General features: G+C 65.3%; 44 protein-coding genes. 17 read left to right on the top strand and 27 right to left on the bottom strand.

The window, feature by feature from the left end; all coding sequences use genetic code 11:
- Positions 1 to 21: 21 nt before the first annotated feature.
- Entirely contained in the window at positions 22 to 1,935 is a 1,914-nt protein-coding gene (locus GSQ89_RS22065; protein WP_158929235.1) for a peptidylprolyl isomerase, read from the bottom strand.
- Positions 1,936 to 2,088: 153 nt separating this feature from the next.
- On the opposite strand from GSQ89_RS22065, the gene GSQ89_RS22060 reads away from it, so the two are divergent.
- The 5 genes from GSQ89_RS22060 to GSQ89_RS22040 all read left to right on the top strand — a co-directional run bounded on the left by GSQ89_RS22060 (position 2,089) and on the right by GSQ89_RS22040 (position 9,962).
- Positions 2,089 to 3,018 (top strand): dihydrodipicolinate synthase family protein, encoded by a 930-nt coding sequence (locus GSQ89_RS22060; RefSeq protein WP_158929233.1) that lies wholly within the window; start codon positions 2,089 to 2,091, stop codon positions 3,016 to 3,018.
- Positions 3,019 to 3,188: 170 nt separating this feature from the next.
- Positions 3,189 to 6,866 carry a Hint domain-containing protein gene (locus tag GSQ89_RS22055; RefSeq protein ID WP_158929231.1) on the top strand — a complete coding sequence of 1,226 codons (3,678 nt, stop codon included), beginning with the start codon at positions 3,189 to 3,191 and terminating at the stop codon, positions 6,864 to 6,866.
- A gap of 527 nt (positions 6,867 to 7,393) precedes the next feature.
- Positions 7,394 to 8,044: an EcsC family protein gene (locus GSQ89_RS22050; RefSeq protein WP_158929229.1), complete on the top strand. Its 651-nt coding sequence runs from the start codon at positions 7,394 to 7,396 to the stop codon at positions 8,042 to 8,044.
- 233 nt (positions 8,045 to 8,277) lie between these two features.
- Positions 8,278 to 9,630 (top strand): acyclic terpene utilization AtuA family protein, encoded by a 1,353-nt coding sequence (locus GSQ89_RS22045; RefSeq protein WP_158929227.1) that lies wholly within the window; start codon positions 8,278 to 8,280, stop codon positions 9,628 to 9,630.
- Positions 9,627 to 9,962: a hypothetical protein gene (locus GSQ89_RS22040; protein WP_158929225.1), complete on the top strand. Its 336-nt coding sequence runs from the start codon at positions 9,627 to 9,629 to the stop codon at positions 9,960 to 9,962. The genes GSQ89_RS22045 and GSQ89_RS22040 overlap by 4 nt, the downstream gene beginning before the upstream one ends.
- A gap of 21 nt (positions 9,963 to 9,983) precedes the next feature.
- Here GSQ89_RS22040 and GSQ89_RS22035 read toward each other — a convergent pair whose 3' ends face one another.
- Genes GSQ89_RS22035 through GSQ89_RS22025 form a run of 3 tightly spaced genes read right to left on the bottom strand, consistent with a single transcriptional unit; the run spans position 9,984 to position 11,373 of the window.
- Positions 9,984 to 10,307 carry a type II toxin-antitoxin system PemK/MazF family toxin gene (locus GSQ89_RS22035; RefSeq protein ID WP_158929223.1) on the bottom strand — a complete coding sequence of 108 codons (324 nt, stop codon included), beginning with the start codon at positions 10,305 to 10,307 and terminating at the stop codon, positions 9,984 to 9,986.
- On the bottom strand, positions 10,304 to 10,531 hold the full coding sequence (locus tag GSQ89_RS22030) for an antitoxin MazE family protein (RefSeq protein ID WP_174254905.1): 228 nt from the start codon (positions 10,529 to 10,531) through the stop codon (positions 10,304 to 10,306). The genes GSQ89_RS22035 and GSQ89_RS22030 overlap by 4 nt, the downstream gene beginning before the upstream one ends.
- A 44-nt stretch (positions 10,532 to 10,575) precedes the next feature.
- On the bottom strand, positions 10,576 to 11,373 hold the full coding sequence (locus GSQ89_RS22025; RefSeq protein ID WP_158929221.1) for a helix-turn-helix domain-containing protein: 798 nt from the start codon (positions 11,371 to 11,373) through the stop codon (positions 10,576 to 10,578).
- Positions 11,374 to 11,546: 173 nt separating this feature from the next.
- On the opposite strand from GSQ89_RS22025, the gene GSQ89_RS22020 reads away from it, so the two are divergent.
- Genes GSQ89_RS22020 through GSQ89_RS22010 form a run of 3 tightly spaced genes read left to right on the top strand, consistent with a single transcriptional unit; the run spans position 11,547 to position 13,569 of the window.
- A complete protein-coding gene (locus tag GSQ89_RS22020; protein WP_158929219.1) occupies positions 11,547 to 11,909 on the top strand; it encodes a hypothetical protein in 363 nt (120 codons plus the stop codon).
- 22 nt (positions 11,910 to 11,931) lie between these two features.
- Positions 11,932 to 12,075: a DUF1127 domain-containing protein gene (locus tag GSQ89_RS22015; RefSeq protein ID WP_216856315.1), complete on the top strand. Its 144-nt coding sequence runs from the start codon at positions 11,932 to 11,934 to the stop codon at positions 12,073 to 12,075.
- A 42-nt stretch (positions 12,076 to 12,117) separates the two neighbouring features.
- Entirely contained in the window at positions 12,118 to 13,569 is a 1,452-nt protein-coding gene (locus GSQ89_RS22010; protein ID WP_216856314.1) for an MFS transporter, read from the top strand.
- A 330-nt stretch (positions 13,570 to 13,899) separates the two neighbouring features.
- Here GSQ89_RS22010 and GSQ89_RS22005 read toward each other — a convergent pair whose 3' ends face one another.
- The 7 genes from GSQ89_RS22005 to GSQ89_RS21975 form a co-directional block, all read right to left on the bottom strand.
- The gene (locus GSQ89_RS22005; RefSeq protein WP_158929215.1) at positions 13,900 to 14,697 is read right to left on the bottom strand and encodes an EcsC family protein; all 798 of its coding nucleotides are present in this window, start codon (positions 14,695 to 14,697) and stop codon (positions 13,900 to 13,902) included.
- Complete coding sequence (locus GSQ89_RS22000) at positions 14,694 to 16,826, bottom strand: heavy metal translocating P-type ATPase (RefSeq protein ID WP_158929213.1); 2,133 nt, start codon at positions 16,824 to 16,826, stop codon at positions 14,694 to 14,696. Before GSQ89_RS22000 ends, GSQ89_RS22005 begins: the two co-directional genes overlap by 4 nt.
- Before the next feature lie 41 nt (positions 16,827 to 16,867).
- Positions 16,868 to 17,557 (bottom strand): HMA2 domain-containing protein, encoded by a 690-nt coding sequence (locus GSQ89_RS21995; RefSeq protein WP_158929211.1) that lies wholly within the window; start codon positions 17,555 to 17,557, stop codon positions 16,868 to 16,870.
- Positions 17,554 to 17,925, bottom strand: a complete 372-nt coding sequence (locus GSQ89_RS21990; RefSeq protein ID WP_158929209.1) for a DUF5132 domain-containing protein — start codon at positions 17,923 to 17,925, stop codon at positions 17,554 to 17,556. Before GSQ89_RS21990 ends, GSQ89_RS21995 begins: the two co-directional genes overlap by 4 nt.
- Before the next feature lie 451 nt (positions 17,926 to 18,376).
- Positions 18,377 to 20,731 carry an ATP-dependent Clp protease ATP-binding subunit ClpA gene (clpA, locus tag GSQ89_RS21985; RefSeq protein WP_158929207.1) on the bottom strand — a complete coding sequence of 785 codons (2,355 nt, stop codon included), beginning with the start codon at positions 20,729 to 20,731 and terminating at the stop codon, positions 18,377 to 18,379.
- A gap of 114 nt (positions 20,732 to 20,845) precedes the next feature.
- Positions 20,846 to 21,181 (bottom strand): ATP-dependent Clp protease adapter ClpS, encoded by a 336-nt coding sequence (clpS, locus tag GSQ89_RS21980; RefSeq protein ID WP_104522707.1) that lies wholly within the window; start codon positions 21,179 to 21,181, stop codon positions 20,846 to 20,848.
- Positions 21,182 to 21,642: 461 nt separating this feature from the next.
- Positions 21,643 to 22,155: a phasin family protein gene (locus GSQ89_RS21975; protein ID WP_158929205.1), complete on the bottom strand. Its 513-nt coding sequence runs from the start codon at positions 22,153 to 22,155 to the stop codon at positions 21,643 to 21,645.
- A 350-nt stretch (positions 22,156 to 22,505) separates the two neighbouring features.
- Here GSQ89_RS21975 and GSQ89_RS21970 point away from each other — a divergent pair, with 350 nt between their 5' ends.
- Positions 22,506 to 23,780, top strand: coding sequence for a D-alanyl-D-alanine carboxypeptidase family protein (locus tag GSQ89_RS21970; protein WP_158929203.1), 1,275 nt, complete (start codon positions 22,506 to 22,508; stop codon positions 23,778 to 23,780).
- Positions 23,781 to 24,082: 302 nt separating this feature from the next.
- On the opposite strand, the gene rpiA is transcribed toward GSQ89_RS21970, so the two are convergent.
- The 3 genes from rpiA to GSQ89_RS21955 form a co-directional block, all read right to left on the bottom strand.
- Positions 24,083 to 24,817 carry a ribose-5-phosphate isomerase RpiA gene (gene rpiA, locus GSQ89_RS21965; protein ID WP_158929201.1) on the bottom strand — a complete coding sequence of 245 codons (735 nt, stop codon included), beginning with the start codon at positions 24,815 to 24,817 and terminating at the stop codon, positions 24,083 to 24,085.
- On the bottom strand, positions 24,814 to 25,731 hold the full coding sequence (locus GSQ89_RS21960) for a dipeptidase (protein WP_158929199.1): 918 nt from the start codon (positions 25,729 to 25,731) through the stop codon (positions 24,814 to 24,816). The genes rpiA and GSQ89_RS21960 overlap by 4 nt, the downstream gene beginning before the upstream one ends.
- 92 nt (positions 25,732 to 25,823) lie before the next feature.
- The gene (locus GSQ89_RS21955; protein ID WP_158929197.1) at positions 25,824 to 26,558 is read right to left on the bottom strand and encodes a pyridoxine 5'-phosphate synthase; all 735 of its coding nucleotides are present in this window, start codon (positions 26,556 to 26,558) and stop codon (positions 25,824 to 25,826) included.
- Between the two features lie 168 nt (positions 26,559 to 26,726).
- Between GSQ89_RS21955 and GSQ89_RS21950 the strand changes: the two genes are divergently transcribed.
- Complete coding sequence (locus tag GSQ89_RS21950) at positions 26,727 to 28,955, top strand: CHASE3 domain-containing protein (protein WP_158929195.1); 2,229 nt, start codon at positions 26,727 to 26,729, stop codon at positions 28,953 to 28,955.
- Positions 28,956 to 29,521: 566 nt separating this feature from the next.
- Here GSQ89_RS21950 and GSQ89_RS21945 read toward each other — a convergent pair.
- From GSQ89_RS21945 to GSQ89_RS21935, 3 genes are all read right to left on the bottom strand, one after another.
- Complete coding sequence (locus GSQ89_RS21945; protein WP_216856313.1) at positions 29,522 to 29,902, bottom strand: GxxExxY protein; 381 nt, start codon at positions 29,900 to 29,902, stop codon at positions 29,522 to 29,524.
- Between the two features lie 157 nt (positions 29,903 to 30,059).
- Positions 30,060 to 31,691 carry an acyl-CoA synthetase gene (locus tag GSQ89_RS21940; RefSeq protein WP_158929193.1) on the bottom strand — a complete coding sequence of 544 codons (1,632 nt, stop codon included), beginning with the start codon at positions 31,689 to 31,691 and terminating at the stop codon, positions 30,060 to 30,062.
- 104 nt (positions 31,692 to 31,795) lie between these two features.
- A complete protein-coding gene (locus tag GSQ89_RS21935; protein WP_254073311.1) occupies positions 31,796 to 32,581 on the bottom strand; it encodes a LysR family transcriptional regulator in 786 nt (261 codons plus the stop codon).
- 73 nt (positions 32,582 to 32,654) lie between these two features.
- On the opposite strand from GSQ89_RS21935, the gene GSQ89_RS21930 reads away from it, so the two are divergent.
- On the top strand, positions 32,655 to 32,906 hold the full coding sequence (locus GSQ89_RS21930) for a hypothetical protein (protein ID WP_158929191.1): 252 nt from the start codon (positions 32,655 to 32,657) through the stop codon (positions 32,904 to 32,906).
- Here the strand turns inward: GSQ89_RS21930 and GSQ89_RS21925 are convergent.
- Entirely contained in the window at positions 32,903 to 33,121 is a 219-nt protein-coding gene (locus tag GSQ89_RS21925; RefSeq protein WP_158929189.1) for a hypothetical protein, read from the bottom strand. The two genes, GSQ89_RS21930 and GSQ89_RS21925, sit on opposite strands and share 4 nt — an antisense overlap.
- A 66-nt stretch (positions 33,122 to 33,187) precedes the next feature.
- On the opposite strand from GSQ89_RS21925, the gene GSQ89_RS21920 reads away from it, so the two are divergent.
- A complete protein-coding gene (locus GSQ89_RS21920; RefSeq protein ID WP_158929187.1) occupies positions 33,188 to 33,640 on the top strand; it encodes an OsmC family protein in 453 nt (150 codons plus the stop codon).
- Positions 33,641 to 33,899: 259 nt separating this feature from the next.
- Here GSQ89_RS21920 and GSQ89_RS21915 read toward each other — a convergent pair whose 3' ends face one another.
- From GSQ89_RS21915 to dctP, 3 genes are read right to left on the bottom strand one after another with little or no spacing between them, the layout of a single operon-like run.
- Complete coding sequence (locus GSQ89_RS21915; RefSeq protein WP_158929185.1) at positions 33,900 to 35,180, bottom strand: TRAP transporter large permease; 1,281 nt, start codon at positions 35,178 to 35,180, stop codon at positions 33,900 to 33,902.
- Positions 35,181 to 35,184: 4 nt separating this feature from the next.
- On the bottom strand, positions 35,185 to 35,745 hold the full coding sequence (locus GSQ89_RS21910; RefSeq protein WP_158929183.1) for a TRAP transporter small permease: 561 nt from the start codon (positions 35,743 to 35,745) through the stop codon (positions 35,185 to 35,187).
- A gap of 2 nt (positions 35,746 to 35,747) precedes the next feature.
- Positions 35,748 to 36,782, bottom strand: coding sequence for a TRAP transporter substrate-binding protein DctP (dctP, locus tag GSQ89_RS21905; protein ID WP_158929181.1), 1,035 nt, complete (start codon positions 36,780 to 36,782; stop codon positions 35,748 to 35,750).
- A 593-nt stretch (positions 36,783 to 37,375) separates the two neighbouring features.
- Between dctP and GSQ89_RS21895 the strand changes: the two genes are divergently transcribed.
- Positions 37,376 to 42,448, top strand: coding sequence for a diguanylate cyclase (locus tag GSQ89_RS21895; RefSeq protein ID WP_158929177.1), 5,073 nt, complete (start codon positions 37,376 to 37,378; stop codon positions 42,446 to 42,448).
- A gap of 91 nt (positions 42,449 to 42,539) precedes the next feature.
- Here the strand turns inward: GSQ89_RS21895 and GSQ89_RS21890 are convergent, their stop codons facing one another.
- The 3 genes from GSQ89_RS21890 to secD are packed head-to-tail and all read right to left on the bottom strand — an operon-like array spanning position 42,540 to position 46,142.
- Positions 42,540 to 43,577 (bottom strand): tripartite tricarboxylate transporter substrate binding protein, encoded by a 1,038-nt coding sequence (locus GSQ89_RS21890; RefSeq protein ID WP_158929175.1) that lies wholly within the window; start codon positions 43,575 to 43,577, stop codon positions 42,540 to 42,542.
- Complete coding sequence (secF, locus tag GSQ89_RS21885; RefSeq protein ID WP_158929173.1) at positions 43,574 to 44,548, bottom strand: protein translocase subunit SecF; 975 nt, start codon at positions 44,546 to 44,548, stop codon at positions 43,574 to 43,576. Before secF ends, GSQ89_RS21890 begins: the two co-directional genes overlap by 4 nt.
- Positions 44,549 to 44,558: 10 nt before the next feature.
- Positions 44,559 to 46,142: a protein translocase subunit SecD gene (secD, locus tag GSQ89_RS21880; protein ID WP_174254909.1), complete on the bottom strand. Its 1,584-nt coding sequence runs from the start codon at positions 46,140 to 46,142 to the stop codon at positions 44,559 to 44,561.
- Positions 46,143 to 46,399: 257 nt separating this feature from the next.
- Between secD and GSQ89_RS21875 the strand changes: the two genes are divergently transcribed.
- The 4 genes from GSQ89_RS21875 (at position 46,400) to GSQ89_RS21860 (ending at position 49,880) form a co-directional block, all read left to right on the top strand.
- On the top strand, positions 46,400 to 47,386 hold the full coding sequence (locus tag GSQ89_RS21875; RefSeq protein WP_158929171.1) for a cytochrome c oxidase assembly protein: 987 nt from the start codon (positions 46,400 to 46,402) through the stop codon (positions 47,384 to 47,386).
- Entirely contained in the window at positions 47,367 to 47,810 is a 444-nt protein-coding gene (locus GSQ89_RS21870) for a copper chaperone PCu(A)C (RefSeq protein ID WP_158929169.1), read from the top strand. The genes GSQ89_RS21875 and GSQ89_RS21870 overlap by 20 nt, the downstream gene beginning before the upstream one ends.
- The gene (locus GSQ89_RS21865; protein ID WP_158929167.1) at positions 47,807 to 48,457 is read left to right on the top strand and encodes an SCO family protein; all 651 of its coding nucleotides are present in this window, start codon (positions 47,807 to 47,809) and stop codon (positions 48,455 to 48,457) included. Before GSQ89_RS21870 ends, GSQ89_RS21865 begins: the two co-directional genes overlap by 4 nt.
- A gap of 112 nt (positions 48,458 to 48,569) precedes the next feature.
- Positions 48,570 to 49,880: an MFS transporter gene (locus GSQ89_RS21860; protein ID WP_158929165.1), complete on the top strand. Its 1,311-nt coding sequence runs from the start codon at positions 48,570 to 48,572 to the stop codon at positions 49,878 to 49,880.
- Positions 49,881 to 49,970: 90 nt separating this feature from the next.
- On the opposite strand, the gene GSQ89_RS21855 is transcribed toward GSQ89_RS21860, so the two are convergent.
- The 3 genes from GSQ89_RS21855 to GSQ89_RS21845 form a co-directional block, all read right to left on the bottom strand.
- Positions 49,971 to 50,999 carry an amidohydrolase family protein gene (locus tag GSQ89_RS21855; RefSeq protein WP_158929163.1) on the bottom strand — a complete coding sequence of 343 codons (1,029 nt, stop codon included), beginning with the start codon at positions 50,997 to 50,999 and terminating at the stop codon, positions 49,971 to 49,973.
- Positions 51,000 to 51,062: 63 nt separating this feature from the next.
- Complete coding sequence (locus GSQ89_RS21850; protein WP_158929161.1) at positions 51,063 to 52,292, bottom strand: DUF3500 domain-containing protein; 1,230 nt, start codon at positions 52,290 to 52,292, stop codon at positions 51,063 to 51,065.
- Positions 52,293 to 52,611: 319 nt separating this feature from the next.
- Entirely contained in the window at positions 52,612 to 53,799 is a 1,188-nt protein-coding gene (locus GSQ89_RS21845) for an iron-containing alcohol dehydrogenase (RefSeq protein WP_216856312.1), read from the bottom strand.
- Between the last annotated feature and the right edge of the window lie 196 nt (positions 53,800 to 53,995).

Genomic DNA, 53,995 nt, shown 5'->3' with positions numbered 1-53,995 from the left:
GCGCCCGCCATGACGGGATCCTTACTGGGCCTGGACGACACTGTCGAAGCCTTGCTGATTGATCTGCGGCTTGGCCCGCTGGCGCAGGGCATCGACGAACACCGTCGACAGGTCGTTGCTGATCGACTTGGACACCGCCGAACGTGCCTGATCGTAGCCCGCCTTGTCGGCCGCCGCATCCGGCTTCACGATCTCAACCAGTTGCGCCACCACGAAGCCTTCCGTGGTCTCGACCATCGTTGCCTCCTTCAGCTTCAGGCCGAACAGTGGCCGCTGCAATTCCGGCGGCATCGCGGGATTGCCCTGGTCCCGGGTCACCTGGGGGCTCAGTTTCGGCGTCACTCCGGCGACCGTCGCGGCGTCCGAGAACGTCTTCCCGCCCTGCACCGCCAGCATCATCGCGGTCGCCGCCTTATCCTGGCTCCGGCGCCGCTGATCCTGCTTCCAATCGTCCACCACCTGGGTTTTCACCGTGTCGAACGGCTTCACGCCGGGGGGAATCACGCTTTCCACCGACAGCGCGTAATACGCCGACCCGCCGGTGGAGGGCGTCTGCACCTCGGTCAGTTGCGGCTGGTCGCCCTGGTGCGCCTGGAATGCGGCGGCGATGATCGCGGCCTTCAGCTCCGCCGGTCCGGGGATCGGCGCGGGCACGCCGGCCTGGGTGTTCCCGGTCGAATCCAGGGTCCCGGCCACGCCGGCCAGCCCCAGGTCGCTGGGCAGGTTGTCCAGGCTGGTGCCGTTCCCCAGCAACTGGTCCAGCTTGTTCGCCCGGTCATAGATCAGGTCCGCCGCCTTGCTGGCGAGCACCCGGGCGCGGAGAGAATCCTTAACCTGCTCCCAGGTGGTGGTGGTGCCGCCGGTGGCTTTCGTCACCTTCACCACGAACCAGCCGAGTTGGCCTTTCACCGGGTCCGACACCGCGTTCACCTGGGCGGCGAATACCGCTTTCGCCAGGTCCGGATCGGGGAACTGCACCTGGGTCGCATCGTCCTGAGTGATGGCGGAGGCACTGGTCGCCTTCGCCGCCGCCTGCATCCCGGCCCAGTCCACACCGCCGCGCCATGTCTCGGCCAGGGTGCGGGCCTTCGCCTCATCCTGGGTGGAGATGACCTCGGCCGACCGCTTTGCCTCGGTCTGGTAGTCGGTTTTGTGCTCCTCGAAGGCCGCTTGCAGGTCGGCGTCGGTGATCTTGATCTCCGATGCCAGGGAGTCCGGGGACAACTCGACCGCCTTGATGCGGCGGTATTCCGGGGTGGTGTAGCTGTCCTTGTGATTCTCATACCAGCGGGTCAGCGCCGCGTCGTCGGGGGCGGGCGGTTCCGGCGCGGCGGACAGCGGAAAGAACGCCATGTCGGCGGAGCGTTTCTCGAACTCCATTTCATACAGCGGCTTCACCTCGGCATCCGGCGCGGCGGCCGAACCGCCGACCACCGACAGCAACTGCTGCTGGGCGATGTCGGAGCGAAGCTGCGCGAGGAACCGCGGTTCGGTGTAGCCGGCGTTCTGCAGCGCGGCGTCGAACGCCGTTCGGCTGAACTTGCCGCTGGAGTCCCGGAACGCCGGCATGGCGCGGACCTGGGCGGCCAGCGCAGCGTCCGGCGTGACGATCCGCATATCGCTCAATTCGATGCCGAGGGCGGCCTGCGCGATCAGCCGTTCAAGCGTCTGCTGGCCGACCTGACGCCGCAGACCGGCCGTCACCTCCTGACCAGAGGGCAAATCGCGGGTCTGCTGCGTCAAAGCGCGCTGGTATTCGGCCTGGAAAGTCGGGATTTCGATCGTCTCGCCCCCCACCTTGGCGAGCCAGGTTGGCGCGCCCATCATGCGGAAGATCTCGCCACTGATCCCCCAGCCGACGAACGACACCGCCATGATGAGGAAGAATATCCGGGCGATCCAGGACTCGGAGTAGCGGCGGAATTGACTGATCATGAAAGGCGACAGATCCGGAAATGGGAGACGGGCGCAGCATATACGGTGCCCGGGATCACAAGGCCAGCGGCTGTGTCGTGGGTGGGTGATCCGGCGTCTTGCATGCGGCGGCCGGGTGGCTGAGCATTGGCCGACTATCCTGGAGGAAGAAGCATGTCCAAGCCCTCAGTCGCGCCGTATCGCGGCGTGTTCCCGGTCGCACCGACAGTGTTCGATGACAATGGCGAACTCGACCTGGACGGCCAGAAGCGGGCGATCGACTTCATGATCGAGGCTGGGTCGCAAGGCATCTGCATCCTGGCCAACTGGTCCGAACAGTTCGTGCTGACGGATGAGGAGCGGGAACGGGTGATGCACGCGGTGCTCGACCACGTGGCGGGGCGGGTGCCGGTGATCGTGACGACGACGCATTTCGGCTCGCAGATCTGCGCCGAACGCAGCCGGCTGGCGCAGGCGGCAGGGGCGGCCATGGTGATGGTGATGCCGCCGTATCATGGGGCGACCATGCGGGCGTCGGAGGCGGGCATTTACGAATTTTTCCAGCGCGTGTCGGATGCGGTCTCCATCCCGGTGATGATCCAGGACGCGCCGGTGGCCGGGACGGCGCTGTCGGTGCCGTTCCTTGCCCGCATGGCGCGGGAAATTCCCAACGTCGCCTATTTCAAGATCGAGATGCCGCGGGCGGCCGACAAGCTGCGGGCGCTGATCGCGGAAGGCGGTGACTCGATCGTTGGGCCGTGGGACGGCGAGGAAGGGATCACATTGCTGGCGGACCTGGATGCCGGCGGCACCGGGGCGATGACCGGCGGCGGCTATCCCGATGGCATGCGTCAGATCGTGGATCCGCATTTGGCCGGTGACCGGACAGCCGCTGTGGCGGCGTATGACCGGTGGCTGCCACTGATCAACTACGAGAATCGCCAATGCGGGCTGCTGGCGGCGAAAGTGCTGATGCGGGAGGGCGGGGTGATCCGGTCGGAGATGGTGCGCCATCCTCTGGCGCCACTGCACCCGGCCACCAGGGCCGGGCTGATCGAGGTGGCTCGGCAGCTGGATCCGATGGTGTTGCGCTGGGGGCGGTGACGGCGTTTTCTTTTCATTCACGCAATTGCGTTGGCTGCCGGGCAGAGGCACTTGCTCGGCATATCGCAATAAATATAGTATTACATAAGCCTTCTGCGTCGGGTCATAAAAACCACAGCGTATTGAATGGCCGAAGCCGCCCTTGAAGGGCAATGGGGAGCAGAAAAGCGATGCCGGTCACCGTACCACCCGGGAACAGCACCTATTACCTCTCCGGAAACGGGGTGGTTGCATCGAACGGGTCGAACCGCTTGCTGCACAGCAGCCAGTACGCGATCGTCATCACCGGCAGCAACGATACGTTGATCAATACCGCGTCGCTTTTCGGGAGCGACGGTGGGGTCAGCATCAAGGGCAACAATGATACCGTCATTAACAACCTCTATATGGGGGGCCCTGGCGCCGAGTCCGCGATCACAATACTCGATAGCAATGCCAGTGTAACGAACACCGGCACCCTCGTGGGCGATGTTATAGGGGTTTATTTCGACGATCCCGGCGCCAGTGAAAGCGGTCTGACAAACAGCGGCCTGATCGTTGGGAACTCGGAATTCGGGATCGGCGTCTACGGGATCGGCGTCAAAATCAACAACCAGCTTGGCGGCACCATTATCGCTGGTGAATCCGGAATCTATCTCGAGCACGGGTCGACCGGCGGAACCATCACGAACTCTGGCTTCATCGGCGGTACCTACGCCAACGGCGTTGGTATCTATTCCACGGCCGGCGGCAGCGTCACGAACTTCAGTACCGGCCTCATCTCGGGCGGCGTCAGATTCACCGCGGCCAGCGGGTTGATCGTCAATTCCGGCAGCATCGTCGGCAACAGCAGTTACGGGCCGGTCGGATTGTACGCCGGCGGGACCGTCACCAACCTGTCCGACGGTAGGATCTCCGCCGATGGTACAAGTTTCGGTGTCAAGATCGAGGGGGGCGCCGGCACAGTCATCAACGCCGGACAAATCCTTGGCGGCGCGGACGCGGTGATCTTGGGCTCCGGCTTCACCAATCGCGTCATTGACGACCCTGGTGGATACTTCAAGGGGATCGTCGATGGCGGCAATGCCGTCGGTGGCGGGGCGATCAGTACGCTGGAGCTGGCTTCCGGGTCCAGCGCCGGGGCGCTGAGCGGCCTGGGGTCCGAGTTCGTGAATTTCGCCCAGACCACGATCGATGCCGGTGCCACCTGGCAATTCACCGGCACCAACAACGTCGCGGCCGGCGCGACGCTGGGCAATGCGGGCACGCTGGACACGTCGGGGGCGCTGATCGATTCCGGCGTCATGACGAATAACGGGCGGGTGATCATCAACGCCGGAAGCGTGCAGGTTGCGGCGCTGAACGGCAGCGGCACGATCGCGTTCGGCGGCGCCACGGGCGATATCCTGGCATTCAGCAGCACCGCGGCAAGCGGCAACGTCGTTTCGGGCATGGTCAGCGGCCAGACACTGGAGATCACCGGGCAGTCCGTTACGTCGGCGAATCTGGTCAACGGCGATACGTTGCAGCTTGGCCTGGCGTCGGGCGGTCCGATCGATATCAATTTGGATCCGAGCGGAAATTATACTGGGCAATTCTTTCATGCCAGCAATTCCGGCGGCAACAGCTTCATCATCGAGAACACCACGCCGTGCTACCTGGCCGGGACGCGCATCCGCACCGACAAGGGTGACGTTCGCGTCGAGGATCTTGCCATCGGCGATTGCGTCATCACGCTGGACGGTGCCGCCAAGCCGATCAAGTGGATTGGCACCCGGTCCTATGCGTCCGCTTTTGCGGCGGGCAATCGCGATATCATTCCGATCCTGATCAAGGCGGGTGCGCTGGGTACGGATGTGCCTGTCCGCGATCTTTACGTGTCTCCGCTGCATGCGCTGTTTTTCGACGATGTGCTGATCCAGGCCGAACATCTGGTCAACGGCGCATCGATCGTGCGTTGTCCGCATATCGATCCGATCCAGTATTTCCATATCGAGCTTGACCAGCACGATGTCATCTTCGCGGAGGATGCCCCGGCCGAGACGTTCGTCGATTGCGACAGCCGCGGCATGTTCCACAACGCGGCTGAATTTTCCCGGCTGTATCCGTCCGACGACTCGCAACGCTGGATGTTCTGCGCGCCGCGTATCGAGTCAGGTCCGATCCTGGCCCAGGTGCGCCGTGTCATCGACTCCCGGACCGGGTTGACGCCGAAGGATAGGGTGGATGTTCCCGGACCGCTGCAGGGCAATCTGGACGGGCTCGACGGCGCGTCCATCGGCGGCTGGGCCTTCGATCCTGAGCATCCCGGCTCTCCCGTGATCCTGGACGTGCTGGACGGCCATGGCCTGATCGCACGCGTGACCGCCAATCGCTTTCGCGCCGACCTGGAGGAGGCTGGGATCGGTGACGGGCGTCACGGTTTCGAGCTGCGCCTGACGCGCGGGCTGTCGCCGTTGACGGGGCATGAACTGCGTGTCCGGCGCGTGGCCGACGGGCGCGAACTGGCGGGGTCACCGCTGGTGATCGAGCCGCATAATGGCGCGTCCCTGCTGCGGGATGTCCGCCAGACGATGGATTTCGCGATCGACGTCGCCGACGATCCATCCACCCTGGACGCGTTACTGGATGTGTTGCTTGAGAGTACCGACCATGTCCGGCGGATACGGGCGGTGCATCGGCGGGATAGCGGCAGCGACGGTCCCCTGGTGCGCTGGGCCAAAGGGCCCCGGCACCGGCCGAAGCGGGCGCTGGTCATCGATGACCGGCTGCCGCGCTGGGACCGCGATGCCGGGTCCAATGCCGTCCTCAGCCATATCGCGGCGTTGCAGGCGCTGGGCTGGCAGGTTGAGTTCGTTGCGTCGGGGGAGATGGCGTCCAGCGATGACGCGGCGTTGTCGGCCCTGGGGGTGACGTGCCATCGCGCCCCGCTGGTTGCCTCGGTGGAGGAGGTGCTGCGGCGCGGGCGCGACATGTTCGACCTGGTTTATCTGCACAGGCTGTCCAATGCGGAGACGTATGCGCCGATGGTGCGGACCTGGCAGCCTCGGTCACGCGTTGTGTACAGCGTTGCCGACCTGCAACATGTTCGCGTCGCCCGGCAAGCGCGTGTGCATGGAAACGAGGAGTTGCTGGAGGAAAGCCGTCGCCTGAAACCGCGCGAGATAAATGCGATGCGGATGGTGGATGCGGTGATCACGCACTCGCCGGCGGAGGCAGACTATCTGCGGCAGGAGGCGCCGGGGCTGCCGGTCCATGTCGTGCCGTGGGCGTTGCAGGCGGCGGCGCGGACCGTGCCGCTGTGGCGGCGGCAGGGTGTCGCGTTCGTTGGCGGCATGCGGCATGCGCCCAATCCGGATGCGGTGCGGTGGCTGGCGGAGGAGATCATGCCGCGCGTGTGGGATCTCGATCCGGAGATGCCGTGCGTGATCGTCGGCAGCGACTGGTCGGGCCAGGGGTGGGACTGGTTGGATCGGCGGATGACGTTGGTGGGGCATGTCGATCAGTTGGCGGCAGTGTTCGACCAAGTGAGGCTGACCGTGGCGCCGTTGCGGTTCGGCGCTGGCATCAAGGGCAAGGTGCTGGACAGCTTGGCGGCCGGCGTGCCGTGCGTGATGAGCCGGATCGCGGCGGAAGGCATTCCGCTGGATGGGCTGCTGCGGGCGTTGGTATCGGATGGCCCGGCGGAGATGGCGGCGTTGATCTGCGAGCTGAATCGCCAGGCGGTGCTGCACGATCAGTATGCCGAGGCCGGGCTGGCGCTGGTGCGGGACCATTACACCGATGCCGTGGTCGCCGAGGCGATGGCAGCGGTTGTGGGTTCGGGGACGGCGGCGGTTGGTTCGGAAAGGCGGGTTCTCGCGGCCTGACGGTTGGGGGTGCCGTTTGCACCTCTGACGGGCGCGCCGGGTTTGCCGATGACCGCATTCCGCCGGGGGTGGAGATCGTCGAGCGGGGCGAACTCGACTACCTGGCGATGGAGTGCCTGGCCGAACGCACCCGCCGCTGCATCCGGCCACGCGGGCGGGGCTGATCGAGGCAGCTCGGTGGCTGGATCCGATCGTGTTGTGCTGTGGCGGTGAGTGGGCGTTGGGTTGTCGGATGGGGGTCGGTGGGTTGGGTGGTGTTTGGGTCGGGAAAGTAAGAATCTAACGATGGAAGTGGATGGACGCGGATGGTGATTGGCCACGACCAGTGATCCCCCACCATCCCGAAGGAAGGTTGCAACCGCCATCACAGCCAATCACAACCTATACGCGTAGTTCTCAGGGTTGAGAAGGCATTTCAAGATTTACCGACAGACTAGGTGCGTAGGGTCAGTTTTTTGTGGCAACTATGTCATGTTACGGTATATTACCCACTTGTCGCCACTCTCAGTTGCGCTCCTTGGGGGACTATGAGTAATCAAACGATAGACGAGGATGGTAATGAGGTAGAAGAAAAGGAGAATGTGATAACGAAGATAGTGGATTGGATGGTTGAAAAGAGTCTACCTGAAGTTGACAAATATGTTGGATCGTTACGATCTCTGAATCCAGAAATTTCAAACGATGCACTCGCGAGAAAGATCGTAAGCAGAAAATCCATGAAAAATGGACTCGTTGGTGCTGCTACTGGGGTGGGTGGACTTATTACTCTTCCAGTTACTGTGCCGGCTGATCTGGTAGCATCATGGAAGATTCAAATATTTATGGCTATCGCCATCGCTCACGTATATGGTCACGATTTAAAGGCGGCGAACATTAAGACAGACATATTTCTCATTTTAGCAGGTGATTCCGCTAAAGAGGGATTAAAGCGATTGGGAGTAGAAATGACAAAGGGTATAACCAAAAAAGCTATTGATAAATACATAACCAGGGAAATTATGGTGAAAATATGGAAGATTATCCCCCAAAAAATCATAACAAAAGCTGGCGAAAAATCGCTGACAAGCTTCATGAAAATGGTTCCACTTGTTGGTGCCCCTATTGGTTTCACCTTTGACTGGCTTTCTGCTCGGGCTACTGGTAAGGTGGCAATTCACTATTACAGTGGCGGAGACTAGAGTCAGAAAAAGAGGCACACGAGAAAGCGGATACCCGGATCGAAGGCAAATTCGACGCTTCCTCGCTTTGATGCTCATGCAGGCGCGCCCCTAGATAGCATCTGCGTGCTCAGCGTGCATCCATCTTCTTATCTGCGTTAGGCGCTTTTCTTTGCAGACCCACACGATCCGGCTGCAAGCGTGGACACCATCGGCGAACCCCGAGTACCATCCCACCCGACAAGGGGAACAGAATGGCACGCGACAAGATCAGGATCGGCTGCGGCGCCGGCTTTGCCGACGACCGGATTCCACCGGGTGTGGAGATCGTCGAGCGCGGCGAACTCGACTATCTGGCGATGGAATGCCTGGCCGAACGCACCATCGCCCGCGAGACGCTGGACCGGGCGAAGGACCCCGCCAAGGGCTACACCCCGGTGCTGCTGGAGCGGATGGAGGCGATCATGCCGCCGGCGCTGCGGCGCGGGGTGAAGATCGTCACCAACATGGGTGCGGCCAATCCGATGGGGGCCGCTCGGGCCGTGCGCAAGCATGCCGCCGAATGGGATTGTCCGGACTACACCTGCGCCGTGGTGCGCGGTGACGAGGTCACCGACGTGATGCGCGCGCATCCCGAGCTGCCGCTGATGGAAGACGGGGCGCGGTTGGAGTCGCTGCTCCCGAAGATGGCGTCGGCGAATGCGTATCTGGGGGCGGATGTGGTGGCGAAGGGGTTTGCCACTGGGGCGGAGTTGGTGGTCACCGGGCGGGTGGCCGATCCGGCCTTGTTCCTCGGGCCGATGCTGCATGCGTTCGGTTGGTCGTATGACGATTATCCGAAGCTGGCCAATGGGACGCTGGCGGGGCATCTGTTGGAGTGTTCCGGGCAGTTGACCGGGGGATGTTTTGCCGATCCGGGCCGGAAGGAGGTCGAGGACCTCGCCGGGCTGGGGTATCCGCTGGCCGATGTGTGGGCGGACGGGCGCGTGGAAGTGTCGAAGACGCCGGGGTCCGGCGGGCGGCTGGATGTGGCGACCTGCACTGAGCAGTTGCTGTACGAGATGCATGATCCGAGTGCCTACATCACGCCGGACTGCGTGCTGGACGCGTCGGGGGTGACGTTCCGGACGCTGGGGCATGACCGGGTCGGGCTGGATGGGGCGCGCGGGAAGCCGCGCACGGCAACCTACAAAGTGGTGGTGGGGTATTTCGACGGGTATATGGGCTCCGGTGAGATGGGCTTTGCCGGCATCAACGCGCTGGCTCGGGCGAAGCTGGGGATCGAGGTGGTGAAGGAACGTTTGCGCCGCCGCGGGCTGAGCTATGAGGAGATGCGGGTTGACCTGATCGGGATGAACTCGCTGCATGCCAACGATGCCAGTCTGTGTCCGGAGCCTTACGAGGTGCGGCTGCGGATTGCGGCACGGACGCCGGACAAGAAGGCGGCCGAGGCGGTGGGGGCGGAGGTGCGCAGCCTGCACATGCAGGGGCCGACGGGGGCCGGTGGCGGGATCAATTTCGGCGCAAGGCAGATATTGGCGGTGAAGTCGGTGCTGATCCCTCGGGAATGGGTGAAGCCGGAGATCGTGATGGAGCAGGCGGCATGAGCATCCGGGTTTACGATATCGCCCATGCGCGTGCGGGGGATAAGGGGAATACGTCGAATATCTCGGTGACCGCTTACAGTGATGAGGGCTGGCAGGTGCTGCGGCGGGAGCTGACGCCGGAGGTGGTGTTGGGGCATTTCCGGCACCTGACGCCCGGGCCCGTGCGGCGGTATGAGCTGCCGCAATTGCGGGCGCTGAATTTCGTCATCGAGAACGCGCTGGGCGGCGGGGTGACGCGGTCGCTGGCGATCGATCCGCATGGCAAGAGCCTGAGCGCGCTGATGCTGACGGTGGTGCTGCCGGGGCATAATGAGGGGGTGGCGAGGGCATAGTTCCGGTTCGTGTCAGCGACCTCACGCCAGACCGAGAAACACGGCAAGGACCCTGTTGACCGTCACCATGGTTGCGTCATCAAGCCGTCCAATGACCGGCCCCAACTTGCTGCGTGATGGCGTCTGCGGCTTGTCGACCATGATTTGCGAGCGCTTGGCCAATCCGTTCAACCCGCTCGGCTCGACGGGCACCCGCAACAGGGGCGCATCAACCAGTGTGCCGGTGATCGGCAGCACCGTGACGGATGCAAGGTCGCCAAAATGATCCGCCTGCACCACGAGGGCGGGGCGAGGCTTGCCCTGTTCGCCCTGCAAGGCGACCGTCACCAGATCCCCGCGCCTCACGCTGTCCAGCCGGTTATGTCGGACTCCTCAGCCCAGGCTTCGTCCTCGGCGAGGCTCTCCGCGTTCTCGCTCTGCCGGATAAGCCGCGCCTGCCGAACGCATTCCTCAGCAAAACCGATAGCCCGCGTATCGGGCACCCAGATCTGCAGCGGCCGCAGTCCGGCCGCCCGGAGCTTGTCACGCCGCCGCTGTACTCGCGCCGCACCTGTCTTGATCGCTGCCATGCGTTACATGTAGCGCTTTCTGACGTCTGTTGCCACCCCGCAGATCAACCGTCCTCGGCCTGCATGCGGGCGGCCACGGCGGCGGTTTCGGCATCGGCTGGGAACCACATCTCCAGCGCCAGTTCGGACAGGGTCACCTCGGTTGGCGTGCCGAACACCGTAGTGGTGCCCAGGAACGACATGGTGCCGAAATCCGTGGCGAACTTGATGGGGACCGCAAGCTGCTGGGAGCTGTTGGGGATGGCTTCCAGCTCCGCCCTGCGGTCCGGGGCGTAGCCGATGACTTCATCGAGCAGGTCTTCGATCCTAGGGTCGGGACGCGCGCGGATCTGCTGGCGGAGCACCGTGATGACGTGCCATCGCCATTCGCGCATGTTCAGGATACGGGCGGCCATGCCGTGCGGGTGCATCAGCAGACGGATCGCGTTGATCGGCGGTTTCAGCAGTTCGGGGGCGCATCCGTCGTAAAGCCGGGGCAGCGCGCTGTTGGACAGGATGACGTTCCAGTGCCGGTCCACGGCGAAGGCCGGGTATGGCTTGTGGGCGTTGAGGATCTGGTCGATCGCCTGCCTCGCCGCGGTGAGTTCCGCGAGGCCTCGTTCCTCGTAGCAGGGGGCGAAACCGGCGGCGAGCAGCATCGCGTTCCGCTCCCGCAGGGGAACGTCGAGATAGTCTGCCAGGCGAAGCACCATGTCGCGGCTGGGTGTCGCCCGGCCGGTTTCCAGGGTGCTGAGATAGCGGGTTGAGCTGTCGGCGGTCTCGGCCAGTTCCAACTGGCTGAGCCGCCGGTGCTGCCGCCACCGGCGCAACAGGATGCCAAACGGAGGGGGTGCCGTGTCCATGGCCGAACTCTATGGGCATCGGCGGTGCGATACCATGACCTGGCAGGTCAAATTCCCCGCTTTCGGTCGGGTGCTTTCTTGACCTGCTGCGTCATCGATTCCGGGCGGGCGTCGTCCTCAATATTGCGGCATGGCGGGGGCATTTCGCCTCTGCGGTGAAGTTGGAGGACAGCATGTACGACGCACAGCAACTCGCCGATCGTTACGTCGCGGCCTGGAATGAGACGGACGCGGACCGCAGGCGGCGGGCGATCGAAGATCTGTGGGTGGCGGATGGGCAGCATTACGTCGATACACGTCACGCCGTCGGTTATGACGCGCTGGAGGAACGGATCCGCGGGTCGCACGTGAAAAATGTTACGAACGCGGGGAATGTGTTTCGAACGGTACGGGATGCCCGTGCGCTGCATGACGTGGTGACGTTTCACTGGCAGATGCTGCCGGCGGGCCGTGAGGAAATCCTGGCGACGGGACTTGAAATTCTCATTGTCGGTGAGGATGGCCGGATCGTCACCGACTATCAGTTCATCGTCTAGCCCGATGCTTATGTGGCGTGTGGTGCGTCAGGCGCTGGACGACTGGCGCACCCATCGGCGTCAGCGCGCGATGCTGACGCAGATGACGGTTCGGGAACTGGCCGACATCGGCATGACCGAGGTTGACCGGTTCGTCGTGTTGCGCCGCCTGTCCGGCCGCTCCTGACTTTCCGTGTCGGTTAAATAATATTTTCTGGAGATATGTGTTGTGGAAAAGCCTGAAGCAGGCGCGGGATTGCCGCGCCCTGATCCTCGCCGCTGGTGGATCCTCGCGATCGTCGCGGCGGCACAGTTCGTTTATGTCGTCGACGCCTTCGTGGTGAATGTGGCGCTGCCGTCGATCAGGACGGATCTGGCGGCTACGACCGGAGAGACGCAGGGAATCATCGTCTGTTATCTGATCGCGTTCGCGACGCTGGTGGTCACCGGCGGGCGGCTCGGCGATATCGTCGGCGCGAAGAAGGTGTTTCTGGCAGGTCTGCTGGGGTTCACCGGCGCATCGCTGTGGTGCGGGCTGACGCACTCGGGCGCGGAGCTGGTGGCGGCGCGCACGGTTCAGGGCGCGATGGCGGCGTTGATGATCCCGCAGGTGCTGGCAACCATTCACCGCGTCTTCCAGGATGAGGAACGCGGGCGGGCGATCGGCATCTATGGTTCGGCGTTGGGCCTGGGTGCCGCGGTCGGGTTCGGACTGGGCGGCTGGATCGTGGCGTTCAACCTGATGGGGATCGGCTGGCGGTCGATCTTCTTCGTTAACGTGCCGGTCGGGTTGCTGTTGGCCGTGGCCGCGCTGCGGTTGATGCCGCCGGCGCCGCGAAAGCCGGGTGCTCGGCTGGACGTCGTGGGCGCTGGCACCTTGTTCGTGTCGCTGCTGGCGCTGCTGGGACCGATCGTCGTGGGACCGGACCTGGGGTGGCCGCTTTGGCTGGGATTGGTACTGGCTCTGGGTGGGGTGCTGCTGGGTGGCTTCGTGCGGTTCGAACGCCGGTTGGAGGCACGGGGCGGGCTGGCGCTGGTGCCGGTCGACCTGCTGGCGGACCGCCCGGCGATGACGGCGTTCCTGGCCGTGCTGTGCTTCACCTTCGCCAACCTGGCGTTTTACCTGGTGCTGACGTTCTACATGCAGTTGGGCCTCGGGTATTCGCCGTTGCAGTCGGGGTCGGTGGTGGTGCCACTGGCGTTGACGTTCGCGATCGTGTCTCGCAAGGCGGGGCCATGGGCGCAGCGGCGCGGGCCTCGGGCGATCATCGAGGGTTGCTGCGTGCAGGCCCTTGGGCTTGGCGTTCTGGCTGTCGGGATCATGTCGCCTGGCGGATCGGATCCGGTGATCTTGTCGGGTCTGCTGATCGTGTTCGGGGTGGGTCAGGCGATGGCGATGGCGCCGCTGTACGGGCTTGCCCTGAGCCGGGTGCCTCGTGCGCATGCCGGGTCGGGGGCGGGTGTGCTCAGCACGATCCAGCAGATTGGGAATGGGTCGGGGGCGGCGGTGGTCGGCGCGCTATACTTTACCGTTCGCGGGTTTGGGTCCGATCGTGCGGCGTTCCTGGTGTCTCTGGGGGTGCTGGCGGGGACGCTATTGGTTACGGTCGTGCTGCTTTGCATCCTGCGGCGGTCGCAGGAGGTGCGGCGGCCGATGGCTGTTCGAGCGATCAATGCTTGAACGGTGTCGGTGCGACAGGGTCTTTCCCGGCGGCGTGGGTGAAGCGCGGATGGCCGGGACCAGGCCCGGCCATGACGGTGCGGCAACGACTGGCCCCGCTTACGCCGGCGACCGCGGGGTCCCCGAGGCGGCGATCCGGTAGAGGGTGCCGATCGCTTAGCACGGATGGCCGGAACGCGCCCGGCCATGACGGTGGGGCAACGACCGGCCCCGCTTACGCCGGCGACCGCGGGGTCCCCGAGGCGGCGATCGGGTAGAGGGTGCCGATCGCTTAGCACGGATGGCCGGAACGCGCCCGGCCATGACGGTGGGGCAACGACCGGACCTCGTTTATGCCGGCGGCTGCGGGGTCCCCGAGGCGGCGATCCGGTAGAGGGTGCCGATCGCCTCTCGTCCGTGCTCGCGTTCCAGGCGCCTGATGGTGAAGTGTCCTTGAGCGACACGTTCGAAGTGATCCATGAAGATCATGTTGAGTGACGCGCCGCCCAGCGCACCCAGCACCGGGACGGCGCCCGCGGCAAAGCGTTCGGACCAGACGAAGCCGAGGCGGGAGACGATTTCGGTCACCATGCGGGTGATGGCGGGCGCGGATGCGTCCAGGACCGTGCGTTCCACCAGTCCGGCGACGACCTCGCCCGTCAGTTTGTTGAGCGTGGTCCGAGCGGCGTAGTAGCCGATGGCGGCGCCGGCGTCGGATTTGCTGTTGCCGAGGGCGAAGACCTGCAGGCAGGCAAGACGGGGTTCGAGTGCGGTCAGGTCCTCGCCGTGATGGCGGGCGATGTCGGCGATGGCGCGCATCATCAGGGTCATGGTCAGCGGCAGTTCGACTGGCAGGGCAAAGGCGCCGAACAAGCCGCCCAGGCCGCCGGCCAGCCCGGTCAGCGCCTTCGGCAGCCAGGATGAGGGTTCGAATGCCTCGTCTTCCTGCGATTCGATCGCCACGATCAGGCATTGCAGGATCGCCTTGCGCAGCACGTCCTGCACCGCGCCGTTCAGCCTGGGGATAGCGCCCAGGGCGCCCTCCAGCGGCTTGCCTGCGTAGTTCGCTACGCGGATCGCGAGGCGCGGCTGTTCCAGAACCGCGACGGCATGCTCCAGTTCGCGCTGCTGGGCTGCCGGCAGTTTCATCGGGCGCGCATCAGGGGCCGGATGCCGTTCAGGCTGGCCAGGATCGCCGATCCGTTGCTTAGCACCGCGGTGAAACTGGGTGAAACCAGGCCGGTGGGCAGGGCCAAACCAAGGGCGAGGGCGTTCAGCACGGCGACGATGCCGTAGTTTTGGCGGATCAGGCCGATGGCGCCGCGGGAGACCTCGATCGCCTGGACCAGCTTCCACAGCGAGTCTTCCATCAGCACGACATGGGCCGACTCATGGGTGACCTCGGGGCCGTGGCGCATGGCGATGCCGACATCGGAGTAGGTTAGGGCGACGGAATCGTTGATGCCGTCGCCGACCATGGCGACCACCCTGCCCTCGCGTTGCAGTTCAGCGATGACCTCGGCCTTGCCGGTGGGCATCATGTCGGCGAACTGCCGGGTCAGGCCGATGCGTCCGCCGACGGCGCTGGCCACCGTGGCGTTGTCGCCGGTCAGCATCACGGTTTCCTTGATCCCCATGGCGTGCAGGGCGCGGATGACGTCGCGGCTCTCCGGCCGGATCTTGTCGGCGTAGGGGATCAGGCCGGCGAGTTTGCCGTCCACCGCCATGTAGAGGCAGGAATAGCCGTGTTCGTCCAGCGAGGCCCGGTCGCCCTCAGCCTGTTTCACGCGGATCTGGCTGCCGCGCAGAAAACGTTCGCTGCCGATATGGACGTAGTGGCCGTTCACCTGGCCCTGCACCCCCAGGCCGACCTTGTAGTCGGGTGCGTCGCAAAGCGGGACACTGATGCCGCGGTCGCGGGCGCTGGCGCGCAGGGCCTCGGCGACCGGATGCGTCAGGCGGCTTTCGGCGCCCACGGCCAAGCCGAGGAGCCGGTCGGCGGACAGGCTGTTCTGGTAGGTGATGACGTCGATGACCTCCGGGGTGCCATGGGTCAGGGTACCGGTCTTGTCGAAGACGACGGTGTCGACCTGGGCCAGACGCTCCATGTGGCCGCCGCTTTTGATGATGATGCCGTTACGGGCGGCATGGGTCATCGAGGCCAGCACGCTGGTGGGTGCGGCGACGCGGATACCGGTGCCGATATCGATGATCACCAGCGATAGGAAGCGTTGGAAATCGGCGGTGACGGCGGCGCTGCCGATCGCCAGGCCGAGTGTGGGGACGACGAGGCGATCGGCGAAGCGTTCGGCATGGTTCTGCATGCGGGTGTCGCCGATCGGGGCGTTGTCCACCAACTGGGCGATCTGGCCGGCGATCGTGTCTGCGCCCACGCGTTCGGCTCGGATGGTGATCTGGCCTTCCCGCAGGGCGGTGGCGGCGAAGACTGCTTCGCCCTTGCCGCGCGAGACCGGCAGACCTTCGCCGGTGATGGTTTTCTGGTCGATCGTGGCGTCACCGTCGACGATTTCACCGTCCACCGGGACCATTTCGCCGGGATAGACGACGACCAGATCGCCGGCGACGACCCGGGTGGCGGGGACCGAGACCACGGCGCCGTCGACCAGCAGCCAGGCGGTGCGGGTCTGGAACTCCATCAGGCCGGCGATGGCGCGCTTCGATCCGCGGGCGGTCAGATCGCGGATCCAATCGCCGAGGCGGATCAGCCAGGTGATGATGCCGCCAGTGACCATCAGGCCCTGGCCAATCGAGGCGGTGATCGCCAGCGTGTCGAGGAAGTCCACGTTCAGCCGCTTTTCGCGCGACCAGATGCCCCAGGCGCGTTTGGCGATCGGCCAGGCGTTCCAGATCATCAGCGGGATGTTCGCCGCCAGGGCCAGCGGGCTGGCGCTGAACGCCAGGGCGAGCGACACGGACGGCAGCGCGAGTACTGACGGGCCGAGGGTTGCCGGCGGTTCGGCTGGTGCGTGGAGGACCGGGGCTTCGGGGGCAGGTTCCGTCTGCGCGACCAGGGTCAACAGGTCTCGGGGTGACAGGAACCGGAGGTAGCCCAGCATCGAGTCCAGGGTTTCGCGCTGGGCCTCGTCGTAGGTGACGACCAGGCTGGCGCAGGCTTGGTTGATGCGGGCCTCGGTGATGCCGTCCTGCGCCTTGAGCCAGGTGACGATATGGCCGGCGGCAACGGACGATGCGGCGGCAAGCGCCGGAATGTGGAGCCTGATGCGGCCGGGAAGCCGATGGCGGATGGAGAATTCCATGTCAGTCCTTGCCGGCGGTTCGCGGCACGCCGGTCGGTCCGCTACCGTTCGTCCGCGTCATGCGCGTGCAGTTCGACAAAATGGTTCATGGAGAAGATCGCCAGGGTCACCCACATCGGCGTTGCCGCGGCGGCGCCAATCTCCAGAAACGTGACGCCGGCCAGGGCAATCGGCACCATGATCTTCAGGTCGACGTTGTTGTTTGTGGAGCGTTTGATCTTGCGGTCGAGTTCCTTCACCGCCTCGACGACGGTGCGGGCGAACATCGAGTGTTCGGCGAGGAATTCGGCCTCGCCCTCGATGGTGCGGGTCAGGTCGTCGACCTTGTTGGTGGGTGGCCGATGCGGTGCGGCTTGTTGTGGTGCCGCCGGGTGGGCGACCGTCAGCGGCGCGGATTCCGTCTGGCTCAGGCTGAGGAACAGGCTGGCGATTTCCGGGTGGTGGTCCGGATCGTAGTAGATGACCAGGCTGCCGGAACTTGGTTTGATCTCGACGGCATCGACGCCGGGCAGGCCGGTGAAGGCCGCCTTGATGCGGTTGAGCAGGTCGGGGTCGTGCTTCGCGGCCGGGATCTTGAGGCGCACGCGACCGTGGACGGCATGCGCGACCTCGGCGGTGTGGCGTACGGGTTCGGGGCTGGCGGTCCCGTTGGCGGCGGCCGAGCGCTTCGTTCGGGCGGGGCGCGGCTTTTTCGCGGCGCCCGGCTCGGCGGTCACGGTGGTCGAACTCAAGCGGCTGGCGTGCCGGACGTGTCGGAGCCTTCAGCATGCACTTCGGCCACGATGTCCTGCACTTGCTCCTTGGCCTCGGCGGCGGCTTCGCGGGCTTTGCGGCCGAATTTGTAGGCGCCGCGGACGACCGAACGGAACATCGGTTGCAGCGTGCTGCCCATTTTCGGCACGTATTTGGGGGCGAGGATCGCGGCGGCGCCGACGATCATGCCGGGGATGAGGGCTGCCTCGATCAGCGCGGCACCCACGACGATCACGCCAACGGTGGCGGCCTTGGTCGAGAAATCGTCGCATGCCCAGCCGGAGCGGGGGGCTTCGGGCGATGGCTTGGCGCTGTCGTCCGGCGTACTGTGCGTCTCGTCGCTCATGATGGCTCCCGGGCTGGCGGCGAATTGAAAAACCTCAAATCGCGCGGGGGATTGGTATCATGGACGCTGAGACGGGTAACCGTATCGGTCTGTTAAGATTGGATGAAAGTGTCTCATGGTGGGAGACGGTGGGGCGGGTTTGACTGGCCGGCACATTCTTACGTCATGGCGGAGCGTCTCGCACGGCCGTCTGTGCTCCGTCGGCTGGTGCGAAGATGGCCGGGACACGCCCGGCCATGACGGATAGGACACAGCCGGCACGGCCACGACGGGTAGGACACAGCCGGCACGGCCGTGACGGATAAGAGACAGCCGGCACGGCCATGACGGATAAGAGACAGCCGGCGCGGCCGTGACGGATAAGAGACAGCCGACCCGGGTGTGGCGGGTAAGGCTATAGCTGACCCGGCCGTGACTTTGAGTGCGTCCTGGCCGGGTCAGAAAGAATGCCTTAGACCTCGACTTCCTGTTCGCGGTCGGCGGCGCCGTCGTCGTCGCCCTCGGGTTTCGGCAGGGCCGGCAGGGCCGCTTCGGTGATCTCGAAGTCCAACTTCTTGTCCTTCAGCGTCACCTTGACCGCGCCACCCTTCACCAGCTTGCCGAACAACAGTTCCTCGGCCAGCGGCTTCTTGATGTGCTCCTGGATCACCCGGCCGAGCGGACGGGCGCCGTAGAGGCGGTCGTAGCCGCGTTCGGCGAGCCATTCCTTGGCGGCGGAGGACAGCTCGATGGTGACGTTGCGATCCGCGAGCTGGGCTTCCAACTGCATCACGAACTTTTCCACCACACGGCCGACGATTTCCGGCGTCAGGGCGGCAAAGGTGATCGTCGCGTCCAGGCGGTTGCGGAATTCCGGCGTGAACAGGCGCTTGATCGCGTCCTCATCGTCGCCGGTGCGGGCTTCGCGACCAAAGCCGATGGCTTCCTTGGCCATGTCGGAGGCACCCGCATTGGTGGTCATGATCAGGATCACGTTGCGGAAATCGACCGTCTTGCCGTTGTGGTCGGTCAGTTTCCCGTGGTCCATGACCTGCAGCAGGATGTTGAACAGGTCCGGATGGGCCTTTTCGATTTCATCCAGCAGCAGCACCGCATGCGGATGCTGGTCGATCGCGTCGGTCAGCATGCCACCCTGGTCGAACCCGACATAGCCCGGCGGGGCGCCGATCAGGCGGGAGATCGAATGCCGCTCCATGTATTCCGACATGTCGAAGCGGATCAGTTCGATCCCCATGGTGGAGGCCAACTGACGGGCGACCTCGGTCTTGCCGACACCGGTGGGGCCGGAGAACAGGTAGTTGCCGATCGGCTTTTCCGGTTCGCGCAGGCCGGCTCGGGCCAGCTTGATCGCGGCGGCGAGCGCCTCGATCGCCTTGTCCTGGCCGAACACCATCGATTTCAGGTCGCGTTCCAGGTTGCGCAGCGTCTCCTTGTCGTCGGTGGACACCGACTTTGGCGGGATGCGGGCGATCTTCGCCACGATCTCTTCCACGTCCTTCAAGGTGACCGTCTTGCGGCGCTTGTGCTCCGGCAACAGCATGCGGGAGGCGCCGGCCTCATCGATCACGTCGATCGCCTTGTCCGGCAGTTTGCGGTCGTTGATGTATTTCGCCGACAGCTCCACCGCCGCTCGTATTGCCTCATCGGTGTAGCGGACCTTGTGGTGCTTTTCGTAGTTCAGCTTCAGGCCGCGCAGGATTTTCACGCTGTCTTCCAGCGACGGCTCGTTCACGTCGATTTTCTGGAATCGGCGGACCAGCGCGCGATCTTTCTCGAAGTAGTTGCGGAATTCCTTGTACGTGGTGCTGCCGATGCAGCGCAGGTTGCCCGACGCCAAGGCGGGTTTCAGCAGGTTGGAGGCGTCCATCGCCCCGCCGCTGGTGGCGCCGGCGCCGATCACGGTGTGGATCTCATCGATGAACAGGATGGCGTTGGTCTGCGCTTCCAGTTCGTTCACCACGGCCTTCAGCCGTTCCTCGAAGTCGCCGCGATAGCGGGTGCCGGCGAGCAGCGAGCCCATGTCCAGCGCATAGATGGTCGATTTGGCCAGGACTTCCGGCACGTCGCCCTCGACGATGCGCTTCGCCAAGCCCTCGGCGATGGCGGTCTTGCCGACGCCGGGATCGCCGACATACAGCGGGTTGTTCTTGGTGCGGCGGCACAGGATCTGGATGGTCCGCTCGATTTCGATATCGCGGCCGATCAGCGGGTCGATCTTCCCGGCCATCGCCTTCTTGTTCAGGTTCACGCAGTAGTTGGTCAGCGCGTCCTGGCTGCGGCGGTTGGGCTTTTCCTCCCGCTCCTGCTCTGGCTGGCCGCCTTCGGGGGCGGGATTGTTGGTGCCGGCGACGGGGCGCTGGGCCGACCGGCCGGGCGCCTTGGCGATACCGTGGCTGATGAAATTCACCGCGTCGAGGCGGGTCATGTCCTGCAGTTGCAGGAAGTAGACCGCATGGCTCTCGCGTTCGCTGAACAGGGCGACCAACACGTTGGCGCCGGTGACCTCATCGCGGCCGGAGGACTGGACGTGGATCGCGGCGCGCTGCACGACGCGCTGGAAACCGGCGGTCGGCTTCGGGTCGCCGGGCCGGTCGGTGGCGAGGCCGGCGAGATCCTTGTCGAGGAATTCGGTCAGGTCGTTGCGCAGCTTGTCGAGATCGACGCCGCAGGCCTTCAGGACGGTGGCGGCATCGGTATCGTCCGCAAGACCGAGCAGAAGGTGTTCCAGGGTTGCATACTCGTGCCGCCGTTCACTGGCGAGCGACAGGGCGCGATGAAGCGTCTGTTCGAGGTTCCGTGACAGCATTTCCGACGCTCCTAAACGCTAGCGGTCCGATAAGGGACCCGAACAGACCCGGGTGGCGCATCCGCCCCACCCGTCAGGCTTACGATGTTGGTGCCGAAGCGCCGAACAGCGTCATCATTCCTTCTCGATCGTACACTGCAGAGGGTGCTGGTTCTGCCGAGCCAGGTCCATAACCTGGGTGACTTTGGTTTCGGCGACCTCATATGTGTAGACGCCGCACACCCCAACGCCGCGGCGATGGACATGCAGCATGATCCGGGTCGCCTCTTCGCGGTTTTTCTGGAAGAAGCGCTCCAGGACATGAACGACGAACTCCATCGGGGTGTAGTCGTCGTTCAGCATCAACACTTTGTACATCGCAGGCTTGCGGGTCTTCGGGCGTGCCTTGACGACGACCCCGGTATTGGGTCCTTCCGTCGTCCCGCCGCCACGCTTGTCGTTATCGCTCATTCCTGTTCGCATCCATTCGTCGTCCCGCGCACAACCGCCGCCCGGCCATTCTTCAAGACCTATCCTTCGTCGAAGCAACCCGGGCAATTCGCCCTCATTCCATCCCGCCCCTGAAGCCGATCACTGTTTGGCTATCAGGAACTCAGCATATCGGAATGCAAGCCCCCGATGAAAGGGTATTGGCACCCGCCCGACAAAGACGATTGCGCCGACCGGCCGTTCCCGCAAGAGGGTTCTTCACCCAAATGCCGAACCATGCGCCTATCGGATGGTATCGATAGATTAAAAGATGGGAAATATCGAAGCCGCGCAACCCGCCCCGAAAGCGGGGCGATCCCGGAAATGGGGGCATGCGCGCAAAAGCAAAGGCCCGGACAAATGCCCGGGCCTTTGTTGTCGCCGAGAGAGCGGTTCTTTGGGGGGAGGATGCCCTGAACCGCCCTGCCTCGCGGCGAGACCGATCAGGGGGTCTTGGCGAACGTCTCGACCGCGACGGTCACGCGGGCGGCGATCGGTGCCAGCGCCTGCTCCGTCAACTTGAACGAGGCGTCGGTCAGCTTGCCCGACTCGGTCAAGGACTTTTCCAGGGCGGCGCGGGCGAAGGACGACTGCAGTTCGAATGCGTCCTTCAGGGATTTCACGGCGGACAGCGCCTTGAAGGCGGACATGCCTTCATCCAGGGACGCCTGCGCGGCGGCGGCCATGTGCTTGGACAGGTCCTGCACGCCGGTGACCCAGATCTGGCTGGATTTCACCATGGCCTCGAGATTGGCATGGTTGAAAGCGACCAATTCCTCGGCGGTTTTCATGGCTTTTCCAACGCCTTCCTTCATTTTCGCCTGGGTCGCCTCGAAGCCGGCTGCCGCCTTGGCGATACCGTCCTTCAAGGGTGACGCGGCGGCTTCGGCGGCCTTGCTGACGACGGGTTCCGCGGCCTCGGTCATTTCGACGATCTTCGATTTGCTCGTTGTCATCGCGTTGTCTTTCATTACGTTAAAGGCAGATCAGTCGCGCGGCGGCGAACGTGTGGGATCGGACGAACGCCCCGCCGAAAACCCTTGCATCCATGCCGGGGCTGGCTCTGCTGCATCGCAACATCCCGGTTATAGAAACTTCGCGAGCAACGATCAAGAATATTTTGTGCGCCGCACAAGATAGCCCCGGCCCCACGAATTTGTTACATCCGATACGCTGGCGATCGGGTGAGTCCGTGCGAGCGTCGCCCCATAAGGTCTTCACTTTTTACGGTTTTCGGACAGTTTTAGGCTGGACAGCACACGCGCCTGACACATAAAGTTTCATCGAAGCTCAGGAAGGGACATAAATGGTCAGCGTCGCGTGCCTTGTGGGCAAGCAGCTGTCGCGTGGCCTGTTGGCCGCCGGCGGTTTAGCATCATGGCTGCTGGCCACAGTGGCCATCACCGTCCCGGCGCATGCGCAGGTCGGGTCGGCCCGCTACAGCTCCATCGTGGTCGACGCGGGGACCGGCGACGTGCTGGAGGATATGAACGCGGATGAGCCGCGCCATCCCGCCAGCCTGGCCAAGATGATGACCCTCTACATGACGTTTGAGGCGTTGCGCGACCGCCGGATCAACCTGGACACGGTGGTCCCGGTGTCGTCGCATGCCGCGTCGATGGAACCGACGAAACTGGGCCTGATGCCCGGCACCCATCTGGTCGTGGAGCAGGCGATCCTGGGCCTGGTGACCAAATCGGCGAACGACGCCGCCGCGGCCCTGGGTGAGTTGCTGGGCGGCAGCGAGGATCGCTTCGCCCAGATGATGACCCTGCGTGCCCGGGCGCTGGGCATGGGCCACAGCACGTTCACCAACGCCTCCGGCCTGCCCGACCCCAACGAGTGGACCACCGCCCGCGACATGGCGGTCCTGGGCCGGCGGCTGATCAACGATTTTCCCGGATACTACCGCTATTTCTCGACACCGAGCTTCGCCTGGCACCGGCAGATCATTTTCAATCACGACAACATGTTGCGCACGTATCCGGGCGCCGACGGATTGAAGACCGGCTATACCGATGCCTCGGGGCATAACCTGGTCACCAGCGCCGTGCACGGCGGCGTGCGGCTGGTGGGCGTGGTGCTGGGCGCGGCCACGAACGGGGAACGCGACATCCAGATGACGTCGCTGCTGGATCATGGTTTTGAGCAGATGGACGTGCCGGCGTTTCACAAGCCGGTTCTGATGGCGTCGCGGGTGACACTGATCGCCACCGCCCATGCGGCGGAGGTGACACGGCCGGTATCCTCCCACACGCGCGTGATGGCGAGGATCGACGCCGAACAAATGCGGCCGGCAACGGTGCCGGTATCCGCACGGGCGCGCGTGGTGGCGAACTGGGTGGTGCAGGTTGGCACCTTCCCCACCGAAGCCGCCGCGCATACCGCCGCCATGGCGGCTCGGCGGGAAGCCGAAGCGGGTGAGGTACGGATCGAGCCCGTCCACCTGCGGAAGAAAACGATCTGGCGGGCGCAGGTGATGGGATTGACCCAGTCGGATGCACAGGACGCCTGCTCAGGTCACCGCAAGGGCGCCTGCCTGATGATCCGGCCCGTCACGCGCCAGGTCGCGAGCCGGTAGTCTTCGCGTAGGGCGTCCACGCATAGTTGCACAATCGTCATGGCCGGGCGTGTCAGGATAGCGGCGGCGGAGAGAAGGATTCGTCGGGCGCCACGCTCTCACCGTCATGGCCGGGCGTGTCCCGGCCATCTTCGCTCCGGCGGACGAAGCGCGGATGGCCCGGACACGCCGGGCCATGACGGGTAGACAACGGAGCAGTCGGCCAAAGAATTTTCCGTTTGGCGCTTATCCTGATGCTTATGGGGCGTGTCCCGGCCATGACGGCGAGAGGCACACCGACTGTTTCCGCTCCGGCTAAAGGCCTAGCGATCCAGCCGAACAATCCCGCTGGGCGTTGCCACCAGCGCCGTGGCGGCCATGCCGATGAACAAACCGGTTTCGACCACGCCGATCGTCGCGGACAATTCCTGCTCCAGCCGTCCCGGATCGGCGATGACGCCGAAATGGCAGTCGAGGATCAGATTCCCCCCGTCCGTGCGGAACACAGTGCCATCGGGCGCCTTCCGCAGGACCGGATTGGCACCGAGTCCGGTCAGGCGGGCGACGGTGGTTTCCCAACCAAAGGTGACGACCTCGACCGGGACCGGTGCCGTACCGCCGAGGCTGGAAACCAGTTTTGGTTCGTCGGCGACGATCACCAGGGACGCACTGGCCGCGGCGACGATCTTCTCCCGCAGCAACGCGCCACCAAGGCCCTTGATGAGGTCCAGCGAGCCGCGGCAAATCTCGTCCGCGCCGTCGATCGTCAGGTCCAGCTTGGGATGGCGGGAAAAATCGGTCAGCGCGATGCCGCCGTCGCGCGCCTGTTTGGCGCTGCGCTCACTGGTGGGGATGCCGACGATGCGCAGGCCGTCGCGGACGCGGGCAATCAGCCCGTCGATGGCGAAGGCGGCAGTCGAGCCGGTGCCCAGGCCGACGACCATCCCATCGTGCACCATCGCCACCGCGGCCATCGCGGCCTGCCGTTTGCTGGCGTCGCGGTCGTTGACGTTAGGGGCGCCGGCGTCGGGGGCACCCTGCCCTGCTCCATTGGTCATGCGCGTACCGCGCGCAGCACGCGGAGCCAGTTGCCGGAACACACTTTTTCGATCTCCTCCGCGGTCAGGCCGTGGTTGCGCAGGGCGGCGACGATTTCCGGGTGGCGGGAGAAATCCGGCATTTCGGTTGCGGCGACGCCGGCGGGCATATCGGTGCCGATGCCGACGTGATCAATGCCCAGCGCGTCGATCATGCGGAACAGATGGCGGATCATGCCGGGCAGCTTCTCTTCCGCCAGGACGGCGATCCAGGCGCCGACCACGCCGCCGGATTCCACCACCATCCTGGCGTAGTCCGGACCGATGAAGCGCGGGTGATCGCCGTTCTTGTGTCCAGGCTCCTTCAGGTTGGAGTGGGTGCACAGGAACGGCCTTGTGGCGACGGCGGCGACGTCCTTGACGGTGTCCTCGGAGCAATGCGCGACATCGAGGATGATGCCGAGTTTGTTCATCCGCCGCACCACCTCCGCCCCGAACGCGGTCAGTCCGCCGTGGACGGGCGGTGCGGTTTGAATATCGCCGGTTTCGTTGACCAGGTAGTGGGTGAGCTGGATGCTGCGGACGCCGCGGGCTTCCATCACGTCCAGCCGGTCGAGATCGCCTTCCAGGAAGTCGCAGCCCTCGATCGCCAGGACCAGGGCGGGATCGTCCGGACGAAAATCGTCGGGTTCGCGGGCGATGCGGGTGCCGGATTGCTCGAAGCTGGTCAGGTAGCTTTCCACTGCCTCCAGGCACTCGCCGGGATTGGGGTCGCGGAATTTCTGCAAACGGCCGGTGTCGCGGTCGCGGCGGATCATCGGGATGTCGCCGATGGCGGCAACGACGGCGGCGGAAACCCCGGCCGGACGCATCGTGGCGAGCACGGTCCGGTCCACATCGCCGGTGCGACGGGGAGGGCCTGCGTGGGTATGCATGTCGATAATCATGGGCGGGTTCTAGCAGCCCGCCGGACGTAACGCCACGCGGCCGTTGCTGAAGGAAGCGTAACGACGGGTCGCTGGTGGCTCTACCCCAATGCCTTCGCATAAGCCGCGACCGTCGCGGCGAACCCGTTCTCCAGCGCGTCGGCGGTCAGTTCATGGCCGATCGAGGCCTCCGCCAGGAACGGAACCGCCCGCATCAGCGGCGGGATGTTGTGCAGGTTCAGGTCGTGTCCCGCATTGACCACCAAGCCGGCATCCCGAGCGCGGGAAGCGGTCGCGGCGATGTGCTGCAGGATCGGATGATGCCGGCCATGATGGAACGCGGCGGCATAGGCGCCGGTGTAGATCTCCACGCCGTCGGCACCGGCCGCGACCGCGCGCGGTATCACGTCCGGCTCCGGATCGATGAACAGGATCACCCGGCAGGCCAGCGCCTTCATCGCGGCGATCGCCGGCGTCACCAGCGCGGCCTGGGCGGGGTCGAGTTTCCAGCCTTCCTCCGACGTGAACGCACCCGGCGCATCGGGGACCAGCGTCGCCTGCTCCGGCCGGTTGTCGCGCAGGATGTCCATCAGGCGGTCGTCGGGATAGCCCTCGATGTTGAACTCCATCGCCGGGCGGTATGGCCGCATCAGCTCGGCCAGCAGTGGTACATCGGCGGTGCGGATGTGGCGTTCGTCCGGGCGGGGATGGACGGTCAGGCCCTGCGCGCCTGATTCCAGCGCCAAGCGGCCGAACCGGACCGGATCGGGCACGCCGGTGTGGCGGGAATTTCGCAGCAACGCGATCTTGTTCAAATTCACACTGAGTCGGGCCATGCGGCGCAGGGTAGCGCGGTCAGCGTGGGGACTCAACGCGCTATGCGGCGCACAACGTACCGTGTTTGGACTCCGGCCAATTGTTGCAGGAGAAAACGGAAAGAGTCCCTGCGCCGTGTAACAGGCTTCGGCGAACGGCTCCGTATCGTTGTCGGGATCAGCGCCGTCATGTCCAAGAAGCTAGTCTCGCGCGCCAACCTTCTGGTGTTTGGCGGCTTGATCGCGGTCCTCGCGCTGATCGCCCTCACGACCTGGGATCGCTTCGCCGCCGCCCGGTCCGCGCGTCAGTGGACCGAACACAGCTACCAGGTCCTGGGTGTAATCCGCGACCTTGAAATTTCCGTCCGCGATGCCCAAACCGGCCAGCGCGGCTACCTACTGACGGGCAACAACGATTATCTGGCGCCATACGAAGCGGCTCTCGGCCGGATTTCCCTCCTCCTCGGTGAAGTGCAGAGGCTGACGGGCGACAACGCCAACCAGCAGGCCCATCTGCGTGCCCTGGCACCAGCCTTCCAGCGCCGCGCCCAACAGCTTGCGCAATCGATCCAGATCCGGCGCGACAAGGGCCTGGACGCGGCGGTGCAGGGTTTCGGCACCGGGGCCAGCCGGGAGACGATGACGACGATCGAGCAGACCCTGGCCACCATGTCGACCGAGGAACAGACGCTTCTGGATGAACGGCTGGCAGCGACCGACAGCCGCGGCGAGTGGGTTCGCGGCCTCGCATTCTCGGCCACCGCGATCGCTATCCTCGCACTGCTGTGGGCCGCCCGTTTGCTCAACCAGGCCTACAACCGTTCATACCGCGCGGAGGCCGAACAGCGGATCTTGGCAGGACGGCTGCACGCTTCGCTGGACAGCCTGAGCCAGGGTGTCGCGGTGTTCGGACCCGCGCACAAGCTGCGGCACTGGAATGAATGCTTCCAGGTTCTGCTGGACCTGCCGCCGGCCATGGTGCGTACCGAGACGCCCTATGCGGCCTTTGCCGACTATCTGGCCGCCGGCGGCGAGACCTTGCTGGAAACCGAAGAGCAGATCGCGCATGGCGAGCAGACCGGGCACGATCCGATCGTCTACGAATGCACCCATCCGGACGGCCGGCACCTGGAGATTCGCCGTACCCCCGCACCCGATGATGGCTTCGTCCTGACCGTCACCGACATGACGAAGCGGGCGCAGTCCGAGGCGGTGCTGCGGGAGTCGCATAAGATGCAGGCCATCGGCCACCTTACCGGCGGCATCGCGCACGATTTCAACAACTTGCTCACCGTGATCATGGGCAATCTGGAACTGGCACGCGCCAGGCTGGACCCGCAAAATCCGGTGGTGGCGAACATCGAGCGGTCGCTGTGGGCGGCGCAGCGCGGCGGTACGCTGACCAGCCAGCTTCTGGCGTTCGCACGCAAGCAGCCGCTGGCCCCGGCGCCGATCGACCTGTCGACTAACCTGCCGGAGCTGGTGCCGCTGCTGCGGCGTACGCTGGGCGAGCATATCGACGTGCGGTTCGTCGACAGCGCCGGGCTGTGGCCCGCGATGGCCGACCCGGCGCAGTTGGAGAGCGCGGTGCTGAACCTGGCACTGAACGCGCGCGACGCCATGCCGACCGGCGGCCGGCTGACGATCGAGCTGGCGAACAAGGTGCTGGATAAGGAGTACGCGCGCGCCCATGCCGAAGTCGTGCCCGGCGACTACGTCATGGTCGCGGTGTCGGACACTGGCCACGGCATGACGCCCGACATCGTGGCCCACGTGTTCGAACCGTTCTTCACCACGAAAACCGAAGGACGCGGCACCGGGCTTGGGCTCGCCATGGTGTTCGGTTTCGTCAAGCAGTCCGGCGGGCACGTGAAGATCTACTCCGAACCCGGCGAGGGCACCTCGGTCAAACTGTATCTGCCACGCGCGATCGGCGGCGCGGCTTCGAACATGCAACGCAGCGGCGTGCCGGCCGACCTGCCGCGCGGATCGGCGACGATCCTGGTGGTGGAGGATGAGGCGGGGGTGCGGGAGATCGCGGTGGCGATCCTGCGCAACCTTGGCTACCGCGTGCTGGAAGCGTCGGACGGCGATGAGGGCCTGCTTGTGTTCGGCGCGCACGCGGCGGATATCGACATGCTGCTGACCGACGTCGTGCTGCCGGGAAAAGTGCGCGGACGGGAACTGGCGGAACGCATCACCGCGATGCGGCCGGAGGTGAAGGTGCTGTTCATGTCGGGGTATACCGAGAACTCCATCGTGCATCACGGGCGGCTGGACGACGGGGTGCAACTGCTGGGCAAGCCGTTCAAGCGCGAGCAACTGGCCCGCAAGGTGGCCGAGGTGCTGGGCGTCGCCGCCGGTTCGGATGCCGAGGGCGACAATGTGGTGGATCTGAGGGCTCGGCAGCGGGAGTAAGGTTGGGTTTGGCGCCTCGATATGCGCGCCAGTTGGGGCTTTTTGCTAAGCTACGTCGGGGCTGGATTGCGTCCTGGGGGGTGAGCATTTCTGGTTGCGCATGGCGGAACATATCTTCTTGCTCGATACTTGGTAGCGACGAAATGGCCTCTGTGACGAAAGCGGGGCAGAGCTATTATTGCGGCGAACGCTCTCCTGCGTGCGCAACACCCGATACCTCGCTTTGTTTCGTCTATCGCTTTCAACACAGAGGGCGCTGAGGGGCGCTGAGAATGGTTGATACCAACCGCCGTTGTTGTTGACCCTTCGGCATTGCGGAGCAACCGTTATGGCGGAGGGAGGCCCCTCGTCCACGTCTTCATTTTTGTATGTAAAAAGGTGTAGATGCCGACCTTCGTCGGCGTGATGGGTGAGCCAATCGAAAAGTCGGCAGCAATGGCGATTGGATTCCATCGGCAGCCCGACCCGCCATGCATGAAACCCGGCCGGCGGGGCCATGGTCATGGCTTTTCATTTTTGAGGCGGATTAAGCGGGATAAGGGGAGATGAAGGGGATTGTTGTGCGATCAGGCTTGGGCGGTGATGCGGTAGGTTTCGACTCTGGGTCGGCTGAAGTTGACCTGCAGGCACAATGGTTTGCCGGTTGCCCGTGGATGGGTTCGATATTGCGGGATGTGGATGTCGCTCAGTCCGCAGATAACTTTGAGTTCGACGATGACCCACTCTTCGACGATCAGGTCGGTGGTGTATTCGCCGACGGCGACACTGTCGTAGAAGACCGCGCCCCCGCTATGGACGGCATCGAAGCGGGACTTCCGCATCTCGCAAGCGAGGGCGTTCTCGTAGATCATTTCGATGAATTCGTGACCGAGCGTATTGGCAACCTGAAAAGCACACCCAATGATCCGTTCGGTGACGGGCTGCCGCAGCCGCGCCATCCCCTTCATCCATCTGCAATCCCGCTAATCCGCCTTAAAGAATGGCGCGGTGTCAGTGACGACACTCGAAGGGGGGGGAAGGTCCTGCGCGGCGGGTGCCAACGAACCATGCATCCCTCCAGGTGCAGGACGATATTGACTTCCCATCGCTATGATACGACGGAGCCTATTCGATCGCCGCCGTCGATTTCGCCAGTTGCCGCAGCACGAACTTCTGGATCTTCCCCGTGGATGTCTTGGGAATGTCGCGGAAGACGAACGTCTTTGGCACCTTGTAGCGGGCCATGTGCTGGCGGCAGAAGTCACGGAGTTCCTCCGCCGTCACTGAGGTGCCGGGCTTCAATTCGATGAACGCGCAGGGGGTCTCGCCCCATTTTTCGTCCGGTTGGGCGACGACGGCGGCGCTCAGCACCGCAGGGTGGCGGTATAGGGTTTCCTCCACCTCGATGGACGAGATGTTTTCGCCGCCGGAGATGATGACGTCCTTCGAGCGGTCGCGAATCTTCGCGTAGCCATCTGGATACATCACAGCGAGGTCGCCGGTGTGGAACCAGCCGCCGGCGAAGGCCTGTTCGGTGGCGGATGGATTCTTCAGATACCCTTTCATCGTGATGTTACCGCGGAACATGATCTCGCCCATCGTTTCGGCGTCCCATGCAACCGGCTGCATGGTGGCGGGATCGAGGACGGTCATCGCCTCCTGCAGCGGCGTCCGCACGCCTTGCCTGCCGTTTCGTTCCGCTCGTTTGTCGATCGGCATGTGGGACCAGGATTCGTGCTTGGAACAGACGCCGGCGGGACCGTAGACCTCGGTGAGGCCGTAGACGTGGGTCAGTTCTATGCCGATTTGTTCGGCGCCCTCGATGATCGCGGCGGGTGGGGCGGCGCCGGCGACCTGGCCGGCGATGCGGTGGGTGATCCCGGCACGCAGTTCGGGCGGCGCGTTGATCAGCATCGAGTAGACGATCGGGGCGCCGCACATGTGGGTCACGCCGTTGTCGCGGATGGCGTCCAGCATTGGTTTTGCCTCAACCCGGCGCAGGCAGACGTTGACGCCGGCGCGCTCCGCCATCGTCCAGGGGAAGCACCAGCCGTTGCAGTGGAACATCGGCAGCGTCCACAGATACACCGCATGGTGCGGCATGCCCCAGTTGAGGATGTTGCTGATCGCGTTCAGATGCGCACCGCGATGGTGGGTGACGACGCCCTTCGGGTCGCCGGTGGTGCCGGAGGTGTAGCCGAGCGCGATGGCGTCCCATTCGTCGGCGGGATTCTGCCAGGGGTAGTCGGGGTCGCCCTCGGCCAGGAAGGTTTCATACGCGATTTCGCCCAGCAGCTTGCCATCCGGCCAGGCGGGGTCGTCGATGTCGATGACCAGGGGTTTGATGTCGAGCAAGGCCAGGGCGGGCTCGATCACCGGGGAGAACTCGCTGTCGGTGATCAGGACCTTGGCGCCGCCGTGGCGGAGCTGGAAGGCGATGGCCTCGGCGTCCAGGCGGGTGTTCAGGGTGTTCAGCACCGCGCCGCACATGGGGACGCCGAACGCGGCTTCGTACATCGGCGGGGTGTTGGGGGCGATGATGGCGACGGTGTCGTTCTTGCCGATGCCGCGGCGGGACAGGGCCGAGGCCAGGCGGCGGCAGCGGGCGTAGGTTTCCTTCCAGGTCCAGCTTTGGGCGCCGTACACGACGGACGGCTTGTCGGGATAGACGTAGGCGGCACGCTCGATGAAGGTCAGCGGGGTCAGCGGGGCGTAGTTGGCCTGGTTCTTCGGCAGGTCGTCATAGGGGCTGTGCATGCTCGTTTCCCTCCGTTCGCCGCAAACGGGCCGGATTTGTATGACATACAGTTAACGCGTCCCGCTGCCGCGCGGCAATCACATGTGGGTCGTGCGTGACGGCATCACCAAGGGAGGGGTTGGTGATAAGGCGCAACCAACGCATCGGCGGGATCTGATCCGGCCCCCGCACCGCCGTCGTTCTTCATGACGTGCTGCTTGATGAATATTTCGAATGAACGATAGGCGTTCGGCCGGTTCCAGACCTGGCGCTTATGCGCGATGTAGCCTGCCAGTGTCTCGTAGACCCGGAGCAGACCCGATCGCCGCTGTCGCAAGACGATATCCCGGTCGAGCGTGTTGGAGAGGAAGTTGATCGAAATATACTCCAACATGCTCAGCAGAGCCATGTAGAGCGTGTCATCTTTTGAATCGAGCGTTACAGCGTCAACGACGATGCCCTTCTCAACGCAGCGCATGACCAGGGCGTAGGCATCGCCAAATTTTTCGTTTGTCAGCAGCGTCAGCATCACCTGGGCGGTAAACGCCTCACGCTGTGCTTTCAGGGGCAAGGCGTAATCGTCGGGCGGGACCTGGTGGCTGGTGTCGAGTCCCCTGAACTCGGCCCAGATCGCGTCGTTGATGGACAGCATTTCCTTGGCACGCTCCAGCAGGCGGCTCCCTTCGGGGGTCAGGCGAACGGCGCCGCCCTTGCCGCGCGACAGCAGACTGTGCCCGAGCAGGGTCTCCAACCGCTGGAGTTGCATGGAGACGGCGGACTGGCTGCGCCCGACCATCTGGGCCGCCCGGGTGAAACTTCCGGTCTCCGCGATGCCGAGGAAGCTGCGGAGCAGGTCGGGGTCGATCGCACTGGGTCGTGTCATGCTATCGGTATCGCTGATACCGGTCATCAGCACAATTCGTTTCCGAGCGGGGTATGGCGGCTCTAGTCGTGAGGCCGGACGATACTTGAGGAGCGTTAAAATGGCTGGACTTAATAAGGCGATCATCATCGGCACGGCCGCGGCACTTATTCTGCCTATGAGTTTCGGGCTGGCGTTTGCGGCCCAGCCGCAGATGGAGAGTTCCCTGCATAAGCTGGAAGCAGCTCAGAGCGAACTGCAGAAAGTCACGCAGAATAAAGCTGGCCACGCTGCCGCCGCGCGCAAGCTCGTTGCGGAGGCAATTGAGGAGGTGCAGGCCGGTATTGCCTACGGCCGCACGCACGGGGACTAGCCGGTTGGTAATGCCTTGAAGGTGGTCCGCTTGCCGTTGCGGGCGGCGGTGGGGCTGAACGTCTCGATATAGTCGTGAATGTCACCGACGTCGTGCATGCCTCGGGCGACCCAATCGGCATCCGTCACCGGCCTCGTTGTACTGGCCGCCGTTGCCGCCCACATCTGCCACAGCAGCCGGTCGCAGATCGCCCTGCAACCGGTTGACGCTCCCACTGTGCCACGGGCATATCCCGCCTCCGTCTTGACGACGGTGGTTTGGCGCCGGGAGGGTGGAGAGCGATGGCAACCTATACTGCGGACGTCGATTGGAAGTTGGCCGACGGCGAAGACTTTGCCAAAGGCCGCTATAGCCGAGGCCACACCCTGAGCTTTGACGGTGGTACGGTCGTTCCCGCCTCTGCGTCACCGCACGTTGTCGGCAAGTGGGCCGTGAAAGCAGCCGTTGACCCGGAGGAGATGCTCGTCGCCGCCCTGTCGAACTGCCATATGCTGTCGTTCCTGCACGTGGCCCGACTCGCAGGATTCACCGTCGCTGCCTATCGTGACCATGCGAAGGGCGTGATGGAAGAAATTGCGCCGGGGAAGCACGCCGTGACGAAGGTTGCCCTGCATCCCCGGATCGAGTGGGTAGGCGAAGCTCCGCAACAGACGAAGCTGGAGCAGATGCATCATGAAGCTCACGAGGCTTGCTTCATTGCGAACTCCGTCAAGACGCAGGTGACGGTGAACTAGCTTTTCCGTCCACCAGCCGCGTACCCCGAACCTGTCGGGACTGGCCCACGAGTGAAACAGCAGCATATTTTTAAAAACCGTTCGGAATCCTGGCTCAACCGCAAAGAGAAACCTTTGCGGTCAGTCCGAAGTTGGAAGCCGTACAACGTGATCGTATTTCCCATGCCACGCCGCACGAGGCGGGCGCAGGTTTGGTGAAAATCTGGATCTTTGGCCGCCCCCGGCGAAAGGGGCAATGATCAGGACGGAGTTCCGACCGTCAGTGACCATAGACCAAATTCGGCAGCCACATCGTCAGTGCCGGCACATAGGTGATGATCCCCAACACGATCAGCAGCAGGATCAGGAACGGCAGGATCCCCCGGATCACCTCGCCGATCGGCGCGTCGGAGATGGTGGACAGCACATACAGGTTCAGGCCGACCGGTGGGTGGATCAGCGCGATCTCCATGTTATGCGTGAATATGATGGAGAAATGCACCGGGTCGACGCCCAGCGGGATCAGCGCCGGGGCCAGGATGGGGATCACCAGCAGCAGCGCCGCGACCACTTCCAGGAAGCAGCCCAGGATCAGCAGCAGCACGTTCATCGTCAGCAGGAACGCCCAGGTCGGCAGGTTGTGCGCCAGCACCCATTCCACCAGCTTCGCCGGCGCGCCCGATTCGGTCATCCAATGGCCGAACGCCAGGGCGCTCGCGACGATCAGCATAATGGTGCCGGCGCTGCGCAGCGCATCGGCGATGACCGATACGGTCTGCGAGACACGGAAGCCGCGATAAAAGATCAGGCTGACCAGCAGGGCCGCGACGGCGGCGAGCGCGGCGGCCTCGGTCACCGTGACGATACCGCCATAGATGCCGACCAGCACGACAACGGGAACCGCCAGCGCCGGCAGTGCTCGTGCCGTCACACGCAGCCGGTCGCCGACGGGCAGCGCCGCCTCTTTCGGGAAGTTCCGCCGGCGCGCATCGTACCAGACCCACGCAAAGAACGCGCTGGCTTGCAGCAGGCCGGGCAGGATGCCGGCCAGGAACAGCCGGGGCACCGATTGTTCGGCCACGATGCCGTATAGGATCAGCGCCAGGCTGGGCGGGATGACGATGCCGATGGTGCCGGACGCGCCGATCACGCCCAGGGCGAAACTGCGCGGGTAGCCTTTCTCGATCATCGCCGGCAGCAGGATGGTGCCCATCGCCAGCGCGGTGGCGACGGACGACCCGCAGATCGCCGCGAACAGCGTGCAGGCCACCACCGTCACCAGCCCCAGCGAGCCCCGGATGCCGCCCAGCCACGCGGCCGAGACATCCACCAGCGCCTTGGCCACGCCGCCCTGGCGCATGAACGCCGCCGCCATGACGAACAGCGGCAGCGACATCAGCGTCGAGGAGTTCAACTGGTCGACGATCACCTGCGCCACGCCGATCATCGGCTGGCCGGAGACGCCGTACAGCACCGCGGCACAACTGCCCAGCACCAGGAAAATCGGCATGCCGGCAGCCAGCAGGCCGAAGAACATCACCAGGAAAAGAAAAGGCCACATCGGATCAGCGGTTCGCCAGGTCGGAGAGATTGGCCGGCAACTCGTGATCCGCGATATGGTGCCCGACCGTCATCGTCTTCGGATCGAAAACGAACAGGTAACGAAACAGCCGGATCAGGTAGCGCACACCCATCAGCACGCCGCCGGCGGGCAACGCGCTGTAGTAGATCCACATCGGGAACTGCAGTCCGCTGGAGCTGCGTTCGTCCAGCAGCATCGACGTATCGACGATCTGCCAGCCGTACCAGATCATGCCGGCACAGAAGATCAGCGCCACGATGCAGTTGAACGCCTCCAGCCAACGCTGCCCGCCGGGTGGCACCAGGCGCAGCACCAGGTCGGGCCGCACATGGCCGTCGGTGCGGACCAACTGGCTGGAGATGATCATCACGCCCCAGACGACCAGATAGACGATCACCTCCTCGCCCCAGGAAATCGCATAGGCGGGGAAGAAATAGCGTCCCAGGACCTGCACGAGGCCAAGCGCCATGGCGAGCAAGCCAAGGACGCCGGCCAGCGTGCGCTCGATCGTGTCCCAGATCGTGTCGGGGCGTACCGCGGCCATGGTCAGGCGGTGCCGTTCACGGAATCCTCGGTCAGCTTGACCACCTCGGGCGACAGCTTGGCAGCGCTGATCAGGCTGGCGACGTCGGCCTGCTGCGCCTTGCGGGCGGCATCAAGGATCGACTGCGCCGGATCGGTGAAGATCACGCCGTTCTTTTCCATCGTCTTGCGCGCCTCCAACTGCAGGGCGGCGGAATGGGTGCGGTAGGTGCCGATGTTGGCCGCCCACAGCGAGATCATCGTCTTCTGGATGTCGGGCGTCAGCTTGGCCCAGAACGCGCCGTTCATCATCGGCATGTACTGACCGACATACTGATGGTCCTGGTACGAATACTTGACCCCGGCTTCCCACAGTTTCGCGCTGGAGCAGCTTTCGTTGGTGGAAACGAACCCGTCGAACGTGCCCTGCGACAGTGCCAGCGGCACATTCGGCCACGCGGTGACGTTGGGGATGCCACCGAAGAAATTGATCCGCCAGCTGATTCCCGCGCCGCCCGGGCTGCGGATTTTCAGGCCCTTGATGTCGGCCGAGGTGTTAAGCGGCTTCTTGGTCGTGTACCAGTTCTGGAAGCCCAGATCGAGCCACGGCCCCAGGATCTTCACCCGCAGCTTGGTTTCCAGTTGCTTTTCGATCAGGGCGCCGGGCTTGCCGTCCGAGGCATGCTCCGTCGTTTCGATCGGGCGGCCGTAGAACGCGGGAAGCTGGCAGAAGTCGCAATCGGGCACGATGCCGGTCTGCGTCCAGTTGCCGGGACATGCCATGTCCACCTGGCCCTGCAGCAGCGCCTTGGCGACGTTAAGATCGGCAAACAACTGACCGGACGGAAAGATTTCACTAGTGACCTTGCCGCCGGTCGCGGCTTCGACCTTCTGCAGGTAGTCGGCGATGGAAATGTTGCGGACGTGGGACGGCGCGGTATCCAGCGAGCAGCGAATCTTGATCGGCGCCTCGCCCCGCGCGTGGCGCAGAACCCCGAACGTTCCAGCCATCGCAACAGCCGACCGACCAAGCGCTCGGCGAGACAGGGTTTGCCGCATCAGATTACCTTTCTTTGGACGCCCCTCAAGCGGGGAGCGCGGACTGATGGCGGGTCGGAACCCCTGCGTCAAGGGTTTGTGTTGATTTGAGAATAGTCAAGCATCGGGGCTTCGGCGGCCAGCCTCGCCCGACGATCGGCGATCCGCGTCGCGGTCGCGGCCGGCCCGCGATGTGCCGGCACGACTTCGCGCGACAGGCCGGCTTTCACCGCCACCGCGACCAGGCGGCGACAGCGCCACTTCGCCATAAAAACCAAAATATCCAGCACGAACTACCAATAGTTGCAAGTTCAGCGACAAATCAACTACACCTGCGCCAGCCTTTTCGTGGATCGCTCCCCGTCCTGCCTCGACTTAAGAATTTGTTAACCTTTTGTTAGCGTTTTGCTGGCACGTCACATACACCCTAGCCTAGCGGCCGGATTATCCCGGCGCGGAGCCAAGCCGATGTTTTCGACAACCGGCGTCGAGACCGCACCGGATCGTCCCGGAACCGCCTATTCGGCCACCGCCCCTTCGGCAGTTGGGCGGAATGCAGCCCGCACGCCCTCCGCGCGGCCGGCCAAGTGCCACTTCACCTGGGCCAAGGTGGCATGACCGTCCCGCTCCAACTGGACGGCGACAACCTGCACGCCGGCATCGAGGCGCGCGAGATCGTCCACGAAAGCGATCACAGCCTGGTCTATCGTGGCTACCTGCCCGGGCTGGAACGGGCGGTGGTCCGCAAGCGGCCACTGGGACCGGACGCCGCTGCCCGGCTGTTGCACGAACGACGGCTTCTCGAACGCCTCGCAGGGATCGAGGGTATACCGGTGCTGGCCGCGGCGGCACCCGACGACGGAACGCTGACCTTCGAGGACGAAGGCGCCATAGCGCTGCACACGCTGTGTGCCGGCGGATCCTTCGCTCCGGCGGACGTCACGGCGATCGGCCTCGGCCTGGCGCGCATCCTTGCCGCGATCCACCGGCGCGGTGTGCTCCACAAGGATATCAACCCGAGCAACATCCTGCTGCAGGGGGTGACGCGGCAGCCGGTGCTGATCGACTTCGACCTGGCCACGACGTTCGCCGAGGAACGTCCAGGCTTCACCCACCACAGCGAAATCACCGGAACGCTGGGTTATATCGCACCTGAACAGACCGGGCGGATGGGACGTCCGGTTGACCACCGTACCGACCTGTATGCCCTTGGCGTCACGCTGTATGAACTGGCCACCGGCGGACTGCCATTCCGGACCGACGACCCGTTGAAGGTGATCTGCGACCATCTCGCGACCGTGCCGTTGCCTCCCATCGCCATCGATCCGGCAATCCCGGCCGGACTGTCCGATATCGTCATGCGTCTGTTGGAGAAGGAGCCGGATCGCCGCTACCAGAGCGCCGAGGGCCTGGCGCACGACCTGACGCGCCTGCGTGCCGCGCTGGCGGGCGGCGAGGATGGGTCGTTTCCGCTGTGCGAGCGCGATTTCCCGCGGCAATTGACGACCCCGCGGCTGATCGGGCGCGAACAGGAAACCGAGGCCATGCGCCGAGCCTTCGAGGCGGCGGTCCGAGGCGGCGGCGGCATCCTGGTGGCCGGCGCGCCCGGCGTCGGCAAGACGGCCCTGATCGAGGAACTGCGCCCGATCGTCACCGCCCGGTTCGGCTGGTTCGTCTCCGGCAAGGTGGACCAGTTCCGCCATGACACGGCGTCCGGCCCGGTCACCCAGGCGGTTCGCGGCCTGGGCCGCATGCTGCTGGCGGAATCGCCGGCCGAGGTTGCCGCGCTGCGTGCCCGTATCATGGCGGCCGTCGGCGACAACGCCGGCATGGCGGCCGCCTTCGCGCCGGAGTTTCCGGCCCTGCTGGGGCCGCAGCCACCGATGCCGCCGACCGATTCCGTCACCGCCCGCGCCAGGGGGGTCGCGTTCACCCTGGCGCTGCTGGGCGTGATCGCTTCGCCGGCTCGGCCGGTGGCGATCATCCTCGATGACCTGCAATGGGCCGATCCGGTCAGCATCGAGATTTTCGAGGCCATGCTGATCCAAAATATTCCCGGACTGTTCGCGATCGGCGCCTACCGTCCGGCGGAAGTCGGAGCCGGCCATCCGCTCGCCCAGTTGATCGCCCGCCAGGATCCGGAACAGGGGGTGCTGCAACTGGCCAACCTGCCGCCCGCCGATGTCTCCACCCTGCTGGGCGAAATGCTGCGCCTGACGCCGACCGATGCCACGCGGCTGGCTGCCTCGATCGGCGCGCAGACCGGCGGCAATCCGTTCGACACCATGGAACTGGTGAATGCGCTGCGCCGCGACGGCTTGCTGACGCAGGGCAACGCCGGCTGGGAATGGGACGACGCCGCCATCCGCTGGCACACCGATCGCGCGGACGCGGTGACCCTGCTGACCGACCGGATCGCCAGCCTGCCGGAACCCGCGCCGTCGGTCGTCGCGACGATGGCCTGCCTGGGCGGCGAGGTCGAGCTCGGGGTGCTGGACGCGGCAAGCGGCCTGGACAGTTTCGCGGTGCGCGAGGCGCTGATGGCACCGCTGGAGGAAGGGCTTCTGGTCTGGTCGTCCAACAACACGGTGCAGTCGGCGGGTGCCGGCGAAACCGTGCGGTTCCGCCACGACCGGGTCCACCAGGCCGCGTACGACGGCCTCGATCCCGATCGGCGGGCCGACCTTCACCTCGCCATCGCACGGCGCCTGGCGCTGGTGCCGGCGCATGTGGGGAAAGCAGCCGAACAATACCTGCCGATCGCCGGCCGTGTACGGGACACGGCCGAACGGCGGCTTGCGGTCGGACTGTTCCGCAAGGCCGCCGCCGCGGCGCGCTTTTCGTCCGTCTACTCCGCCGCCGAACGCCTGCTGGCCGCCGCGGTGGAGCTGCTGGAGCCTATGGCGAGCGGGACCGACCCGCCTGTGGCGGCGGCTGGGGACGACCAGGCATTGCTGCTGGACCTTCGCATCGGCCTGCACCAGGCCCTGTGCTGCCTCGGCCGGCAGGGCGAGGCGGACGGGGTTTATGCCGCCCTGGCGCCGGCCTGCGACGACCCGCTGATGCTGGTGGAGCCGACCCGGCTGCAGATCTCCGGCCTCGCCAACCGTAACCGCCACCAGGAGGCACTGGCGCTCGGCTTCGGATTGCTCGCACGACTCGGCCTGACGTCGGACGCGTATGCGACGCAGGCCGAGGCGGATCGGCGGATGGACGCGTTCCGGGCCTGGGCCGACGGCGACATGGAAAGGGATGCGCACCGGCCCGACATGACGGACCCGTCGATGCGCGCGGCGGCCCGCCTGATGAGCGTCATGATGGCGCCGGCCTTCTACTCCGACTTCGCGACCCACATGCGGCTGGCCATGCTCGGCCAACAGCTCTGGGTCGAGCACGGGCCATGCGGGCCGCTGGCGGGCATCCTGTCGTGCTCCGCGATCGAGACGATCCGGCAGCGCCAGGACTACCGCACCGGCCAACGGGTCATCCGCCACGTCCTGTCACTGGCCGAAGCGGGGCATCACGAGCCCGCCACGTCCCAGGTGCGCCATATGCTTGCACGCACCGCGCTGCATTGGTTCGACGACCTCGACACGGTCGCGGAGCAGGCCGGTCGGGCGCGATTGGGCCTGCTGCACGGCGGGGAACTGCAAATCGCCAGCTTCACCTACTACACGACGTTGACCGTGCTGCTGGAAACCGCGCCGGATCTCGGCCGCTGCGAGACGGAGGCGGACGTCGCACTGGCATTCGCGGCGCGCACCGGAAATCAGCAGGCGGCGGCGACCTTCGTGACGTTCCGTCAGGTGGCCCGGGCGCTGCGCGGCCAGACCGCATCGCCCGGTGGCCTCTACGACGATACGTTCGATGAGACAGGGCATCTGGCCGCCCTCGACGCCAATGCGATGGCCACCGCCTACCTGCACATCTATCGCGCCCTCACGGCGGCCTTGTTCGATGACGGCGACGCCCTGGCGCACCATGCCGCCACCGCGATGGATTTGCGGCCGTACATGGAAAGCCTTTACCCCATGGTGCTGACGCACCTGCTGTGGGGACTTGCCGTCGCCCGCCGGCTGCGTGCCGCCGACGCGCCGGACCGGGCCGCGTTGCGCGCCGAATTCGACGCCAACCGGACATGGCTGGCCCAGCGCGCGGCCGACGCACCGGGCAACTACCTGCATCTTGTGCATCTGCTCGACGCCGAACTGGCCTGGGCGAACGGCGACTACTGGGCGGCGCAGTGCGCCTTCGATGCCGGCATCACCGTGGCCCGACGCGTCCAGCGTCCCTGGCACCAGGCCCTGCTGACCGAACGGGCGGCGATGCTGCATCTGGAACAGGGGCTGACCCAGACCGGGCAGCCGCTGATGGCCGCGGCATACGGCCTGTACAAGGCCTGGGGCGCCGAGGCCAAGCTGGCCCAGCTTCAGGCCCGTCATGGCACCAGGCTGAGCGCATCGGTTCGGACGGGCACTGCCCGCACCAGTCAATCGCGCGGCACCGGCGGCGGCCTGACCGCGGACACGATCGACCTGATGGGCATCCTGCGGGCCTCGCAGGCGCTGAGTTCCGAAACCGTGCTGGATCGCCTGCACGCCCGGGTCAGCGAAACCCTCAGTGCGCTGACCGGCGCGACCAACGTCCAGATCGTCCTGCACGACCAGGAGAGCGACGGTTGGTATCTGCCGCCGGTGTCCGGTGCGTCCTCCGCCGACGTGATGGCGGTCGCCGAGGCCGGGTGGCGCCGCCTGCTGCCGCTTTCGGTGTTCCACTACGTCCAGCACAGCGCCGAGACACTGATCGTCGAGGACGCCATCCGCGACGATCGCTTCGCCCGGGACGTGTATTTCACTGGCGCCGACCGCTGCTCGCTGCTGGCCGTGCCGATCCGCAAGCAGGGCGTGTCGCGGGCCATCCTGCTGCTGGAAAACCGGCTGAGTCGCGGCGCCTTTTCCGCCAACCGGCTCGATGCGGTGACGCTGATCGCCGGACAGCTCTCGGTGTCGCTCGACAACGCGCTGATGTACGCCTCGCTGGAACGCAACGTCGCCGAACGGACGCGGGAGCTGCGGGCGGCCAACCAGCGGCTGGAGGCGTTGAGCAACACCGACGCGCTGACCGGTCTGGTCAACCGGCGGCGTTTCATGGACGCGCTGGACGACGAATGGAAACGGGCGCTGCGCACCAGCGCCGGGCTCGCCATCGCCATGGTCGATGTCGATCATTTCAAGAAATACAACGACCACTATGGCCATGTCGCCGGCGATGCCTGCCTGCGCCAGGTGGCCACGGCGCTGCGCAGCAGCGTGCGCCAGGACGTCGATATCGTGGCGCGCTACGGCGGCGAGGAATTCGCCGTCATCATGCCCGGCGCCGACGCGGCGATGGTTCGGCTGGTGGCCGAACGCATGCACCAGACCGTCACCGACCTGAACGCACCGCACGCCCACTCGGACATCGGGCGGGTCAGCGTCAGCATCGGCACCGCGACATCGGCGCTGGCCTCCGTCATGACCGCGGAAGACCTTGTCCGCATCGCCGACGACGCGCTTTACGACGCCAAGGACAACGGCCGCGACCAGGTGTGCGAGGCCGATGGCGGTCGGCTCGCGTCACCCGACGGCCCCGACCGCCAGGCTGAGGGCGGCCGGAATCCACGCCTTTTCCAGGTGAAAACGGCATAGACCGCGGACCTGGGCGACTGTCCTTCCCGCGATTCGCGGGCCTGAGCAGTGCCGACAAGATGCTGGCGACCGGCCCGATCCTGCCCGGGCATTATCCCCGGGACGACGACAGCCAGGGATTGGTCTCCCACAACTTCGCCAGTTCCGCCTGTTCGGTCCGCATCTGCTTCAGCCAGTCCGGCCCATCGTGCCAGGACGCGTAGGTGCCGTTTGCCTCCACCTGGTCGCGGAACGCATCGTCCCGCACCACTGCGCGCATCGCCTCGGCAAGGGGCGCGACCAGCTCCGGCGGCGTTCCCGCCGGCACCGCGATGCCGCGGCGGATGAAGGCGGCCAGCGGAATGCCGCCCTCGTCCAGGATGGGGGCATCGGGCAGCAGGCCGAACCGGCGCCCCGCGGCAATGCCGATGGCGGTCAGGTCGGCGTCGCGCACATCGCCGATCACCGCCGACAGACCCAGCGCGGCGGCCGAGACATTGCCGGCCAGCACCGCCTGGCGAGCGGCGGCGGCGGACGGAAAGGTGACGATGTTCAACTGGGTCTGTGCCAGCACCTGCAGCCGCATCGCCGCCAGATGCGGCGGACTGCCGGCCGGCGGGGTGCCCAGCGGCACCGCGTCGGCGTCGTCGGCGGCCCTGCGGATAATGTCCTGGACGGAATCCGCCGGATCGGCCGAGGGCGAGACGAAAGCGATCGGTTCGTGCTCGACCTCGCCGATCATGCGGATGCATTCGCCCAGCGACGGATCGCCGCGATCGATGATGCGGGCCGCCAGGGTGGGTGTCACCACCCAGCCGATGGTCGCGCCGTCGGGCGCCGCCGCACCCAGGGCGGCGAGCATCGTGCGGCCGGCCTCCCCCGGAAGGTAGCGCGGACGGATGTCGAACGCCGGCAGATGCGGCGCGAGGAACGTCACGAAGTCACGGGCCGCCTTGTCGGGCACCGACCCTTCGGAAAACCCCAGCAACAGAGTGATCGGGCGCTTCGGCTGATCCGCCCCGGCGGCCATGGGCGCCAGCGTCGCAGCGGTGGAGGCGGACAGGCCGGCCAGCAGATCCCGCCGGCGCAACCCGGCCGGACACCCAAGCCGGCGAAAGCCGGCCGGATACCCACGCCGGCGCACGGTCACCGCCGCGGCGCCGCCACGGGCTTGCTGGCGGTCGCCGGCGTGGGCGGAGCGACGGATTCGCGGCGCAAGCGATGCTCGCCCAGGAACAGCAGGATCGGCGCGGCGATGAAAATCGACGACGACGTGCCGACGACAATGCCGAACAGCATCACCCAGGCGAAGCCGCTGATCGACTCGCCGCCGAACAGCGCCAGCGGCAGGCTGGCCAGGAACACCGTCATCGACGTGCCCAGAGTGCGGTTCAGCGTCTCATTGATCGACAGGTCGATCAGCTCCCGCAGCGGCATCGACTTGTACTTGCGCAGATTCTCACGCACCCGGTCATAGACGACCACCTTGTCGTTGGTGGAATAGCCCAGCACGGTCAGGATCGCGGCGACCATCACCAGGTCGAAATCGAGGCGGGTCAGTGCGAGGAAGCCGATGGCCTTGGTGATATCCAGCACCAGGGTCACCACGGCGCCGACGGCGAACTGCCATTCGAACCGGAACCAGATATAGACCAGGATCATCAGCAGGCTGATGCCCAGCGCGAGCAGCCCGTTGCGGAACAGTTCGGCCGACACGCTGGCACCCACCACGTCGGTACGCTCGATAGTGGCGCCGGGCACGCCTTTCTCCAGGGCCGTCTTGACGTGGGCGGCGGCGGCCTGGGTGCCCTGTTCGGAGGACTGGGTGCCGAGACGGATCAGCACCTCGGATGGATCGCCGAAGCTTTGCACACCCTGGTCGGGGATATGGTCGGCGGCCAGCGCGGCATGGATCTGGGCGAAATTGGCCGGGCCCTGGGTGTGGACCTCCATCACCACGCCGCCGGAGAAGTCGATGCCCAGGTTCAGGCCGGGATAGAAGAACATGACGATCGACGCCGTGGACAGGATCGCCGAGACGATCAGGCCCATGTAGCGGCCGCGCATGAACTTGATGCGGGTGCCGTCGGGAACGATGCGGAAGCGGGGTTTGATGAACATTCGAAAACCCTCAGACCGGCAGCAATTTCGGCCGCGTGGTGATATACCAGCGGGACACCAGCAGCCGGGTCAGCATCCAGGCGGTGAACAGCGACGTGGCGATGCCGACGGTGATGGTGACGGCAAACCCCTTGACCGGGCCGGAGCCGAACACGAACAGCATGACGTGCGCCAGGAACGCCGTCGCATTACTATCAAAAATGGTACTATAGGCTCGGCTGAACCCGTGTTCCAGCGCTGCCAGAGGGGGACGGCCGAGCCTTTGTTCCTCACGGATGCGTTCGTTGATCAGGATGTTGGCGTCCACCGCCATGCCCAGGGTCAGCAGGATGCCGGCCATGCCGGGCAGCGTCAGCGTGGCCTGCAGCATCGACATGATGCCCAGCATCAGGAACAGGTTGACCACCAGGGCGAGGTTCGCGAACCAGCCGAACAGCCCGTAGAAAAACGCCATGAAGAAGATGACGAACAGGAAGCCGGCGACCAGCGAGATCGCCCCGGCCCGGATGCTGGCGGCACCCAGTTCGGGGCCGACCGATCGTTCCTCCACCACCGTCAGCGGGGCAGGCAAGGCACCGGCACGCAGCAGCACCGAAAGATCGTTGGCGGACTGGGCGTTGAAAGTCCCGCTGATCTGACCGCGGCCGCCGGTGATCGCCTCGCGGATGACGGGGGCGGAGATCACCTTGTCATCCAGCACGATGGCGAAGCGGTGGTTGACGTTCGCCCGGCTGACATCGGCGAAACGGCGGGCGCCGATGGAATTGAAGGTGAAGTTGACCACCCACTCGCCGGTGTCGGGATTGGTGCCGGCACGGGCGTCGGTCAGGTCCGCGCCATCGACATCGATGCGCTTGCGGACGGCGATCTTCTCCTTCGCGTTGTCCTGCATCGGCAGGTAGTCATCGCCCGGCGGCGGCGGGCCGCCGGCGTTGGCGGTCGCGGTGGCGGCCTCATCGACCAGCCGGAACGTCATGTGCGCGGTCTTGCCAATCAATTGCTTGATGCGGTCCGGATCGCCGATGCCGGGAAGCTGCACCACGATGCGGCTTTCGCCCTGGCGGGTGATCTCCGGATCGACCACGCCGGTTTGGTCGATGCGGCGGCGGATGATCTCGATCGACTGGTCCACCGCGCCGGCCGCGCGGGCCGCGAGCGCAGGCGCCGACAGGGTCAGGGTGATGGTGCCGCTGGGATCGGAGGCGATGACCATGTCCGGCTGGCCGGTGGTGACATCGGGGCTGATCAGCGGCCGCAACGCGGCGACCGCGGCATCGGTCTTGGTGGCGTCGCGCAGCTTCAGCAGCACCCGGTTCTGGTCGGCCTGCGGCTCCAGCGTCTGGTAGAAGATCTGGCCGCCGCGCAGTGACTGGCGGATGCTGTCGGCCAGGCTGTCCAGCCGTTCCTTCACCACCGCCTTCATATCGACCTCCAGCAGCAGATAGCTGCCGCCGCGCAGGTCGAGACCCAGGTGAACGGTGCGCCACGGCATCCAGGCGGCCGGGGCGGAGAACAGATTCGGCACACCCAGGAGTACCCCAAGCAGGCAGACGCCCAGGATGAGCGTGGTCTTCATGCGGCTGAAATACATCATGGTCTTACGCGCGGGGCTCCTGGACACCGTGCCGTCCGTTCGGCGGCGGTCCTAATGCGCTGGGGCCGGTGCGATTGTCCAGTGCGTGGTTGTCCGATGCACAATTGTCAGATGCGCGGTTGCCCGACGTGCCGGCGGCGCACTCTTTGTTCTCGCCACGACGGTCCGTCAAGGCCGGCGCGTGATCCGGATCGCATCGGCAACCCTTAAGCCGCTTGTAACTTGTCAGCGGCCGCCGCCAATCCGATGCGTTGCCCGTGAGCACGCAACAACGCACCATCGCCGCCACGCTCGATCCGTCGGCGCTGCTGGCCGGCTTCGTCGTGGCGGTGGGCGCCGTGCTGTGGTGGGGCAGCGCGACCTACCCGGCCGAGATGCCGGCCATCGCGCCGTGGGATTTCTCCTGGATCGAGTATCTGGGGATCGTTTTGCCGCTGGCCTGGTACCTGCGCGGCCTGGTGCTGACCGAACCGGCGGCTCGGCCGCACTGGCTGCGGCGGACGTCCTTCCTGATTGGCATCGGCCTGATCTACGGCGCGATGCAGACCCATTTCGTCTACCTGTCGCAGCACATGTTCTTCCTGAACCGGTTGCAGCACCTGGGGATGCACCATCTTGGTCCGTTCCTGATCGCGCTGGCCTGGCCCGGCGAGACCATCGGCCGCGGCATGCCGGATGTGGTGGGGCGATGGGTGCGTGCGCGGTGGATCCAGCGCGTGCTGCGCGTCGTGCAGACCCCGGTCGTCGCCGGCGTGCTGTTCGTCGGGCTGGTGTGGTTCTGGCTGCTGCCGAATGTGCATTTGCACGCGATGATCTCGCCGGTGCTTTACATGACGATGAACCTCAGCATGGTGATCGACGGGCTGCTGTTCTGGTTCTTCATCCTCGACCCGCGCCCTGCCCCGCCGGCCCGGCATTCCTACCCGGTGCGGCTGGCGACCTGCATCCTGGTCATTTTCCCGCAGATTCTCCTCGGCTCCCGGCTCACGTTCGGGATGACGGCGATGTATTCGTACTACGACCTGTGTGGCCGGCTGTTTCCCTCGGTCAGCGCGCTGACGGACCAGCATCTGGGTGGCCTTGTCGTCTGGATTCCATCATCGATGATGAGTTCAGTTGCGTTCATGCTGATGATGAACAACATCCGGCTACAGGAGGACCGCCAATGCGGCGGGAACAGCAAAGATGACATCGAGTTCGCACCCGGAAACCGCGTTTCGTCGCATGGCTGGACGGGCCGCTAGCGCCCTGCTGGTCGCCCTGGCCGTGGCGCCTCCGGCGGCCTGGGCCGCATCGCCCGACGTGGCGGTGACCGGGGGCCGGATGCAGGTCCTGCTGCCGTCACGGCCGGCGGCGGGTTACTTCACCCTGGAGAACCGGGGCGACACGCCCCTGGCGCTGTCCGGTGCCAGCGCGCCCGACTGCCAATCGCTGATGCTGCACCAGTCGACCGAGACCGGCGGCATGGCTCGTATGGCCATGGTCGACTCGGTGCCGGTTCCGCCGCACGGCAGCATCAGATTCTCGCCGGGCGGCTATCACCTGATGTGCATGCAGCCGACCGGCATCCTGCTGACCCATAAGGGCACCGAGGCCGTGACGCTGCACTTCGCCGATGGCGGTTCGGTCAGCGCGCCGTTCGCCATCCAGGGGGTCGGAACGCGATGACCGGCGCGCTGCATCGGCGCCAGGCGCTTGGGCTGCTGGCCGCGGCGCTGCCATTGTCGGCCGCCCGAGCCGATGATGGGGGGTGGCACGATATCGATGTGACGGGGACCTCGCCGTCGCTGGATTTCACCATGATGGCGACGCCCGACGGCCAGACCGTGTTCCAGAACAACTACGTGGGCTACGTGACGATGCTGTATTTCGGCTACACGTTCTGCCCCGACGTGTGTCCGCTGACGATGCAGAACGTGGCGGCGGCGCTGGCCAAGACCGGCAAGGCGGTGAAGGACATCCGTTTCCTGTTCGTCACCGTCGATCCGAAGCGTGACACGATTCCGGTGCTGAAGGCCTATGTCGGCCTGTTCGGACCCGAATTCGTCGGCCTGCGCGGCGACGCGGACCAGTTGGCGCTGCTGACGAAGCGGTTTCGCGTCGCCTACTCGGTGACGCCGTCGCCCGACCCGGCGAAATACGAGGTCATCCACGGTTCCGCCATCTACGTCTTCGACCGGGGGTTGAACGCCAGGCTGCTGGTGCCGTCCATGGCAACGAAGACGCCGGATATCGACGGGCTGGCCGCCGATCTGGTGCGATTGGTGAATGAGCGGCCGTCGTCATGGTTCGGATGGTTGCGCGGGATCGTGTAGGGGTTCCGCGGCGGGACGCTCGAATCGCGCTTGACTTGTGTTAAAGGCATGATCGCGCCAGTCCAGGCGCCCGATGCCGGAAAACCGGCACGGCATCCGCAGGAGGAAACGCATGCCGCCAACGACCTCTGCCGCCCCGCCCGAGGCTGGCGCCGCGCACGCCGGGCACTACCGGTGGTGGATCATCGGACTGCTGTTCGTCATCACCACCATCAACTACATGGACCGCAACCTGCTGGGTGTGCTGAAGCCCACCATCCAGGGCGACCTGCATTTCACCGAGACCGACTACGGCAACATCGTCTTCGCCTTCAGCATGGCCTACGCGGCCGGCTATGCCAGCATGGGCGCGTTCAGCGACAAGGTGGGCATCCGCATCGGCCTGGCGGTCGCGGCGATCATCTGGTGCGCGGCTTCCGCGGCTCATGGGCTGGTCACCTCGGTCGGCGGCTTCGTCGCGGCGCGCATCGCGCTGGGGATCGGTGAAGGCGGCAACTTCCCCACTTGCGTCAAATCCGTCGCGGCGTGGTTTCCGGTGCGGGACAGGGCGTTGGCCACCGGCATCTTCAACTCGGGCAGTAACGTCGGTGGCCTGCTGGCGCCGCTGATCGCGGCGTTCGTGACGGTGAACTGGGGTTGGCAGGCGGCGTTCTACGTGACCGGTTTGGTGGGCTTCATCTGGGTGGCGTTCTGGCTGGTGATGTACCGGGCACCGGAAGAGCATCCGAAGGTCAATGCCGCCGAACTGGCGTATATCGAGAGCGATCCGGAGGTGCCTCGCAAGCACATTCCCTGGGCCATGCTGCTGCGCTATCCGGGCACCTGGGTCTATATCGTCGGTGCCATCCTGACCAATCCGGTCTGGTGGTTCTACAACAACTGGGTACCGAGCTTCCTGTTCTCCAAGTTCCATGTGAATTTGTTGGCGCTGGGGCTGCCGCTGGTGGTGATCTACCTGATGACCGATGTCGGGTCGATCGGCGGCGGGATGCTGTCGGGGCGGCTGATCAAATCCGGGTTCGAGGTGTTCACGGCTCGGAAACTGGCGCTGCTGGCGTGTGCGTGCTGTACGTTGCCGGTGTTCCTGGCGCCGATGATGGACTCGATCTGGGAGTCGACGCTGCTGATCGGGTTGGCGATGGCGGCGCACCAGGGGTTCTCGGCCAATCTGTTCACACTGGTGTCCGATACGCTGCCGAAGAGCGCCGTGGCCGGTGCGGTGGGGTTGGGTGGCGGCATCAGTTCGATCATCGCCGGGTTCTCGGCGGCGGTGGTGGGGCGGGTGCTGGACGCCACGCATAACAACTACACGCTGGTGTTCTTCGTGGGGGCTGGTGCTTACGTGGTGGCGACGTTGTGCATCCACCTGATCCTGCCGAAGAACCGGGCCGACCTGATCAGCGGGATGGCGCCGGCGGAGTAGCCGGGCGTTACGTCGTCCTGCCGATAATGGCCCGGGAACGGGCCATTATCGTTGGCTTGCGGCGTGCTTCCGCCCCCTGCGGACGGCCTCTCAGGCGGCGGCTTTCTCCCGTTCCCCTGCCCTCACGACCCGAGCCATCATCGCCGTGGCGTTCCGGTGCAGGATCTGCTCGCGCGCATCCTCGCCGATCTGCGCGTCCGCCAGCGCCTTCCGCGTCCAATCGACGCCGAAGGCGCTGCCATCGGTGCCGCACACGATGCGTTCGGCACCGTAAAGGCTGACCGCCGCTTCGATCGCGCGCGGACCGAATGAGTTGCAGTCGACGAACACCTTCGCCTTGCGGAAGCGCGAGGACGGCAGTTCCTCATCCGGCGTATCGAGCAGGCTGCGATGGTCCATCCGCTCGACTTCGTAGGGGATGTTGCCGCCCAGATTGTGCACCTGGATCGTTACGTCGGGATATGGCGCCAGGAAGTCCGTCAGGCACAGCGTGACCATCACCGACGACAGGCTGGCCTGCATGTCCAGCGTGCCGTTGCGCCGGCGGGCGTTGTCCGTGCCGCCGCCGACCTTGGGGAAAGCGTCACCCGGCCGGGGACCGTGGTGAATGAACAGCACCGCATGGTGCCGGTTGGCGACCTCGAGCAACGGGCGCGCCGCTTCGGCGTCATCGCGGGTAAGAAACAAGTTGCCCGGGATCTGCGCGCCGATCATGCCCGGCAGCGCCAGCACCCGCTCCAATTCCGCCGCAGCGGCGGTCATGTCGGTCAGCGGCAGCGCGGCGAACGCGGCGAAGCGGCCGGGATGTTCCTGGCAGATCGCCGAAAGCTGGTCATTGACCCGCCGGCACAGCGGCCCCGCCACGTCCATCGGCTGCGCCTCGATCCAGCAGAACCCACCAACCAGCGACAGCACGCTGATTTCGACGCCCTGGCGGTCCATGCGGGTCAGATGAACATCGACGTCATCGAACGCAGTGGCCAGCGCCTCTTCGCCCATCCGAGGCATTTTCAGCACCTCGACACCGTCCGCGTTGCGCAGGATGCGCGGCTCCTTGGTGCGGGCACGCAGGGCATCGGCGACTTCGGCGGGCTTCCAGTGAGCATGCATGTCGATCATGGCGGTTTCCTTTACTTGCTTTTCGTTAGCCTAACCCCACAGCGGCCAAACCCCAAATCGCCGTCATTCCAACCCTCGCCGATGCGGCGTATGCGGGTGCGAGTGGTCGTGCTGCTCGTAATGCTGCCGCAACAGGTCCCGGCCGTAGTCGTTGCCGTTCGGTGTGCGCACCAAAGTGTGGATGTGGTTATGCGATGGTTCGTCGTTGTCGAGCGCAATGCCGCGCTGATGGTCGAACTCGATCAGGATGACCGGGCTGTGGATACGGTAGTAGAACGGACTGGCGGCGTCGCAGGCGCCCATCCAGGCGAACCACGTCTCGTGCAGATGCGCCTTTACTTCGTCCAGCCTGATTTCGGCATGACCGGGCCGGATGCGCCCCACATACGCGCTGACCAGTTCGACCAGCATTGCCTGCTGGTCCGGGGTCAGGCTGTCGTAGCGGATACCCTGGTAGTTCAGCGTCAGGTTGTCGCGGAAGGCGGCGGCGAACACCTCCGTCGGCAGATCGGTGCCGATGGTGGCCTGCTGCCGCTGCGCCGGCGACAACGCCTGCATCAGTGCGAAGCCTTTCGCCTCCTCGTCCTCGAACACGCGCGTGCCGGCATACTGGCCCGAGGCGGCGAACACCGGTTCCGACCCCATGAAGTTCGGCGTCAGCACGATCTGGTCGCCGAGGGCGAAACAGTTGATGATCAGGTGGTGGCCGTCGATCTGCCAGCCCCAGGGCTGATCCTCGGACGGCGTGCCGAAGATGCTGAGCCAGTAATACCACTCGCCGTATTCCTCGGACCGGCCCGTCAGCTCCCTGATGTGCTCGTTCAGCTTCATGACGCTGCGGGCGGTGGTAAAGCCACTGGCGCTGAGGGTTTCGCGCACCAGCGCCAAAGCGGCGGCGCGCTGCGTCTCGCCCAGGTCGTTCAGGCAGACGCCGTGACGCATCAGATACGGGTGGATGTTGGACCATGCGCGCCAGGCTTCACTGTCGGGCGGAAACTGGGCGGTCTCACGTTCGGCGGTGGACAGCGCGGCGAGGAAACCGTCGGCCGCGGCGATCATCGGCGCGAGGGAGATCCCGGTGCGATGCAGCGGAAACAGGCCGGATTGCGATCCGCCTTCCGCGGTGACACCCGTGAACGCCTCGGCGATGGCTTCCTTGCCGCGGGCGAAAACCTCCTGCAGGCGCGGCGGCAAGGTTGGATCGAGGTATCCCGCGGCGCCGATGCGCCGGTCTCGCGGCCGCATGTTCAGGCCAGCCGTCCGGTCACCGGTATGATGTGCATGATCCGCCATTGGGGCCTCCCGCCTGGTTTCTGGTTCGGCATCGCCGAGGACCGGGTTTGTGGCGGTCAGGATAACACAACCGGCACATACTGGCACGGTGCAACGCGCGTCATATCAAGCGCGCCGTTTCCGCGTTGCGCGGGGTTCGCCCCAAAGGGCATCAGGATAGCAATGGCGGGCAGAAAGGTCTGGCTGGCCGGTCACACGTTCACTGTCATGGCCGGCCATGACGGATAAGCCGCAGTCGATCCGGCTCAATAGTTCTCAGTCCACCGGCGCCGGACGGTGAGCCATCAGCAGGGGTTCCTTCACAGCCTCGTCCCCTGCCCTACCGGTTGGCTGCCGCGCCGATCCAAACTTCCCGGTACAGCCCTACGATTTCCGCCGCCGTCGGCACGCGCGGGTTGTTCCCCGGACTGCCCGACGCCAGCGCCTGTTCGGCCATCAGCGCCATCTTTCCGGTCCACGCTGCCTCATCGATCCCGTATGCCGCCGGCGTCGGCACCGACAGGTCGCGGTTCAGCGCCTCCAGCCCGGTGATCAGCTTTGCCGCCGCCGTCGCGTCCCCGTCCGCCAGCGCCGCGAAACCGATGCGCCGGGATGCCTCGGCATACCGCGCCTCCGCCCCGGGCACCGAGAACCGGGTGATCGCCGGCAGCAGCATCGCGTTCGACAGCCCATGCGGCACGTGGAAATGCGCGCCGATCGGCCGCGACATCCCATGCACCAGCGCGACCGAACTGTTGGAGAACGCCAACCCGGCCTCGGAGGCACCCAGCATCATGGCCTCGCGGGCGGCGGCGTTGCGCGGTTCGGCGTAGGCGGTGCGGATGTTGGCGCCGATCAGCGTCATTGCCGACAGCGCCAGCGCATCCGACAGCGGATTGGCGCGCTTCGACACATAGGCCTCCAGCGCATGGGTCAAACTGTCCACGCCGGTGTCCGCGGTCGTCCGGGGCGGCACCGAGTATGTCAGTTCGTAGTCCACCAGGGCCGCCAGCGGCAGCGCCCCCAGCCCCGCGATCAGCATCTTCTCATCCCGCTCGGTATCCGTAATGACCGTGAAGCGGGTGCATTCGCTGCCTGTCCCGGCGGTGGTGGGAATGGCGATAATGGGCAGCGCGCCCTTGTCGGCGGCGAACGGCGCCTTGTAGTCGCGCATCTTGCCGCCGCCAGCCGCCAGGATCGCCATCGCCTTGGCGGTGTCGATGGGCGATCCGCCACCGAAACCGATCAGGCAGTCGAAGTCGCCTTTGTTCAGTTCGACGACGCCGGCCTCGATCACCGTGTCGGTCGGGTCAGGCACGGTGTCGCTGAAGACCGAGACAGCCAGGCCTGCCGCCGCCAGGGGATCCAGGCAATTGCGGACGTGGCCGGAGCTGACCATGAACGGATCGGTGACGACCAGGGGCCTGCTCAGGCCGAACTTCGCCAGCACCTCGGCAACCTGGCGAACCGCGCCGGCAGACACCAGCAACAGGCGTGGGGACGCGAAATTCATGTTGATAGCGGTCATTGCGGTTCCTCCTGGCTTATGGCGGTGGTTTAGCGCAGGCGGCCGGCGGCGTCACGGTGGCAAGGGATGCCGCCAGGGATGCCTATAAAATGCGATAATTGCTGGACAAACAGACACAGGACGTAGCACAAGCGTCACGATCCAGTGACGGCATCTGCCAGAATGGCAAGGGCGGCACGACTTGAGTGGCCGGTGG

This window comes from Acidisphaera sp. S103 (assembly GCF_009765975.1).
Taxonomy (GTDB): Bacteria; Pseudomonadota; Alphaproteobacteria; order Acetobacterales; family Acetobacteraceae; genus Rhodopila.
This window is presented reverse-complemented; position numbering and strand designations above follow the sequence as displayed.

Excerpts from the sequence above, each read along its gene's own strand:
- GSQ89_RS22065 (WP_158929235.1), bottom strand. The coding sequence starts at position 1,935 with ATGATCAGTCAATTCCGCCGCTACTCCGAGTCCTGGATCGCCCGGATA.
- GSQ89_RS22060 (WP_158929233.1), top strand. The coding sequence starts at position 2,089 with ATGTCCAAGCCCTCAGTCGCGCCGTATCGCGGCGTGTTCCCGGTCGCA.
- GSQ89_RS22055 (WP_158929231.1), top strand. The coding sequence starts at position 3,189 with ATGCCGGTCACCGTACCACCCGGGAACAGCACCTATTACCTCTCCGGA.
- GSQ89_RS22050 (WP_158929229.1), top strand. The coding sequence starts at position 7,394 with ATGAGTAATCAAACGATAGACGAGGATGGTAATGAGGTAGAAGAAAAG.
- GSQ89_RS22045 (WP_158929227.1), top strand. The coding sequence starts at position 8,278 with ATGGCACGCGACAAGATCAGGATCGGCTGCGGCGCCGGCTTTGCCGAC.
- GSQ89_RS22040 (WP_158929225.1), top strand. The coding sequence starts at position 9,627 with ATGAGCATCCGGGTTTACGATATCGCCCATGCGCGTGCGGGGGATAAG.
- GSQ89_RS22030 (WP_174254905.1), bottom strand. The coding sequence starts at position 10,531 with ATGGCAGCGATCAAGACAGGTGCGGCGCGAGTACAGCGGCGGCGTGAC.
- GSQ89_RS22025 (WP_158929221.1), bottom strand. The coding sequence starts at position 11,373 with ATGGACACGGCACCCCCTCCGTTTGGCATCCTGTTGCGCCGGTGGCGG.
- GSQ89_RS22020 (WP_158929219.1), top strand. The coding sequence starts at position 11,547 with ATGTACGACGCACAGCAACTCGCCGATCGTTACGTCGCGGCCTGGAAT.
- GSQ89_RS22005 (WP_158929215.1), bottom strand. The coding sequence starts at position 14,697 with ATGAAACTGCCGGCAGCCCAGCAGCGCGAACTGGAGCATGCCGTCGCG.
- GSQ89_RS22000 (WP_158929213.1), bottom strand. The coding sequence starts at position 16,826 with ATGGAATTCTCCATCCGCCATCGGCTTCCCGGCCGCATCAGGCTCCAC.
- GSQ89_RS21990 (WP_158929209.1), bottom strand. The coding sequence starts at position 17,925 with ATGAGCGACGAGACGCACAGTACGCCGGACGACAGCGCCAAGCCATCG.
- clpA (WP_158929207.1), bottom strand. The coding sequence starts at position 20,731 with ATGCTGTCACGGAACCTCGAACAGACGCTTCATCGCGCCCTGTCGCTC.
- clpS (WP_104522707.1), bottom strand. The coding sequence starts at position 21,181 with ATGAGCGATAACGACAAGCGTGGCGGCGGGACGACGGAAGGACCCAAT.
- GSQ89_RS21975 (WP_158929205.1), bottom strand. The coding sequence starts at position 22,155 with ATGACAACGAGCAAATCGAAGATCGTCGAAATGACCGAGGCCGCGGAA.
- GSQ89_RS21970 (WP_158929203.1), top strand. The coding sequence starts at position 22,506 with ATGGTCAGCGTCGCGTGCCTTGTGGGCAAGCAGCTGTCGCGTGGCCTG.
- rpiA (WP_158929201.1), bottom strand. The coding sequence starts at position 24,817 with ATGACCAATGGAGCAGGGCAGGGTGCCCCCGACGCCGGCGCCCCTAAC.
- GSQ89_RS21960 (WP_158929199.1), bottom strand. The coding sequence starts at position 25,731 with ATGCATACCCACGCAGGCCCTCCCCGTCGCACCGGCGATGTGGACCGG.
- GSQ89_RS21955 (WP_158929197.1), bottom strand. The coding sequence starts at position 26,558 with ATGGCCCGACTCAGTGTGAATTTGAACAAGATCGCGTTGCTGCGAAAT.
- GSQ89_RS21950 (WP_158929195.1), top strand. The coding sequence starts at position 26,727 with ATGTCCAAGAAGCTAGTCTCGCGCGCCAACCTTCTGGTGTTTGGCGGC.
- GSQ89_RS21945 (WP_216856313.1), bottom strand. The coding sequence starts at position 29,902 with ATGAAGGGGATGGCGCGGCTGCGGCAGCCCGTCACCGAACGGATCATT.
- GSQ89_RS21940 (WP_158929193.1), bottom strand. The coding sequence starts at position 31,691 with ATGCACAGCCCCTATGACGACCTGCCGAAGAACCAGGCCAACTACGCC.
- GSQ89_RS21935 (WP_254073311.1), bottom strand. The coding sequence starts at position 32,581 with ATGACCGGTATCAGCGATACCGATAGCATGACACGACCCAGTGCGATC.
- GSQ89_RS21930 (WP_158929191.1), top strand. The coding sequence starts at position 32,655 with ATGGCTGGACTTAATAAGGCGATCATCATCGGCACGGCCGCGGCACTT.
- GSQ89_RS21920 (WP_158929187.1), top strand. The coding sequence starts at position 33,188 with ATGGCAACCTATACTGCGGACGTCGATTGGAAGTTGGCCGACGGCGAA.
- GSQ89_RS21915 (WP_158929185.1), bottom strand. The coding sequence starts at position 35,180 with ATGTGGCCTTTTCTTTTCCTGGTGATGTTCTTCGGCCTGCTGGCTGCC.
- GSQ89_RS21910 (WP_158929183.1), bottom strand. The coding sequence starts at position 35,745 with ATGGCCGCGGTACGCCCCGACACGATCTGGGACACGATCGAGCGCACG.
- dctP (WP_158929181.1), bottom strand. The coding sequence starts at position 36,782 with ATGCGGCAAACCCTGTCTCGCCGAGCGCTTGGTCGGTCGGCTGTTGCG.
- GSQ89_RS21895 (WP_158929177.1), top strand. The coding sequence starts at position 37,376 with ATGACCGTCCCGCTCCAACTGGACGGCGACAACCTGCACGCCGGCATC.
- secF (WP_158929173.1), bottom strand. The coding sequence starts at position 44,548 with ATGTTCATCAAACCCCGCTTCCGCATCGTTCCCGACGGCACCCGCATC.
- secD (WP_174254909.1), bottom strand. The coding sequence starts at position 46,142 with ATGATGTATTTCAGCCGCATGAAGACCACGCTCATCCTGGGCGTCTGC.
- GSQ89_RS21870 (WP_158929169.1), top strand. The coding sequence starts at position 47,367 with ATGGCTGGACGGGCCGCTAGCGCCCTGCTGGTCGCCCTGGCCGTGGCG.
- GSQ89_RS21865 (WP_158929167.1), top strand. The coding sequence starts at position 47,807 with ATGACCGGCGCGCTGCATCGGCGCCAGGCGCTTGGGCTGCTGGCCGCG.
- GSQ89_RS21860 (WP_158929165.1), top strand. The coding sequence starts at position 48,570 with ATGCCGCCAACGACCTCTGCCGCCCCGCCCGAGGCTGGCGCCGCGCAC.
- GSQ89_RS21855 (WP_158929163.1), bottom strand. The coding sequence starts at position 50,999 with ATGATCGACATGCATGCTCACTGGAAGCCCGCCGAAGTCGCCGATGCC.
- GSQ89_RS21850 (WP_158929161.1), bottom strand. The coding sequence starts at position 52,292 with ATGGCGGATCATGCACATCATACCGGTGACCGGACGGCTGGCCTGAAC.
- GSQ89_RS21845 (WP_216856312.1), bottom strand. The coding sequence starts at position 53,799 with ATGACCGCTATCAACATGAATTTCGCGTCCCCACGCCTGTTGCTGGTG.